This is a genomic window from Micromonospora sp. CNZ297 (genome assembly GCF_007827625.1).
The window spans coordinates 114,434-170,283 of the sequence record NZ_VISU01000015.1 but is presented as its reverse complement, the minus strand read 5'-3'; the positions used below and the strand labels follow the sequence as shown (position 1 = coordinate 170,283).

The window sequence follows — 55,850 nt, the reverse complement described above, 5'->3', positions numbered from 1 at the left end:
CCGGCCGACGTGACAGCCGAGATCTGCCAGGTGCTCGGCTGCGCGGACGAGGTCGAGGAGCTGCGTGAGGTCTGAGCCCGGGGAGTCCCTGACGCCCGGCGCCGCCGAACCGGCCGACGCGACAGATCCGGCGCTGGAGACCGTACGCCCGGGGCAGCCTACCCCCGGCCGGGCCGGGCGCGTCGGTCCGGGCGCCGACGAGGCGCTCGCCGACCCGGGCGCGATCGGCCGCCGGCAGCGGCACGAGCTGTGGATGCGCCGGGCCCTGGAGGTCGCGGTGACCGGCCCGGACGATGCGACCCCCGACGCCGACGACGTGCCGGTCGGCGCGGTGCTCTACGGACCCGACGGCGCCGAGCTGGCGATCGGACGCAACGAGCGGGAGCTGACCGGCGACCCGACCGCGCACGCCGAGGTGCTGGCGTTGCGCCGGGCCGCGCAGCGGCTGGGCCGCTGGCGGCTGGACGACTGCACGCTCGTGGTGACGCTGGAACCGTGCACCATGTGCGCCGGGGCGATCGCGCTGGCCCGCGTCTCGACAGTGGTGTTCGGCGCCTGGGAACCCAAGACGGGCGCGGTCGGGTCGCTCTGGGACGTGCTGCGCGACCGCCGCGTCACGCATCGCCCCGAGGTGTACGGCGGCGTACTGGAACGCGAGAGCGCGACGTTGCTGCGCGCCTTCTTCCGCTGACCGCCAGGTCTCAGGCGTCGGCCGGGGCGGGGCGCAGCAGCGTCGCGGCGACCGCTCGGCCGACCTCGGTCCAGGCGGTCGGGCGCAGCGTGGCCGGGTCCAGCCGGACGATCGACCGGGTGCCGGTGGCGTGCACGGTCGCGCCGTCCACCGAGCGGAACTCGAAGGCGTAGCGGGCGCTGCTGGTGCCGAAGTGTTCGAGCCAGAAGTGCACAGCCACCGTGCCGACGCCGACGACCGGCGCCTGGTAGGTGATGGTGAACTCACGGACCGCGTGGAACACGTCGGGGGTGGCGTGCACGTCGCCCCGGAAGGCGACGCCGCGCTCGGCCCAGTAGGGAGTCAGGGCGCGTTCCAGCAGCACGGCGTAGCGGGCGTTGTGCAGGATGCCCATGGCGTCGAGGTCGTCGAAGTGCACCGGCACGTGCTCGACGTGCCCGAACTCGGCGACCTGCCGGTCAGCGGTGGCGTGGCTCATGACTGGCCTTCCGGTAGCAGGGTCGGATCCGGGCAGAGCGCCCGCAGCCGGGTCAGCAGGCCCTGGCGGGCGTGCCGGTAGGTGGCGTCCGGGTCGAGCAGCCGGGACCGCATCACCGCGCTGATCCCCAGCGCGTCGATCTCGTACGCGAGCAGCGGCACGTCCAGGTCGGCGGGAAGCTCGCCGAGGTCGACCGCCTCCTGCACGAGGCGCTCCAGCAGTGCGGTCCACCTGGCGAACGCCTCGGCGAGCCGGTCCCGGACCGGGCCGGGGCGGGCGTTGTACTCGAACTCGGTGTTGGCGAAGAAGCAGCCGCCGGGCAGCACCCGGGCGGCGTAGAAGTCGATCCGGGCCTCGTGCAGCGCGCGCAGCCGGCGTACGCCTCGTGGCGCGCTCAGAGCGGGGGTGACGATCCGTTCCTGCCACTGCGCCACGGCCCGGTCGACTGTGGCGAGTTGCAGTGCCTCCTTGGAGCGCCAGTGCGCGAAGAGGCCGGACTTGCTCACCTCCAGCCGGTCGGCGAGCTGGGCCAGGGACAGACCGTGCAGGCCGACCTCGGTCGCCAGCGCCACGGCGGTGTCCAGCACCGCGGTGCGGGTGCGGTCGCCGCGGGCGACGCGGCCGTCGGAGGTCATGCGATCAGCCTAGGGGAAACAAGCACGACCGGTCGTATTTATTTTTGTGACCCGGGTAACGCGCAACCGCCCCGCCACCGAGCGGTGACGGGGCGGCCCTGGATCGATCAGGTCAGGCGATGATGGTGTCCAGCGCGATCTCGACCATCTGGCCGAACGTCTGCTCACGCTCCTGCGACGTGGTCTTCTCGCCGGTCTTGATGTGGTCGCTGACGGTCAGGATGGTCAGCGCGCGGGCCTTGAAGCGCGCCGCGATCGTGTAGAGCGCCGCCGACTCCATCTCCACCGCCAGCACGCCGTAGTCGGCCAGCCTGTCGTACAGGTCGGGCCGGTCCGTGTAGAAGGCGTCCGCCGCCAGGATCGGCCCCACCCGCATGCTGATGCCGCGCCGCTCGGCCACCTCGACCGAGGTACGCAGCAGCCCGAAGTCGGCCACCGGGGCGTAGTCGATCAGCCCGTCGAAGCGTATCCGGTTCATGTTCGAGTCGGTGGACGAGCCGATCGCCGCCACCACGTCCCGCAGTTGCAGATCCTCGGTCAGGGCACCGCAGGAGCCGACCCGGATCAGCGACTTCACGCCGTACTCGTTTACCAGCTCGTGGGCGTAGATCGAGGCGGACGGCATGCCCATGCCGGAGCCCTGGACGGACACGTCGACACCGTTCCACTTCCCGGTGAAGCCCAGCATGCCGCGCACCGTCGTGTAGCAGCGGGCCCCCTCCAGGTAGGTCTCCGCGATCCACTTGGCCCGCAGCGGGTCGCCCGGCATCAGGACCCGCTCGGCGATCTCTCCCGGCTCAGCGCCGATGTGCGTACTCATGGCAAAGATCCTGCCAGGCCGGGCCGAGGGATACCGGTTCGGCGTCCAAGCCGGCGGTCCTGTACCCTCGTCGGCGGTGGCGTGTCCGAGTGGCCTAAGGAGCACGCCTCGAAAGCGTGTGAGGGTTTACGCCCTCCGCGGGTTCAAATCCCGCCGCCACCGCTCGTGAAATGCGAGAACGCCCGGGTCGATCCGCGAGGATCGCACCGGGCGTTCTCGCATCCCGTCACGAAGGAGCCGTCGGTGCGGCCAGCGTCGCCGCGCCTGTCACCGCACGCCGGGCCCGAAGCCTGTCGCGCTCATGGCGCGTATCACCGCAGGCGAGTCGAGCAGCCGTACCGCTGACTCGACGCAGAGTCCGCGAATGCACACCTCGAGCGGGTTGGCCGCCGGGAACAGCAGTTGGCCGTCCCGTTGTCGCCAGGCCTTCACCAGATCCGACGACCTGACGAACTCGAGCTGGGAATAACTGTGACTGCGGCCGCGCAGCGCATCGGCACCGAAGTCGCAGATTGCCAGGACGGTGAGCATCAGAGTGTCTTCGATGCTCCCGTCCTGGCCGGTCGGGTCGTCGACGTCGCTTCGCATCGCCAGCCGGAAGGCGCATCGCCCGGATGTGTAGCCGGTGTCGAGGAGGGAGCCGTCGAGGACTTTCTTCGAGAGGAGGGCTTCGACGGCGTAGCCGGCTGCTGTCGACGTCGACCGCGTCCTGCCGAAGGTGCCCTCCGCTCCTTCGAGTTGCCTCGTCTCGCCGCTCCTGATGACTCCGGTCTCCTGGATCGCCCACTCTGCCGGCACGCGCATGGTGGGGATGCTCACGACTCCTGGATGGCGGACGTTCCCCTCACTGCTCCGAATGCCGACCAGTACCAGCTCCGGGTCGTCGGCGGGCACCATGACGAGACCGATCACTGCTTGGGGAAGATCATTCGGTGCCCGGCGTCGAATCGTCGACGCCTCATCTCGAAGCCACATCGGTCCTCGCTCGAAGAATATCGATCTGTTTCGTTGGCTTGTATTTTCGGATAGGTCGGCGTGGTCAGTGACTGGCGGCAATTGGGCGAGCCAGAATGGTGGTGCGGAACCATCCCTCGCGCTGCGTCAACAGACGATTCAAACGATCAGTATACGCCTCGGTGTACAGGTCGGACTGGCTGACCACGAGGAGGTTCTCCTCCCGGTCCCAGTCCTCGGCTGCGACGAGTTCGTCGAAAGGCTCATGCCGGTTGAGCACCAACTCGAACACGGCGAAGCCGAGTTGTGAGCCGTCCGCCGTGGAAACGACCTGGTATCCGTGGAACTGGAATCGGCTCTCCGGGGCATCGAGGCCGCAGCAGATGAACAACTCCCGCTGCGCTGCGCGTATGAACGCCTTCACCGGGACCCCGAGCGGGCCATCGGTTCTGGTTGCCTGCCACATCGCGTCGGTGGCGGCATCCACGTGCCGGTCGGCGAATACCGGAACTCCCAGTGCGGTAGCCAGGTCCTCCTCAAGGAGCCTGCTGGTGATGAGCGAGTATTTTCCGAAGGAGTCGGTGTCCGAGAACTCGTTGCGCTGCCTGAGCATGACGACCGGGCCGCGGTTGGTGTTCGCGCGGATCATCACGGCCGCCACTGGCATGCAGGCGGGACGGGCCTGCCCGCCGGTCCCGTACGGCTCGAGGCCGTGTACGACGAGGTAAGGCGTCTTCTCGTCGTGCCAGCCTCCCGGCGGTGGGGGGCCGTTCACATCGCTCGCTTCGATCAGGTCACAGCGCACCTGCCGGATCGCCAGCTCTTCGCAGCCTTCGATCAATCGGCTGTGCATGTCATCTAGAATGGGATAGTTGTCGTCCGTCTCCTCGACCACCAGAAGGGGAAGGTCGTTGCTCTGATGGCCGGCCCCTATTGTCAACCAGAACTCTTTACGGCCTGTACTGCGGACGGTGACGTGCATCAGCATTTCCAAGAAATAGTGACGCATCCCCAGCAACTGCAATGCTTTGCTCCGCCTGGCAGCGGCGGCGGGGACCGCCCGCGCCTGCTGACGAGCGCAGTTTCGGATCGTGTCCACGGCCGCCTGCCAGTCCCGTACGACCGGCCCGAGCCCGACTCCGCTGCGCCCGGTGAGAATCATTGACGGCGTCGGTGTGACGTAATGCAGGCTGTCCCACGGGAAGTCCTTTTCGCTCTTGCGTACCTCCGCGGCAACTGTTGACATCGCCAGTACTACGCTCCGGCTGGCGATTCCGCATATCGAGATCTTCGAGGCCTCGCGTAACGTACGTTCCAGCTCGGAGCGCCGGTTCGCCTCCGGCGGCCCCACCAGATACTGGCTCCGTCGCAAAGCGTTCGACGACTTGGACGTGGCGGGGCCGGTTTTCCCCATCAATTCCTCGGTGAGCCGAAGATCCTCGTTGCCCCTGCCCCCATGATTTGCCATGTCGCTGTCCTCAAAGATGTGAACGATAGACGCGGGAGACCTCTCGGATCATGACCGTCCATTGCCGCAGGATGTCTTCCTCGTCGGCGTCTGATCTCGCCACCGCATTGGCGAGGCTGAGGCATGCCTCGCGAGCTGCCTGGTCCTTCAATCGCGCGGCCGACAGCACCAACCGACGACGTACCGCCGATTCCGATTCGGTCAAGGCGCGATAGACGCTGATGTCCTCGAACAGTCCCAGTATCTCGTCACATCTCGCACGCTGGTCCTCCCTTCTTCGCCGTCGACTCTCTCCCGACCCCGCAATCATCGGCGCGACAAGACCCGCGATCAGCCCTACGAGTGCCATGACTGCGGGAATGAGGGCTGGAACGACGGGCTGGTCCATGGCCTCCCCAGATCACGGTGCGCGACACGTAGGCGGACATCGAGATGGCCCCGTCATGGGCACCAATGCGGCCATTATCACATGAAAATGAAGCGCAGAGAATCATCCAATCAGGCCGTACCGGCGTCAGAGCTCAGGGCTTCGCTATTCGATAAGCGGCAGACCTGATAAATCGTCCCATTGGTCGAGCGTGGGTCGTTGAGCCGAGGCGCCGGAAGCGGCCGGGTGGAGGGCTGTGCCCGGCGGTCGCTGCCGAGCGTCAGCAGGGGCCGTAGCCCTCGTCGAAGAGGCGACGGGCCCAGTCCGCGTACCCGGCGATGATCTCGCGGACGGTGACGCCGTCGTGCAGGAACAGGTACGCGCGGTCGCCCTCGCGGGCGAGCAGCCCGGCGAAGCGGTGACTGCCGGGCGGTGCCGGCAGGTCGACGGCGCCGGGATACGCGGCGCGGACCTCGCCGACCGGCGTGCCGGCGCTGATGCCCTCGGGCGTGCTCATCGGGTCGTCGAGCCACAGCAGGACGAGCCGGTCGTCGACGAAGATCGGGCTGACCGAGCCGTGCCCCACAAGCGCGGGTCCGCATGCCTCCTCGTCGGCGCGCAGCACGCCGCGCCGGGTCAGGGCCGCCTCGGTGTCGCCGAACTCCGCGTTGCGCAGGCCTTCCAGGCTGACCACCTGGGCGGCGCCGACCGGGCGGGTGGGCCACTGTGGATGAACGCCGCTGCCGGCTGCGGACGCGGCAGCAAGCATCGCGGCAATAAAGCCGAATTGTCGTAGCTTCATGCAATCCCCCAGTCACCAACGGGGCCAGGGCGATGAGGTTGCTGGTGCTGGTCGGATTGGCGTAGTTCCCACTCTTCAGCCAGGTCGTCCCAGTAGTCGGCGGACAGTCCGCGGCGGCCGTGCGCCAGCCAGCCGTCCGTGTCGCGCTCGAGGTGCAGGCCCAGCTCGGCGAACGGGTCGATCCACGCGCCCGGCTCCGCGCCCAGCCGGGCCAGCGCCGTGTTGATCGGCCACTCGGTACGCGGCCGGTCCAGCGCGGCGTCGTACCGCGGGCCCCAGCTCACCTCGCCGCCCAGCCAGACCACCGCCGACTGGTGGCCCAGGCCGCCCGCGAACTCCGCCTCCAGGTACGCCACCGGGCTGATCCTCGACCAGCAGGCCAGCACCTCCGCCAAGGGCGGTGACAGCACCAGCCGGAACGGGCGCTCGGCGTGCGGCTCGTCGGTGGCGTAGTCCGGCAGGCCGCCGGTCAGTTCCTGCACGAGTTGCGGGGTGACCGGCAGCAGCGCGAAGTCCTGGCGGAGCGCGGCGAGCACCGCGTGGTCCAGGTCGGCGGTCTGCTCGCGAAGCAGCTCGACGTCGGCGACCACGGCGCTGAGCTGGTAACTCATCCGGTCCTCTCGGCGTCCACAGGCTGTGGATGGAACATGTGTACGAGGGTCTCAGGTGGTTCCGTTGGTCAGGTACCTCGGGCGTCCGTCGCTCAGCGCGGCCACCGCGTGACGCAGCCGATGCCAAACGTACGGGCGAAGCAGCGCCTGCGCATCATCGAGCGCAACGAATCGTGCGTCGGCCAGTTCGCCGTCAGCCGGTTTCAACGGCTCGGCGGGAGGCAGTGCGCCGCCGTCGAAGATGAACATCAAGCTGTCGTCCCAGGGGCCGTGCGGTGCCACCCAGTCCACGACCAGCAACGGTCCGACGCGCAGTTCGAGACTCAACTCCTCGCGTAGCTCCCGCTCGGCGGCCAGGTGCGGCGGCTCGTTCGCCTCGGCCATGCCGCCCGGCAGGTCCCAGTCGGGCTTGTAGCGCGGATCTACCAACAGGATGTCGCCGTCACCGTTGCGCAGCAGTACGTCAGCTCCCACCCGCTTCCGGGGCTGCCGCGCGTTGCCCTCGGCGAGGTGGACCTGCCAGGCTGCCGGATCTCGCTCGTACAGGGGACGCTCGTCGGCCATACCGACGATTGTCGGCCGTCCTCACGCCGTCGGCAGCGGCAGCGCCACCCATCTCCGCTCCCAGATGGCGTCGCGAAGCCGGTCCAGAAGCTGTGGCACGTCCGAGCACCGGGCGGCATGCGACCGCAGCAGCAGTGCGAGATGTCTGAGCTGGTCGAGGACAACGGCCGACACCAGCCCGTGGGTGAGTTCGACGGTCTGGTGCGTCAGGTCGCACGCCTCCTCGATCCGGGCCTGCCCGACGAGCGCGGTGGCCAGGAGCATCCGGGCGAGCGCCTGACTCCGCACCCGGCCGCCCGGCCGCTCGGCGACGTTGCCGTTGAGAATACGAAGAGCGGCCGTGACGTCACCGAGGCGAAGCAGGCAGCGCGCCGACTCGATATCGAACGAGGTGCGGTCGAATGGACTCAGCCATTCGGTGGGTGCAGGTGCCGCCTCCGCGAAGGCGGACTCAGCCCGCTGAAGGGAAGCACGGCAGTCGGCGGTGAGACCCGCTGCGGCGAGGCCGCGTGCCTGCAAGGCGAGAAGACGGGCGCGTGCCAGAGCACCGGCCTCCACTTGAGCGACAGCCCCGAGCCCGTCCCTGGCATGTGAGATCGCGGCCTCCGCGTTTCCGCCGTGGCAGGCGAGGTGGCTCAGGCTTCCGTGCACCTGCGCCACCAGCAGCGCGTCTCTGCTGTCGACGGCGAGCGCCAAGGCGTCAAGGAAATGTCGTCTACTCGTCGTGCTGTCCCCGGAATCGTGCGCCATCCAACCGGCCATCTCGCGCAGGGTGGCGGTCGCCATGAGTACCTGTGGGGACATGGCAGGAGGACCCGCCGGCCCGGAGAAGGCGGCAAGGTGCGTCAGTACGGTGCTGTAGAGGTTCTTGCCGCCGACCTGACGATCTGCGGACCGGAGTGCGCGGATCAGTTGAGGACCCACCTCCACGACATCGGCCGGCAGCGGGGTGTCGCCTGGTGCGGCCGGTAGTCGGAACCACAAGGTGTGCGCGGGTATCCGCAGCACGCGGGCCCAATGCGCCAGTCGGTCGAGGTGCACCACCTCCGGTCCGTTCTCGATGCGGCTCAGTTGCGCCTGCGTAATCCCGAACCAGCCGGCGACAGTGGTTTGGGGCAGCGGCTGTCGCCCGTGATAGGGATGGTGACGGTAGGCGCGGACAACGCGACCGAGGTGCCGATCCGCAAGCGCATGGCGAAGCGGTTCATGGGACCAGAAGCTGGGTGGAACGTCGGGAGCAGCGACGATGCGGTCCCGCTCCGCTCGTTGACAGGGAGCGCACCGTCCCGAGCCGTTGTCGGCAGCCAGGTTGGCGCCGCAACGCGCACACCTGCTTGGCCTCGATGCCGCGATCACTCACTTATTCAATCTGCTCAGTGACTGTCGGTTATGCACGCAATGCATAACCGGCCATGACTAGGACGAGAGCTTTGACGTGCCACGTACGAGAATTGCGTGATCGACCTCGTCGGGGGCTGTCGGATCGGGGTGGCGGCGTTCGTAGCCGGGGTGACGGCGGCCCGGCCCGCGGCCGGCGAGAGTGAAAGAGGAACCGATGGCGCAGTACCTGATCTCCGTACTCGACGACACGACCGGCTCGGCCACCGACGCGGAGATGGCCGCGATCGGTGAGTTCAACGAGCGGTTGCGAGCCGACGGCCACTGGGTCTTCGCCGGTGGGCTCGCGGCGCCGGAGACGGCCACGGTCGTGGACGCGCGGGGTGGCAGTCCGCTGCTCACCGACGGGCCCTACGTGGAGACGAAGGAGTACGTCGGCGGGTTCTGGATCATCGAGGCGCCGGACTTCGACGTGGCGCTGCCGCTCGCCGCGCTGGCGTCGCAGCGGTGCAACAGGCGGGTCGAGCTGCGGCCGTTCCTGGGCGCGTGAGCGACGTCGGCGAGGCGCTCACCCGGGTCCACCGCGAGGAGTGGGCCCGGGTGGTTGCCACGCTCGCCCGGCGCATCGGCGATCTCGACGTCGCAGAGGAGATGACAGCCGAGGCGTTCGCCGCCGCCGTCGAGCGGTGGTCGGCCGACGGCGTACCGCCGAATCCCGGCGCGTGGCTCACCACCACCGCGTACCGCAGGGCCGTCGACCGGATCCGGCGCGAGAGCCGGCGGGAGGACAAGCACCGGGAGGCGCTGATGCTGGCCGACGTGCCGGAACCGCTCGGTGCCATCGACGACGACCGGCTCCGCCTGATCTTCACCTGCTGCCACCCGGCGCTGGCCATGGAGGCGCGGGTGGCGCTGACGCTGCGCCTGGTCGGCGGGCTCACCGTGCCCGAGATCGCGCGGGCCTACCTGGTTCAGGAGGCCGCCATGAGCAGGCGGATCACCCGGGCCAAGACGAAGATCAAGGCGGCCGGGATCCCGTACCGGGTGCCGTCCCGCGAGGACCTCCCGGCCCGGGTCACCGGCGTGCTCGCCGTTCTCTACCTGATCTTCAACGAGGGCTATCTCGCCTCCGATCCGGGCAAGGAGGCGGTCCGCGCCGACCTGACCGCCGAGGCGATCCGGCTCACCCGGCTGGTCCGTACGCTGATTCCCGACGACCACGAGGCCACCGGGCTTTTGGCGCTGATGCTGCTCACCGAGGCCCGCCGGCCCGCCCGGGTCTCCGCGACGGGCGAACTCGTCGTCCTCGCCGAGCAGGACCGCAGCGCCTGGGACCGCGAACTCATCGCCGAGGGGCACGCCCTGGTCCGCGCGTGCATCGCCGCCGGACGGCCGCCGGGCCGCTATCAGATCCTCGCCGCCATAAACGCCGTCCACACCGACGCCCGCGACGCGCGGGACACCGACTGGGCGCAGATCGCCGCGCTCTACGACCATCTGGTACGCGTCGACCCGTCGCCGATCGTGCGGCTCAACCGGGCGGTGGCGGTCGCCGAACTGGACGGGCCGCAGGTGGCGCTCGCCGAGGTGGACGGGTTGCCGCTGGAGGGCTATCACGCGTACCACGCGACGCGCGCCGAGTTGTTGCGCCGGATGGGAAGGGGCGGGGAGGCGCGGGCGGCGTACGACAGGGCGATCGAGCTGGCGGGGAACAGCGCGGAGACGGCTTATCTGAAGCGGCGGCGGGACCAGTTGGGCGGCCGGTGAGGGGCGCCGCGGAGTACGACTCAGGGCCAGTCCCCCTGCGGGAACCGGCCCTGTCGTCTGCGAGCGGAGGATACGAGATTCGAACTCGTGAGGGTGTGAACCCAACACGCTTTCCAAGCGTGCGCCCTAGGCCTCTAGGCGAATCCTCCGCGAGCCAGGATACAGGTCCCGCGACGGCGGGCCACCCCACCCTCCCGGAAGATCCACAACCCTTCGGGTAGGCTTGGTGTCACCTCCCGTGCGGCGGTACCTCGTGAACCTCCCCAGGGCCGGAAGGCAGCAAGGATAAGCGAGCTCTGCCGGGTGCACGGGAGGCCTTTCTGTCTCCCGGGCCGGGTAACGTCGCTGCGGGTCGGGTCACGGGGTGGTGGGTGGTCACCCGGGGCCGACCGGCGCAGAATGGCTCGGTCGAGAGGAGGCGGGACGGGTGGCACTGGCCCTTTACCGCAAGTACCGGCCGCGGACGTTCGCCGAGATGATCGGCCAGGAGCAGGTCACCGAGCCGCTGTCGCAGGCGCTGCGCAGCGGGCGGCTCAACCACGCCTACCTCTTCTCCGGTCCGCGGGGCTGCGGCAAGACCTCCAGCGCCCGGATCCTGGCCCGCTCCCTCAACTGCGAGCAGGGCCCCACCCCCGAGCCGTGCGGGCAGTGTGACTCGTGCCGCGGGCTGGCTCCCGACGGCGGCGGCTCGATCGACGTCATCGAGATCGACGCGGCCAGCCACGGTGGTGTCGACGACGCCCGTGAACTGCGCGAGAAGGCGTTCTTCGCCCCGGCCCGCAGCCGCTTCAAGATCTACATCATCGACGAGGCGCACATGGTCTCGTCGGCCGGCTTCAACGCGCTGCTCAAGCTGGTCGAGGAGCCCCCTGAGTACGTCAAGTTCATCTTCGCCACCACCGAACCGGAGAAGGTTCTCGGCACGATCAAGTCGCGGACCCACCACTACCCGTTCCGGCTGTTCCCGCCGAAGGTGGTCCGCCCCTACCTCGAACAGCTCTGCGAGGCGGAGGGCGTCAAGGTCGAGCCGGCGGTCTTCCCGCTGGTGGTGCGCGCCGGCGGGGGCAGCATGCGCGACAGCCTCTCCGTGCTCGACCAGCTCATCGCGGGCGCCGGCCCGGAGGGCGTCGGCTACGCCCGGGCCGCCGCGCTGCTCGGTGTCACCGACGCCGCGCTGATCGACGAGATGTGCGACGCGCTCGCCGCCGGTGACGGCGCCGCCGCGTACGCCACCGTCGACCGGGTCGCCGAGGCCGGGCACGACTCGCGCCGCTTCGCCTCCGACCTGCTGGAACGCCTCCGCGACCTGATCGTCCTGCAGCAGGTGCCTGATGCCGCCGCCAGGGGCCTCATCGACGGCCCGGCCGACCAGATCGAGCGGATGGCCGCCCAGGCGCAGCGCCTCGGCCCGGCCACGCTGTCGCGCTGCGCCGACATCGTGCACAACGGCCTGGTCGAGATGCGCGGCACCACGGCGCCCCGGCTGCTGCTGGAACTGATCTGCGCGCGCATGCTCCTGCCCGGCGCGGACGACTCGTCCGGCGGCCTGCTCCAGCGCCTGGAGCGGATGGAGCGCCGGCTGACGCTCGGGGGCGCCGAGCTGCCGCTGGCCGCCGCCGACCCCGCGCACCCCAACCAGACCCAGGGGGTACGCCCGGCGGCTCCCGCCCCGGGCGCGGCTGCCGCCGCGGTCCACGCGGATTCCGCCGGCACGCCGGCGGCTGCCGGTGCCCCGACCGGCGCCGCCGCCGCACGTGCCGCTGCCGCCGCTGCGGTGGGTGCCCGGAACGCCGCACCCGGTTCCCGTCCGGCTCCCGCCGCGACGGAGCCGGCAGGCGACCCGGAGGCTGCTTCCCGCGCCCCGGCCGCTTCCGAGCGAGCCGCCGTCGATCCGGCCGCTTCCGGCTCGCCCGCTGCCGCCTCTGATGCTCCCGCCGCTGCCCGACGTCCGGTACCGCCGTCCGCTGTGATGCCCGACCCGGCCACGCCCGAGCCGCCCCGCCCCGGCGCGGCGAATCCCGGCGCGCTCGACGCGGTCGCGGTGCGCCGCGTGTGGCCCGAGGTGGTCGGCAAGGTCAACCGCAGCAACAAGCGGATCGCCGCGCTGATGCGGGACGCGGTGGTACGCGACCTGGACGGCGACACGCTCGTGCTGACCGTGAAGTCGACGGTGCTGGCGAAGATGATGGCCGACCACGCCGCAGTGCTGACCGACGCGCTCTACGAGGAACTGGGCGGTCGCTGGCAGATCCGCTGCGAGGTGGCGGGCGAGCGTGGCGCGTCCTCGCTCGGCGGCCCGTCCCGTCCGTCCGGTGCGAGCCGCGCGCAGGCCGACGCCGCACCAGGCCGCAACGCGCCCGAGAGCGCCCCGGCCCGCCCGGCGGCCGCCCCGTCCGGCCCGGCGTCCGACACCGGGTCCGGTCGCCCGGATTCCGGGGCGGTAGGTACTGCTCAGGGCCGTCCGGACGCCGACGCGGCCGATGCGGGACCGAGCCGTCCGGGCTACGACTCCGGACTCAACCGTCCCGGCTCCGACGCGGGACCGGGCCGCCCGGGTTCGGCCCACGCCGGGCCAGGCCGTCCTGACTCCGGTGTCGCCGGACGTCCGGCAACCGACGCCGTCGGCGGCGCCCCGGGACAGCCGGTGTCCGGCTCGGGCAGCGCCACTGGCAGCCGAGCCACTGGCAACCCGGCCACTGGTAGCCAGGCCGGGGGGCCGGCGGGCCGGGCAGGCGCGGGTTCGCCCGACGCCTCGCACCGTTCGACGGCGAGCCCTGCGGCAGACCAGACCGAGGAGGACTGGCCGGAGCCGGCCCGACCCGGTGGCACGGCCTCGGCCACCGGCACCGCCTCGGCGGCGAGCGGCGGCGACGGGGAGGACTGGCCGGCTGCGGCCCGTCCGGGCGGGGGCACGGCTACCGCTACCGCGCCTGTCGTCGTACCCAAGCCTGCGGCACCCGCGGCGGCGCCGGCGCCTGCCGCTGCGGCGAGGCCGGCGGGGGCGAAGAACAGCGCGATCGCGGCGGCGCGTGCGGCCGCGGCGGCTGCTGCTGCGGGCGGTGGTCCCGGCAAGGGGCCGCGCGCGGCGCAGCCGGCGCGGAAGACGGCCGATGCCGAGTGGGCGGGCGAGCCGCCCTACGACCCGGACTTCGACGGCCCGGTGCGAGGTGGGGGCGCGCCTGCGGCGGCACCCGCCTACGAGGGATTCGACCCGGGCGACGAGCCGCTGGACGACGTGATCGACGAGCGGACCGCCCGGCAGTCGAGCGAGGAGCAGGCGGTGCAGCTGCTGCGCGAGACGTTCGGCGCGGAGAAGATCGACGAGGTGGACGCGCGCTGAGCGCGCGCCGACCGCGATTCAGCGGTGCCGTGGCCCGACTAGGCTGGGCGCGGCCGAGCAGACGAGTGGAAGAAGGAGCGGTCCGTGCGCCCAGGTGGACAGCCGAACATGCAGCAGATGCTGAAGCAGGCGCAGAAGATGCAGCAGCAGATCGCCAAGGCCCAGGCCGAGCTGGCCGAGGCGGAGCTGACCGGCACCGCCGGCGGGGGTCTGGTCACCGCGACGGTCGCCGGTACCGGTGAGCTGAAGGCGATCAAGATCGACCCGAAGGCGGTCGACCCGGAGGACGTCGAGACGCTGGAGGACCTTGTGGTCGCGGCCGTGCACAACGCCGCCGAGGCGGCCCGCGAGCTGACCGAGAAGAAGATGGGCCCGGTCGCGGGCGGCATGGGCGGCCTCGGCCTGTCCGGGTTCTGAGCCGGCAGATGTACGAGGGTGCCATCCAGGATCTGATCGACGAGCTGGGCCGGTTGCCGGGCGTGGGCCCGAAGAGCGCTCAGCGGATCGCGTTCCACGTGCTGTCGGCGGATCCGGCCGACGTCAACCGGCTGGCCGGCGCGCTGCGCAAGGTCAAGGACCTGGTCCGGTTCTGCACGACCTGCTACAACGTGGCCGAGTCGGAGCAGTGCCGGATCTGCCGCGACCCACGGCGTACCGACGAGGTGCTCTGTGTGGTCGAGGAGCCGAAGGACGTGGTGGCGATCGAGCGGACCGGCGAGTTCCGCGGGCGCTACCACGTGCTCGGCGGCGCGATCAATCCGCTGGAGGGCATCGGCCCGGACAACCTGCGGATCCGTGAGCTGATGACCCGCCTCGGCGGCGGCGAGGTCCGCGAGCTGATCCTCGCCACCGACCCGAACACCGAGGGCGAGGCGACCGCCACCTATCTGGCGCTGATGGTCAAGCCGATGGGGATCGCGGTGACCCGGCTCGCGAGTGGACTGCCGGTCGGCGGCGACCTGGAGTACGCCGACGAGATCACGCTGGGCCGGGCCTTCGAGGGCCGACGGGCCGTCTGAATCCGGTCGTGCCGCCTCCGGCGGGTGCCCTGCGGGGTGCCCGCCGGACGTGTCTCCGGGCCGGAACGGGATGCTCGTCGATCTAACAGGAACGTGCGTCCGGGACCGGATCGACGTAATAAATTCGGCCTTCTAGCCGACGAAACATCGGAAACGCAAGGGATTCTCCTTCGATTCGTATGCCTCGTTGCGGAACAGACACGATTCGATACCAACCCGCCCCCCGCCCGTTTCCGCGCCGTCCACCCGAGGGCTAAGGTCTGCGCACATCGGTGACCCTGTCACCACGTTGTCCGTACCCCCAAGGACGAGGTGAAGCACCATGCGTGCATCCAGGCCGAAGGTCGCAATCGCGGCCATCGCGGTCGCGGCCCTCGCGGTTGCAGGCTGCGCCGAGAGCGACCGTGAGAGTGGCTCCGGAGATAGCAAGAAGGACACCCTCGTCTTCGGCGTCGCCGGAGACCCGAAGGTGCTCGACCCCAGCTTCGCCAGCGACGGTGAGTCGCTGCGCGTGGCGCGCCAGGTCTTCGAGACCCTGGTCCGTCCGGAGGAGGGCGGCACCAAGGTGACGCCGGGCCTCGCCGAGTCCTGGACGCCGGATGCGGCGGGCACGACCTGGACGTTCAAGCTCCGCTCGGGCGTCAAGTTCCACGACGGCACCGACTTCAACGCCGAGGCCGTCTGCGCCAACTTCGACCGCTGGTACAACGCCAAGGGCCTCATGCAGAGCCCGGACGTGACCGCGTACTGGCAGGACGTCATGGGCGGGTTCGCCAAGAACGAGAACCCGGACCTGCCGCCGAGCCTCTTCAAGTCCTGCACCGCCAAGGACGCCACCACTGTGGACCTGGCGTTCACCCGGGTCTCCAGCAAGATCCCGGCCGCGCTCATGCTGCCGTCGTTCTCGATCCAGAGCCCCAAGGCGATGGAGCAGTACGACGCCAGCAACGTGACCGGCACCGCCGAGGACATCAAGTACCCCGCGTACGCGATGGAGCACCCGACCGGCACCGGCCCGTTCAAGTTCAAGGCGTGGGACATCGCGAACAAGTCGCTCACCATCGAGCGCAACGACGACTACTACGGCGACAAGGCCAAGCTGAAGACCATCATCTTCAAGACGATCTCGGACGAGAACGCCCGCAAGCAGGCGCTCCGCTCGGGTGACATCCAGGGCTACGACCTGGTCGGCCCGGCGGACGTGGAGCCGCTGAAGAAGGAGGGCTTCAACGTCCTCACCCGGCCCGCCTTCAACATCCTCTACCTGGCGATCAACCAGAAGGGGAACCCGAAGCTGGCCGACCTGAAGGTCCGGCAGGCCATCGCGCACGCGCTGAACCGGCAGGCCCTGGTCGACTCGAAGCTGCCCCCGGGCGCCAAGGTCGCGATGAACTTCTTCCCGGACACCGTCGAGGGCTGGAACGGCGACGTCACCAAGTACGACTACAACCCGGAGAAGGCCAAGCAGCTGCTGGCCGAAGCCGGCGCGTCGAACCTGACGCTGAAGTTCCACTACCCGACCGAGGTCACCCGGCCGTACATGCCGAACCCGAAGGACATCTTCGAGCTGCTCTCGGCGGACCTCAAGGCGGTCGGCATCAACGTCCAGGCCATCCCGCTGAAGTGGAGCCCGGACTACCTCAACGCCACCACCTCCGGCAACAAGCACGACCTGCACTTCCTCGGCTGGACCGGTGACTACGGCGACGCGTACAACTTCATCGGCACCTTCTTCGACCGCCCGAAGGACGAGTGGGGCTTCAACAACCCCCAGCTCTTCGCGCAGTTCAAGGACGCCGACACCACCGCCGACGCGGCGGCCCGTACGGAGAAGTACAAGGCACTGAACAAGACGATCATGGACTTCCTGCCGGGCGTGCCGATCTCGCACTCCCCGCCGGCGATCGTGTTCGGCAAGGACGTGACCGGGATCAAGGCGAGCCCGCTCACCGACGAGCGGTACGCGACCGCAGAGTTCAAGTGATCTGAAGGCACCGTACGCGGGCGGGCGCTGTGACCACAGCGCCCGCCCGCACCCCTCCGCACACCCTCCGAGGCGCCCGTGTTCCGGTTCATCATCAGACGCCTGCTACAGCTGATACCCACGCTGTTCGGGCTCTCCGTCCTGCTGTTCATCTGGCTCCACCGACTTCCCGGCGGGCCCGAGACCGCGATCCTCGGAGAACGGGGCACGCCCGAGACGCGCGCCGCCATCCGGCGCAACCTCGGCCTCGACGAGCCGATCCTGGTCCAGTACGCCCGCTTCCTGCGGCGGATGATCCGGCTCGACCTGGGCACCTCGACCGGTACGAAGCGGGCCGTCACCACGGAGTTCGTGGAGCGGTTCCCCGGCACCGTCGAGCTGACCGTGATGGCCATGATCCTCGCGGTCGGCATCGGCATCCCGCTCGGCTACCTGGCCGCCCGCCGCCGGGGCCGGTTCCTCGACCACGCCTCGGTCGGCGGATCGCTCATCGGCATCTGCATCCCGGTCTTCTTCCTGGCGTACGTGCTCAAGGCGATCTTCGCGGAGAACCTGGGCTGGTTCCCCTCCAGCGGCCGGCAGGACCCGACCATCGGGGCGACCCGGGTCACCAACTTCTTCGTCCTCGACGGGCTCATGACCCGCGAGTGGGACGCCGCCGCCGACGCGCTCTGGCACCTCGTGCTGCCGGGCATCGCGCTCGCCAGCATCCCGCTCGCGATCATCGTCCGGATCACCCGGGCCAGCGTGCTGGAGGTGCTCAACGAGGACTTCGTCCGGACCGCCGAGGCCAAGGGCCTGACCGAGCGGACCGTACGCCGCCGGCACGTGCTGCGTAACGCCATGCTGCCGGTGGCCACCTCGATCGGCCTGCAGACCGGTCTCCTGCTCTCCGGCGCGGTGCTCACCGAGACCGTGTTCGCGTTCAGCGGCATCGGCGCGTTCGTCGCCGAGTCGATCAGCCAACGCGACTACCCGGTGCTGATGGGCTTCATCATGATCATTGCGGTGGTGTACGTGCTGGTGAATCTCCTGGTCGACCTCTCCTACAGCGTGATCGACCCGAGGGTGAGGGTGCGATGACCATCACCACTGGCAAGAAGCGCGAGAAGATCGACCGGCTCGCCGAGCTGGCCGCCCGCGACGACGAGCAGGGGGTGAGCCTCTGGAAGGAGGCGTTCCGCCGGCTGCGGCGCAACCCGGCGGCCGTCATCGGCGTCATCATCCTGGCGGTCTTCGTCCTGGTCGCCGTCATCGGGCCGTTCCTCGTCCCGTACAGCCCGACGGACTCCATCGGCATCCGCGAAGGACTGGTCAAGTCCGGCCAGGGCATCATCCCGGGCGTCTCCGCCGACCACTGGCTCGGCTTCGACCACCAGGGCCGGGACGAGTTCAGCCGGCTCATCGTCGGCGCCCGGCAGACGCTGCTCGTCGGCGTGGTCTCCACTCTGATCGGCCTCGCGGTCGGCGCGCTGATCGGCGGCGTCGCCGGTGCCGCGGCCGGGCTCGGCGGGCGCTGGGGCCGCTGGATCGACACCACCCTGATGCGCTTCATCGACATGCTGCTGGCCATGCCGAGCCTGCTGCTCGCGGTGAGCATCGCGGCGCTGCTCGGCGCCAGCCTCACCACCGTGATGATCGCCGTCGGTGTGGTGTCCGTGCCGATCTTCGCCCGGCTGCTGCGCGGCTCGATGATCGCGCAGGCCAACAGCGACTACGTGCTGGCCGCGACGTCGCTCGGCGTGAAGCGCTCCAGGATCGCCCTCACCCACGTGGTGCCGAACTCGATCGCCCCGGTCATCGTGCAGGCCACGCTGACACTGGCCACCGCGATCATCGAGGCGGCCGCGCTGTCCTTCCTCGGTCTCGGCAACCCCGACTCGGCCATCCCGGAGTGGGGCGTCATGCTCGCCGACGCGCAGCCGTACCTGGGCATCCGGCCCGGCCTGGCGATCTATCCGGCGCTCGGCATCATCATCACCGCGCTCGGGTTCACCCTGCTCGGTGAGGCGATGCGCGAGGCCCTCGATCCAAAGCTGCGGAAGTAGGTCAGTCAGTCATGGCACTGCTCGAAGTGGACGACCTCTCCGTCACGTTCGCCCGTCGTGGGCAGCGCACCGTGCACGCGGTGGACGGGGTGTCCTTCTCGGTCGACGCCGGCGAGGTGGTCGGCCTGGTCGGCGAGTCCGGCTGCGGCAAGAGCGTCACGTCGCTGGCCATCATGGGCCTGCTGCCCAAGCAGCCGGGCCTGCGCGTGGGCGGCAAGGCGGTCTTCGACGGCACCGACCTGCTCCAGCTCGACGACCGGTCCCGCCGCGACATCCGTGGCCGGGACGTGGCGATGATCTTCCAGGACCCGCTGTCCTCGCTGAACCCGGTCATCCCGATCGGGCTCCAGGTGACCGAGGTGCTGGCCCGGCACCGGGGCATGAAGGGCGAGGCGGCCACCAAGGAGGCGGCCGCCCTGCTCGACCGGGTGGGCATCCCGGACCCGCGGCGGCGGCTCAAGGAGTACCCGCACCAGCTCTCCGGCGGCATGCGGCAGCGGGCGCTGATCGCCATGGCTGTCGCCTGCCAGCCCCGGCTGCTGATCGCCGACGAGCCGACCACCGCGCTCGACGTCACCATCCAGGCGCAGATCCTGGAGCTGCTCAAGGACCTGGTCCGGGACTCCGGCACCGCACTGGTGATGATCACTCACGACCTCGGCGTGGTGGCCGGCATGTGCGACACCATCAACGTGCTCTACGCCGGCCGGGTGGTGGAGACGGCCACCCGTCGTCCGCTGTTCCGCCAGCCCCGGCACCCGTACACCGAGGGGTTGCTCGGTTCGGTGCCGCGCCTGGACGCCGGCCGCGGCGAACGGCTGAACCCCATCCCCGGCTCGGTGCGCGACGTGCTGCCCTGGCCGGACGGCTGCGCGTTCGCCCCGCGCTGCGCCCGCCGCGTCGACGCGTGTGTGGGCGAGCCGCCGGAGCTGGTGCTGACCCACGACGCGCGCAGCTACCGCTGCGTCAACCCGGTGCCGGTCCCCGGCCTGACCCCGGAGGCGGACGCCCGCGCGACCGCGCCGACGACCGCCGAACCGGGTGCGGTGCCGGCCCAGGCCGAGCCGGCCGACCCGCCCGCCGTGCCCGGCTTCGGACCGGCTCCGCGCGAGGAGGAGACCCCATGAGCGACAACGACATCCTCGTCGAGGTCCGCGATCTGAAGGTGCACTTCCCGATCCGCCGGGGCGTGATCTTCGACCGCACGGTCGGGCACGTCAAGGCGGTCGACGGGGTCGACCTGAGCATCCCGCGCGGCAAGACGTACGGGCTGGTGGGCGAGTCGGGCTGCGGCAAGTCCACGCTCGGCCGGGCGCTGCTCCAGCTCAACCCGCCGACCAGCGGCGAGGTGAAGTTCGACGGCGTCGAGCTGACCACGCTCCCCGCCGGCAAACTGCGCGCGATGCGCCGCCGGATGCAGATGATCTTCCAGGATCCGATGTCCAGCCTGGACCCCCGGCAGAACGTCGAGTCGATCCTGACCGAGGGCCTCCAGACCCACGGCATCGGCGCGAACCGGGACGACCGGCGGCGGATCATCGGCGAGACGCTCGACGCGGTGGGCCTGCCGAAGTGGGCGCTGTCCCGCTACCCGCACGAGTTCTCCGGCGGCCAGCGCCAGCGCATCGGCATCGCCCGCGCGCTGGTCCTCGGCCCGGAGCTGATCGTCGCCGACGAGCCGGTCTCCGCGCTGGACGTCTCGATCCAGGCGCAGGTGGTGAACCTGCTCGACGAACTCCAGGACAGCCTCGGCCTGACCTACCTGGTCATCGCGCACGACCTGGCCGTGGTGCGGCACATCTCCGACATCGTCGGCGTGATGTACCTGGGCGCGCTGGTGGAGGAGGCGCCGAGCGACCGGCTCTACACCGAGCCGCTGCACCCGTACACCCGGGCGCTGATGTCGGCGGTGCCGGTGCCGGACCCGGACGTGGAGGACCGGCGCGAGCGCATTCTCCTCGCCGGTGACCTGCCGTCGCCGGCCAACCCGCCGTCGGGCTGCCGGTTCCACACCCGCTGCCCGTGGGCGCAGCCGACCCGCTGCGCCGACGAGCGGCCGGAGCTGCGCCAGATCGGCGCCAGCCGGGTGGCCTGCCACTGGGCCGAGAAGATCGCCGCCGGTGAGCTGCGCCCGCACGAGGTGACCGCGAAGATCACCCGGCCGGAGGGTGAGGGCGAGGAGCCGGGCGTGGTCTCCGCGCCCAGCGAGCCCGGATCGTACGTCTGACACGACGAAGCGTGCCCCCACCCGGGCCGGGTGGGGGCGCGCCTTGTCGTCGGTCAGCCCTCGGGGCGGTTGAGCAGGCCCACCGCGATCGTGTGCACGGCGTCGAGCGCGGCCGGGTCGGCCAGCGGCGCGGAACCGCCGGTGACCGCGTACCACTCGTCGGCGTCCTTGTACTGCACCCGCAGCGTCACCCGGCCGTCGGCGTGCTCGGTGCGCAGCGTCAACTCGCCGGTCACCACGCCCACCTCGTCGGTCATGACCCCGCCCGGACCTGCGGTGATGTCCGAGGTGCGGTCCGCCGGTCCGCCCGGTGCGCCCCCGGCCGGTGCGCCCGGCACCGCGTCGGCGGTCATGCCCGCCCCGGCTACGTCCGCGGACGCCGGCTGCCGGCCGTCCGCCGTCATCCCGGCCGAGGCGGGACCGGCCGTCGTCTCCGGGGCCGGTGCGGCGTCTGCCTCCGGCGCCGGTGTGGCGTCCGGCCCGGTCACGGTTTGCTCGCCCATGTGCAGCCCTCCAGCATGTCGGTGAGAGCGGCCTTCTCGGCACTTGTCACAGTCAGCCGCCAGTAGTGCTTGACCGTCACCCAGTCCGCCGCGTACTGACACCAGGACGACCGGTTCGGCGGCTTCCACTGGGACGGATCCTGGTCACCCTTTGCCCGGTTGGACCGCGCCGAAACCGCGATGAGCTGCGGCCGCGTCAGGTCGTTGGCGAAGTCGCCGCGCTTCGAGTCGTCCCACTCGTCCGCGCCCGAACGCCACGCGGCGGCCAGCGGCACGGTGTGGTCGATGTCCACGTCCGACGGATCGTTGAGCACCACCCCGTCGTAGACGCTCTCCCACCGCCCGCCCACCACGTTGCAGCCGGACAGCTTGATGCCCTCGCCGTCGCGTTGCAGCACGCTGTCGCGGACGTCGCAGTTCTTGCCGGTGTCCCGCCAGTGCGGGAAGCGGGAGCGGCTGTAGCCCTTCATCGACCCGGCGGTGGCCACTGTCAGCTCACCGAGCTGCTTGTTGACGTTCCCGGTGGCACTGGGCGGCGCCTCCGGCTCGGTGACCGACACGTCGCAGCCGGCCACGCCGAGGGCGAGCACCGCGCTCAGCGCGGCCGCCAGCCCGGCTCGGGCTCCTGATCTCGTACGCACAGACGACACCTCTCCAGCTTGCGTGCTCCGGGCGAGTCCGCACAGTACCCGGCGGCGGTTTCCGCGATTCGTGGCGTCGACGGTGGGCGGCGGGCAGAGTGGTGAGACGTGACCGCACCCGCTCCCGCGCTGCGTACCGGCTCCGCCGCCGGACGCGGCACGCTGCTCGCCGCGATCCTCGCCTCCGGCATGGTGTTCCTGGACAGCACTGTCGTCAACGTCGCGCTGCCGCGGCTCGGCGCCGAACTGGACGCCACAGTCGCCGGTCTTCAGTGGACCGTGAACGGCTACCTGCTCATGCTCGCCGCGTTCGTGCTGCTCGGCGGCGCGCTCGGGGACCGGTTCGGCAGGCGGCGCGTCTTCCTGCTCGGCGTGGTCTGGTTCGCTGTGGCGTCGGTGCTCTGCGGGCTGGCCCAGGACACCGAATGGCTCGTCGCCGCCCGGTTCCTCCAGGGCGCGGGCGGGGCGCTGCTCACCCCCGGGTCGCTGTCCGTGCTCCAGGCCAGCTTCCACCCGGACGACCGGGGCCGGGCCATCGGCACCTGGTCCGGGCTGTCCGGTGTGTCCACCGCGCTCGGTCCGCTGCTCGGCGGCTGGCTGATCGACACGCTCTCCTGGCGGTGGATCTTCTTCGTCAACCTGCCGCTGGCCGTCGGCGTGGTGCTCGCCGCGCTGCGCTGGGTGCCGGAGAGCCGGGACGAGGAGATATCCCGCACCGGGGGCGGGCGGCGGCGGTTCGACGTGGCGGGCGCGCTGCTCGGCGCGCTCGCGCTCGGCGGTGTCACGTACGCGCTCATCGACGCCCCGGCGCGCGGCCTGGACTCCCCGGCGGTGCTGGTCGCGGCGGTGCTCGGGGTGGTCGCCGTGGTGGTCTTCGTGCTGGTCGAGCGGCGGCGCGGCGACACCGCGATGCTGCCCACCGGGCTGTTCTCCAGCCGGCTGTTCTCCGTGCTGAACGTCTTCACAGTCGTCGTGTACGCGGCGCTCGGCGGGTTCACCTTCTTCCTCGCCGTCTACCTGCAGAACGTGGTCGGCTGGTCGGCGCTGCTCACCGGCCTGGCCACCGTGCCGATGACTGTGCTGCTGCTGGTCGGCTCGCCGCGCGCCGGCGCGCTGTCGGCCCGCATCGGCCCCCGGCTGCCGCTCACCGTCGGGCCGGTGATCGCCGCGGTGGGTCTGCTGCTGTTGCGCCGGGTCGGGCCTGGTGCGTCGTACTGGGTGGACGTGCTGCCGGGCGTGGCGCTGTTCGGCGCCGGGCTCACGCTCGTGGTGGCGCCGCTGACCACGTCTGTGCTCGGCGCCGTCTCGGACCGGTTCGCCGGGGTGGCGAGCGGCTTCAACAACGCCGCGTCCCGGGCCGGTGGTCTGCTCGCGGTGGCCGCGTTGCCGCTGCTGGTGGGGCTGTCGGGCACCGGGTACGAGCAGAAGGGCGCGCTTGCCGCTGCGTACCGGGGGGCGTTGGCGTGGTGCGCGGGGCTGCTGCTGGCCGGCGCGGTGCTCGCCGCCGTGCTGATCCACCGCCCCCGGCGGGGGGAAGGAAGGGCCCCTTCTTAACGCCTCCGGTAGAGGAAGGGCCCCTTGTTAACACTCGGGCCGATTCGGGCGCGGGCGTTAAGAAGGGCCCCCTCCTATGCAGAATGCGTTAAGAAGGGGCCCTTCCTTACACCTCAAGCACCTCAGGCGCGGGTGCGGTTCACCGCGCTCGTGACCGCCTTGATCGAGGCGGTGACGATGTTGGCGTCCACCCCGACGCCCCACACCGTACGGCCGTCCACCTCGCACTCCACGTACGCGGCGGCCTGCGCGTCCCCACCGGAGGACAGCGCGTGCTCGTGGTAGTCGAGCACGCGTACCGCCACGCCCAGGGACTGCAACGCGTTGACGTACGCGTCGATCGGGCCGTTGCCGACAGCGGTGAGCTGGCGGGTCTCGCCGCCGAAGCCGACGCGGGCGTCGATCTCGACCTTGCCGTCGACGGTGCCGATCGTGTACTCGGCCAGCTTCACGGCCGGGTCGACCTGGTGGTCGACCAGGTAGTTGCGGGCGAAGATCTCCCACATCGCGCCCGGCTCGACCTCGCCGCCGTCGTGGTCGGTGACCTGCTGCACCACGCCGGAGAACTCGATCTGGAGGCGGCGCGGCAGGTCGAGCTGGTGCTCGGTCTTCATGATGTACGCGACGCCGCCCTTGCCGGACTGCGAGTTGACCCGGATGACCGCCTCGTAGGTGCGGCCCAGGTCCTTCGGGTCGATCGGCAGGTAGGGCACCGCCCAGGTGAAGTCGTCCACGGGCACCCCGGCCGCCGCCGCGTCGGCGTTCAGCGCGGCGAAGCCCTTGTTGATCGCGTCCTGGTGCGAGCCGGAGAACGCGGTGTAGACCAGGTCGCCCGCGTACGGGTGGCGCTCGTGCACCGGCAGCTGGTTGCAGTACTCGACGGCGCGCTTGACCTCGTCGATGTTCGAGAAGTCGATCATCGGGTCGATGCCCTGGGAGAACATGTTCAGGCCCAGCGTCACCAGGTCGACGTTGCCGGTGCGCTCGCCGTTGCCGAACAGGCAGCCCTCGATCCGGTCGGCGCCGGCCAGCAGGCCCAGCTCGGCGGCGGCCACGCCGGTGCCCCGGTCGTTGTGCGGGTGCAGGCTCAGCACCAGGCTGTCCCGCCGGGGCAGGCGCCGGTGCATCCACTCGATCGAGTCGGCGTAGACGTTCGGCATCGCCATCTCGACGGTGGCCGGCAGGTTGATGATCAGCTTGCGGTCCGGCGTCGGGTCGATCACGTCGATCACCGCCGAGCAGACCTCCAGCGCGTACTCCAGCTCGGTGCCCGTGTACGACTCCGGCGAGTACTCGTAGTGGATCTCGGTGTCCGGGGTGTGGATCTCCGCGTACTTCTGGCACAGCCGCGCGCCCTGGGTGGCGATGTCGGTGATGCCGTCGCGGTCCAGGCCGAAGACCACCCGGCGCTGCAGCGTCGAGGTGGAGTTGTAGAAGTGCACGATGGCCCGGTGCGCGCCGCGCAGCGACTCGAAGGTCCGCTCGATCAGGTGCTCCCGGCACTGGGTCAGCACCTGGATGGTGACGTCCTCGGGGATCAGGTCCTGCTCGATCAGCTGCCGTACGAAGTCGTAGTCGGTCTGGCTCGCCGACGGGAAGCCGACCTCGATCTCCTTGTAGCCCATCTGCACCAGGAGCTGGAACATCCGCCGCTTGCGCTCGGGCGACATCGGGTCGATCAGGGCCTGGTTGCCGTCGCGGAGGTCGACTGCGCACCAGCGGGGCGCGGCCTCGACGCGGCGGGTGGGCCAGGCGCGGTCCGGCAGGTCGACGCCGAACTCGCTGTCGTACGGAACGTAGCGGTGGACCGGCATCCGGCTGGGGCGCTGGCGGGCGAACGGATCGGTCTCGGTGACAGGTTGAGCCATCTCGGAGTGCTCCCTGGAACATGTGGCGTCAGCAGATCGGAAAGGTGTCGGCGGGCTGCCGGGCGACGGTGCGCGGCGGTGCCGAGAAGAAGATCGGATGTGCTGGACGGCGCGTAGCGACTCCGCGACGAGGTGCCGGCCGGTCAGGCCTCGTCGCGGCAGCCAAGGAGAAGGTACGCGCGCCACATGACAAGGTCACCCTACGTGGTGGGACGTGCAGTGGGAAGGCTCGTCCGGACTATGGGATCAGAGTCACCGGATCGGGGCCGGCTACGGGGTCCCCGGACTCGGGGCGTCCCGTCCCACCGGCTCGCCGTCTGTCACCGCACCGGCCAGCTCGACGGTGCCCGGCGCGGCGCCGGGCTCGCCGGTCAGCGTCAGGGTGCCGAATCCGGCCCGTACCGCCGCGGGTGTGCCGTCCTCCCGGAAGCAGTAGATGCCCACGTCCAGCGGCGCGTTGAGCGATGCCGAGGTGCTGTCGACCGTGTAGCAGGGGCCGGTGGCGCCGGGCAGCGGCTCGGCGGGGGACACCGCGAGCGGCGCGCGCCGGTCGGTGAGCACCTCCAGCCAGTCGGTGAACGGGTGCTGCACGCGGGGGTCGAGCCGGCGCGGCACCGCGTCGTCGGCGTCGCCGAGGCGGACACAGGTCGCCGCCTGCGCCCAGCCGGCCGAGGGCAGTGCGCACTGGAACAGCCCGTCGGACGTGCCGGCGAGCGAGACGTCCACCGTGCCGGCGTGCCCCCAGCCGGGCACGTCGACCCGCCAGCTGCCGTCGTTGGCGCTGGTCACCGACACCGTGCGGGGCGTGCCCTCGGCGGGCGCGAACGCGTACGTGGCGGTGAGGTGCCGGTCCTGCGCTGCGGCGGCCAGTCCGGCCAGTTCCTCGCGAGCGGCGTCGACCTGCACCGGGACCGGGTCGGCGGTGCCGGTGGGCGCCGCCTCGGGGTGGCCGCCGTCGCAGGCGGCCAGCAGTACCGGCAGGGTGAGCGCGAGCACGCCGGTCAGCCGGCGGGCCGCACGTCGATGAGCGTGCACCGGCTCATTCTGCGTCGTGGGGAGGGTCCAGGTCAGCCCACCGTACGGCTGTACCGCTTGGCGTGTCGCGTACTCCCGGGCTGGTGAGCCGCCCCACGGCGGGGCCGGATGGTGGGATCACCCGACCCGGCCTCGCGGCCCGCCCGATAGGCTGAGGCGGTCTGACACGCGCCGCCGGACCGAGAGACCCGGCGGCGTCGGCACGCTCAGGGTCGTCGCTGGGAGGGAGTGCACCGTCGTGGCACTCGTGGTGCAGAAGTACGGCGGGTCCTCCGTCGCCAACGCCGAGCGGATCAAGCGGGTGGCCGAGCGCATCGTGGCCGCGCGCAAGGCCGGCGACGACGTGGTGGTGGTGGTGTCCGCCATGGGCGACACCACCGACGAGCTGCTCGACCTGGCCAACCAGGTCAGCCCGCTGCCACCGGGCCGTGAGCTGGACATGCTGCTCACCGCCGGGGAGCGGATCTCCATGGCGCTGCTGGCCATGGCCATCCACAACCTGGGGTACGAGGCACGCTCGTTCACCGGTTCGCAGGCCGGCGTGATCACCACCTCGGTGCACGGCCGGGCCCGGATCATCGACGTGACCCCGGGGCGGCTCAAGGGCGCGCTGGACGAGGGCGCGGTGGTCATCGTCGCCGGTTTCCAGGGCGTCTCGCAGGACACCAAGGACGTCACCACGCTCGGGCGGGGCGGTTCGGACACCACTGCCGTGGCGCTCGCCGCCGCGCTGGAGGCGGACGTCTGCGAGATCTACACCGACGTGGACGGCATCTTCACCGCCGACCCGCGCATCGTGCCGAACGCCCGGCACATCAAGCAGATCACGTACGAGGAGATGCTGGAACTGGCCGCCTGCGGCGCGAAGGTGCTGCACCTGCGCAGCGTCGAGTACGCGCGGCGCGCGGGCTTGCCGATCCACGTCCGTTCGTCATACTCGACCAACACCGGCACGATGGTCACCGGATCGATGGAGGACCTTCCTGTGGAACAGGCACTGATCACCGGGGTCGCCCACGACCGCAGCGAAGCGAAGATCACGATCGTCGGCGTGCCCGACGAGCCGGGCGCCGCCGCGTCGATCTTCGACACCGTGGCCGGCGCGGAGATCAACATCGACATGATCGTGCAGAACGTGTCCACCGAGGGCACCGGCCGCACGGACATCTCGTTCACGCTGCCCAAGGCCGACGGCCCGACCGCGATGACCGCGCTCAGCAAGATCCAGGAGTCGGTCAAGTTCAAGGGCCTGCTGTACGACGACCACGTCGGCAAGGTCTCCCTCATCGGCGCGGGCATGCGCTCGCACCCGGGCGTGGCCGCCGGCTTCTTCGCCGCCCTCGGCGCGGCCGGCGTGAACATCGAGATGATCTCCACGTCGGAGATCCGGGTCTCCGTGGTCTGCCGCGACACCGACCTCGACAAGGCGGTCCGCGCCATCCACGACGCCTTCGATCTGGGTGGTGACACCGAGGCCGTCGTCTACGCCGGCACCGGGCGGTAACGCGCCATGGCGTCGCTGCCCACCCTCGCCGTGGTCGGGGCGACAGGTGCCGTCGGTACGGTGATGTGCCAGATCCTCTCCTCCCGGCGCAACGTGTGGGGCGAGATCCGGCTGCTCGCCTCCGAGCGGTCGGCCGGCCGGCGCGTGCAGTGCCGGGGCGAGGAGCTGACCGTCCAGGCGCTCACCGCCGACGCGCTCGACGGCGTCGACGTGGCGATGTTCGACGTGCCGGACGACGTCTCCGCGGAGTGGGCCCCGGTCGCCGCCGCGCACGGCGCGGTGGTGGTGGACAACTCCGGCGCGTTCCGGATGGACCGCGACGTCCCGCTGGTGGTCCCCGAGATCAACCCCGAGCAGGTACGCAACCGGCCCAAGGGCATCATCGCCAACGCCAACTGCACCACGCTGGCGATGATCGTGGCGGTCGCGCCGCTGCACCGCGAGTACGGGCTGCGCGAGCTGGTGCTCGCGTCGTACCAGGCGGTCTCCGGGGCGGGCCAGGCCGGCGTGGACGCGCTGCACCTCCAGCTCGGCAAGATCGCCGGCGACCGGGTGCTCGGTTCCCGCGCCGGTGACGTGCGACAGGCAGTCGGCGACGAGCTGGGTCCGTTCCCGGCCCCGCTGGCGCTGAACGTCGTACCGTGGGCGGGCTCGCTCGCCGACGGCGGCTGGTCCTCCGAGGAGATGAAGCTGCGCAACGAGTCGCGCAAGATCCTCGGGCTGCCCGACCTCAAGGTGTCCGCCACCTGCGTACGGGTGCCGGTGGTGACCGGCCACTCGGTCGCCGTGCACGCGGTCTTCGCCACCGAGGTGGACGCCGAGGGCGCCCGTGAGGTGCTGCGCAACGCGCCGGGCGTGATCCTGGTCGACGACCCGGCCGCAGGGGAGTTCCCGATGCCGATCGACGCCGTCGGCACCGACCCCTCGTGGGTGGGCCGGATCCGCCGCGCGGTGGACGACCCCCGCGCTCTGGACCTCTTCGTGACGGGCGACAACCTCCGCAAGGGCGCCGCCCTCAACACGGCCCAGATAGCCGAACTCCTGGCCAAGGACCTGACCCGCCCATAACGCGGCCCGCCTCCCGCCGCCCTCCCGCCGCCGCCCCGTCCGGCGTTGATCTTGCACTTTCGGCCCTGGTTGTGGGGTATATGCGGCATTTGCCAGGGCCTAAAGTGCAAGATCGCGGGGGAGAGGGGTGACGGGGGCGGGGGCGGACGGAGTGGGTCAGGCGGCGGAGAGGTGGACGCCGTCTCGGCCGTGGCGTTTCACCGCGTACAGGGCCTGGTCGGCTCGGTGCAGGGTGCGTTCGGGAGACTCGCCGGGTCTCGGCAGGGCGATGCCGACGCTGATCGTCCGGCCGGTACGCCGGGCCGCCTCGGTGAGCCGTTCGGCGATCCGTACCGCCTCCTCCGGGCGGCTCACCTCGATCACCGCCACGAACTCGTCGCCGCCGGTCCGGTACAGCTCGTCGCCCTGACGTAGCGCGCCTTCGAGCGCCCGGGCCAGCCCCACCAGGAGCCGGTCACCGGCCTGGTGGCCGTACGTGTCGTTGACGTCCTTGAACCCGTCCACGTCGATCGCCAGCAGCGCGGTACGCCCCGGCGTGGCGGTGGCGATCCGCTGCCCGAACGGGCCGGTGTGCCGCAGCCCGGTGAGCGGGTCCGAGCTGGCCTGCTCGCGGAGCCGGGCGAGCGTACGCAGCCGGTCCAGGCAGGTCCACGCCTGCCCGGCGAGCAGCTCGATCAGGTTGACTGTGGTCGGGTCGGGGCGCAGGCGCTGCTCGTCGGCGACGAGCAGCACGCCACCGGAGGCCGGTGTGCCGACCGGCACCGCCACAAGCGTGCGCGCGCCGGCCCGGGTCAGCGGCAGGTACTCCTCGGTGGGCGGGTGGCCCGCCTCGCCCAGCGTGTACGCCGAGCCGTACCGGTGGGCCCGGTCGATCATGCGGTCGAGCGCGGCCGGTCCGGCCTCGTCCAGCTCGGCCCGGATCCGTGCCTCCAGCTCGCCCGGTGTGGCCGTGGGCGCGCCGAGGCGTGGGCCGCGCCGGCCGGTGAGCACCAGTACGGCGGCGGAGAGCGCTGAGACGTCCCGGGCCGCGGCGAGTGCGGCGGTCATCAGGTCCCAGTCGGTCGGGGCGGCGGTGAACGCGGCGGCGTGCCGCAACAGCTTCTCGCTGCGGCTCTCGGCCGGTGGCCCGCCGAGCGCGGCGATCCGCCCGCCGAGGCGGTCCGCCACCAGTTCGGCTGTCTCCCGCCAGGCCGCGAGCACGACCGGCTCACTCCACTGGAGGTCGAGCACCCCGATCGGACGGCCGTCCGGGTCGCGTACCGGCACACAGAGTTCGGCTGTGACGTCCGGGCGGACCTCGAGGTAGTCGGGGTCGGCGCCGACGTCGGGCACGGCGGCGGTGGTCCCGGAGGCGTAGACCCGCCGCACCACCGAGGGTTCGGGCCGGTGGCGGCCCGGTGGGGTGCCGTCGGCGGTCGCCGGCACGTGCGAGAAGACCTGCCAGGCGCCGGTCGCGGCGACGCAGCGCAGACGGTCGTGGACGCGGAGCAGGACGGTGGCGGTCGCCGGGGTGTGCCGGGCGAGCGCGGCGACGGTCCACTGGCACGCCTCCGGGACGGTCGACGCCGTGGGGAGGCGCACCGTGACGTCGCGGAGGACTCGCTCGTGATCCACGTCGTTCCTGCTCGGAGGGGGTCGGGTCGCGATCAAGGGTACTCAGCGCAACCGCCGCCGACCTTCGTACACATGTACTATCCACAGGCTGTGGACACAGCCTGTGGGCAGAAGCGGGCCTGCGCGGGGAGGGTGCGCGGCGATAGCGTGAGGGCCCGGGCACCCGAGGAGGCGGCCGATGCTCATCGCCCAGCTCAGCGACCCGCACGTGACCACCGGCCCGCTCGCGGCCGACCCGGCGTCCGGGTTGCACCGGGCGCTCGGCACGGTGCTCGCCCTGCGCCCCCGGCCCGACTGCGTGGTGATCACCGGCGACCTCACCGCGAACGGCCGCCCGGACGAATACCTCGCCCTGCGCGAGATCGTCGGCGCGTTTCCGCTGCCTGTGCACCTGGTGACCGGCAACCACGACGACCGCGAGTCGCTGCTCGACACGTTCGGCGGCACCCCGTACCTGGCCGGTGGCTTCTCGGCGCACTACCACGTCGACCTGCCGGACGCGACGCTCGTGGTGCTCGACTCGCTCACCCCGGGCAGCCCCGGCGGACGGCTCGGCGACGAGCAGCTCGCCTGGCTGGACGGGGTGCTCGCCGGGCGTACCGACGCGCCCGCCGTCGTGTGCCTGCACCATCCGCCGGTCGCGGTGGGCGTGCCGGGCATGGACGCGATGGGTCTCGCCGACGCCGACGCGCTCGCCGCCGTGGTCGGCCGTCACCCCCATGTCGTACGCGTCGCCGCGGGGCACCTGCACCGCCAGGTGACGAGTGCGTTCGCCGGTACGGTGCTGACCACCGCGCCGAGCACCTGGATCCAGGTGAGCCTCAGCATGACCGACGACGAGGAGCCGGGGTTCGTCGCCGAGCCGACCGCCTTCCTGCTGCACCGCATCGCCGACGGCGGCTGCGTGACGCACACCGTTCAGGTCAGCCACGCCGCCGGGCGCACCTGCTGGTTCTGAACCGCGCCGCCGATGCTCTGGTACGTCGCGTACGGCTCGAACCTGCACGCCGCCCGGCTCGGCTGGTACCTGCGTGGTGGGTGTCCACCGGACGGGCTGCGCACGTACCCCGGTTGCCGGGACCGCCGGGCACCGCGCCGGACGGTGCCGGTGCTGATCCCCGGCGGCGTCTACTTCGCCGGTGAGTCGCGGGCCTGGACCGGCGGCATGGCGTTCTACGACCCGCTGCTGCCCGGCCGGGCAGCAGCGCGCGGCTACCTGGTGACCGTCGAGCAGTTCGCTGACATCGCCGCGCAGGAGATGTACCGGCCGCCCGGCGCCGACCTGGCCGGGATCCTTGAGGCGGTCGAGACCGGGCGGGCGACGCTCGGGCCGGGCCGCTACGAGACGCTGCTGCGCGTCGGCGTCCACGAGGATCTGCCGATGCTCACGTTCACCGCGCCGCATCGGGCGGTGGAGGTGCAGTGGACCCGGCCCGCCCCGGTCTATCTCGGGATGCTGGCGCGCGGGCTGCGCGAGGCGCACGGCTGGGACGCCGCGCGGACGGTCGGCTATCTGGCGGGCCGGCCGGGGGTCGCCGGGCGGTGGACGCGTCCGGCGTTGCGCAGGCTCGTCGGCACCGCCCACAGCGGACCTCGGACCGGCACGCCCGGCAGTGAGTCGAGTTCGGACAGTTCGTTCGATATGCCGGGCCGTCGGACATGAACGACCGTTCGGTCCGCGATGGGTGTCCGGCAGGAGGTGATTCCGGCAAGGACGGTTGCCAGCGCAAGGATTTCCGCGTGACATGAGCGTCGGCGTCGGCTCCCTGTCCCTGGGAGCCGACGCCTTCGGCAGCGGCAGGCATCGACAGCGTGCGCCGCGCGGAATTTCACCTGACCGTCATGTCCGACTCGTCCGGCAGACTGGTACGGGCCGCTCAGGACAACGACGATTCCTGATGCCGCCCCGTTCGACCTGGCGGCCGGTGGATGAGAAGCTACCCCGGCGGGGCGGCGTTCCCCCGAGTACCGCCCTCCGCGATCGACACCTGTCACGGCACGGATCAGGGTCGCCGGGCGAACCATCGCCCGGACGCCACATACCGGCATCTCACGAGGAGTTCCATGTCCGTCACCGGGATGCGACGCCGGGCCGCCGTCGGCCTGGCCGCACTCGCCGCGACCGCGTTCACAGCGGTCGCCGTCACCCCCGACCAGGCCGAGGCCCGCCCGAAGCCGGTCGACGTCCAGTTGCTCGCGATCAACGACTTCCACGGAAACCTGGAGCCGCCGACCGGCTCCAGCGGCACCATCGAGGGCCAGCCGGCCGGTGGCGCGGAATACCTGGCCAGCCACCTGAAGTCGATGCGCGCCGCCGCCAAGCAGCAGGGCAAGGGCACTGTCACGGTCGCCGCGGGTGACCTGATCGGCGCCTCGCCGCTGCTCTCCGCCGCGTTCCACGACGAGCCCACCATCGAGGAGATGAACCTCGCCGGGCTGGAGTTCGCAAGCGTCGGCAACCACGAGTTCGACGAGGGCGCGGCCGAGCTGCTGCGCATGCAGCGCGGCGGCTGCCACCCGGTGGACGGCTGCGCCGACGGCACCCCGTTCGGTGGCGCCAAGTTCAAGTACCTCTCGGCGAACGCCTTCAAGACCTCCACCGGCCTGCCGCTGATGCAGCCGTTCGGCATCAAGATCGTCAAGGGTGTCCCGATCGGCTTCATCGGGATGACCCTGGAGGGCACCCCGAACATCGTCAGCCAGCAGGGCGTCGCCGGCCTGCGGTTCACCGACGAGGCCGACACCGCCAACAAGTACGCCAAGATCCTGCGCCTGCTCGGGGTCAAGAGCATCGTCGTGCTGCTGCACGAGGGCGGCGTGCAGAACGGCGGCGGCATCAACGACTGCACCGGGTTCAGCGGCCCGATCGTCGACATCGCCAACCGGATGGATCCGTCCATCGACGTGATCGTCAGCGGGCACACCCACGCCGCGTACAACTGCAACATCAACGGCAAGCTGGTCACCAGCGCCAGCTCGTTCGGCCGCCTGGTCACCCAGATCGACCTGAAGATCGACCCGCGTACCCGCGACGTGGTCACCGCGTCCGCGAACAACGTGGTGGTCACCCGGGACGTCGAGAAGGACCCGGCCTCGACCGAGCTGATCAACCGGTACAAGACCGCGCTCGGCCCGGTGGCCGACCGGGTGGTGGGCGAGACCACCGCCGCGATCACCAAGACCCAGGAGAACCTGTACCAGACCGGGGTCGACGTCAACGGCAAACCGACGTACCAGACCGGTGAGTCGCCGCTCGGCAACCTGATCGCCGACGCGCAGCTCGCCGCCACCGACACCGAGCAGAACGCGGTCGCCGCGTTCATGAACCCCGGTGGCGTCCGCGCCGACCTCGACGCCGGCCCGGTCACCTACGCCGAGGCGTTCACCGTGCAGCCGTTCGCCAACAACCTGGTGACGCTGGACCTGACCGGCGCGCAGCTCTACTGCATGCTGGAGCAGCAGTTCACCGTCGCGCGCGTGCTCTACGCGTCCTCGACCGTCAACTACGTCGTGGACGTCAACGGCACCACCGCGCCGGCCGGCACGCCGTGCGCCGGCACCCGGGTGGTCCGGGGCAGCCTCACCATCAACGGCACCCCGGTGACGGACACCGCCACCTACCGGGTCACCGTGAACAACTTCCTCGCCGGTGGCGGCGACGGCTTCAGCGTCCTGACCGGTGGCACCAACGCGGTGACCGGCCAGATCGACCTGGACGCCTTCACCGCGTACCTGACCGAGAAGTCGCCGGTCTCCCCGCCGGCGCTGGACCGGATCCGCACGACCACCGAGGTCGCCGCCGGCTGACGGCCGACCGCACCGCCGACGGGCCCCGGAGCGTTCAGCTCCGGGGCCCGTTCGGTGTCAGGCCACGCCGGCCGTCTGCTTGGCCGGGGCGGGGGCCAGGCGGCCGTCCTGCGCGGCGGTGAGCAGCGGACGCAGCGACAGCGCGAGCACCGAGGCGGCCAGGCAGCCGCCCACCACGACCGCCACCCACACCCGGCCGTGCGCCGCGCCGATCAGCGGCCCGGCGGTGACCGGACCGACCACGCCGCTGATCCCGAAGATCATCGAGCTCATCGCGTTGTACCGGCCGCGCAGCTCGTCGGTGGCCAGCGCGTTTGTGAGCGCGGGCATGACCGGCGACAGCATCGTCTCGCCGAACCCGAAGATCGCCGAACAGGCCACCACGCCGAGCGCCGCGAGCACCGCGTTGCCGCTGCCCACCACACCCGCCGCGCCGAGCACCAGCCACGCGCCGGCGAAGACCGCGCCGACGGTGGCGAGTGCCCGGGTACGGCTGCGCCCCTCCAACCGCCGGATCACCAGCAGCTGCGAGAGCACGATCATCACGGTGTTCGCGGCGAGCGCCCACGCCACCACCCGGGGCGTCACCTCGACCACCCGGACCGAGTACGCCGCGAAGCCCACCTCGATCTGCGCGTACCCGCAGGTGGTGAGCACCAGGCCGAAGACGACCAGGCGGCGGAACGGCCGGTCCCGCAGCACCGTGAGGTAGCCGCCGCTCCTCCGGTCGTCGGCCTTCGCGCCCGTGGCCAGGATCGGCCGGTGCCCCACGTTCGGCAGCGTGAGCAGGATCAGTGCCGGAGTCAGGTAGCTCACCGCGTCCAGCAGGTAGATCACCTCGAAGGTGATCGGACGGGCCACGTCGACCACCGCGCCGGAGATCAGACCGCCGGTGCCGATGCCCAGGTTGAGCAGCGCGAAGTTGAGCCCGAAGACGCGCTGCCGCTCGCCGTCACCGGTCAGCGAGGCGAGGATCGTGTTCTGCCCGGCCCAGATCGCCGAACTGCCCACCGCGACGACCGTCATCACGCCGAACGCCGAGGCGGTCGAGTCGACCAGCGCCAGCGAGCCGGTCCCGACCGCCTCGATCACCAGGCAGGGCAACACCACCCGGCGCGCGCCGAACCGGTCGATGAACGTGCCGGCCAGCGGCGACAGAGCGAGCGTGACAGCGCCGAACCAGCCGATCACCAGCCCGGCCCGGGTGTCGGTCAGGCCGCGTACGTCGGTGAGGTAGATGAACAGGAACGGCAGGGTGAGGCCGCGCCCGACCGCGGAGAACAAAGTGCCGAGCAGGATCCGGCGGGCTTCGGGACGGGCGGGCAGGGCACGGCGCAGCATGGCAGGGATTCTGTTCGGCGGGTACGACTACCGCGACCCGTTTACCCCTTACACACGTGGTCGCCGGGCCGGAAGGTGAGCGATCACACGTGCTCTGCCATGCTGACCCGGTGACCACGACCTGGCGGCACCTGCCCGCACCGGCCCGCGAGATCGCCGAGACGGCCACCGACGCGGTGAGCGCCGCGCAGGCCCGCGACGCCGAGGCGTACGCCCCGGCCGTCGAGCGGCTGGCCGCCGCCGACCGGGCCGGGCTGGTGCTCGGCGGCGTGGTCCGGCTGCTGCTGGAGGAGGGCCACCCGGACGGGCTGGACGGCGACGACGTACGCCAGGTGCTCGAACAGTGCGTCCGTTCGGCGGCGTCCTGGTGGCCCGACGTCGACCCGCACGTGCTGCTGGTGCTGCTGGCCGGCGCGCTCGGCGTCTACGACCCGGGCGACGACGAGAACCCGCCCGCCCCGGCGGCGATCGCCCGGCACGCGCCGCTGCTGGTGGCCGACCTGCTGGCGGTCACCGGGCGCCCGTTCGCCGAGTACCTGACCGCCGCGTTCGCCGAGGTGGCGCGCACGGAGATGCACGACTGACGGTCTGCCTGCCTTCTGGCCCGCGGCCCGCGGCCCACGTCCTGGCGGCGGGCCGCGGCCGGCGCGGCTTACGGGCTGGCGGCCAGGAAGACGAACGCGGCGAGCAGCACCAGGTGCACCCCGCCCTGGAGCACAGTCGCCCGCCCCGGCACCACGGTGAGTACCGCTGCCACAGCGGTCAGCGCCAGCAGCGTCATCTGGGTGCCGCCCAGGCCCAGCACCAGCGGCCCGTCCAGCCAGATCGAGGCGATCGCGATGGCCGGGATGGTCAGGCCGATGCTGGCCATGGCCGAGCCGAGCGCGAGGTTGAGGCTGATCTGCACCCGGTCCCGCCGGGCCGCCCGGGCGGCGGCGAGTGTCTCCGGCAGCAGCACCAGCAGCGCGATGACCACGCCGACGAACGCCTGCGGCAGGTTCGCCGCGCCGACCGCCGTCTCGATCGCCGGGGAGATCGTCTTCGCGTCGCCCACCACCGCGACGAGCGCCACCACCAGCAGGGCCAGGCTGGCCAGCGCGGTACGCGTGGACGGCGGCTCGGCGTGCCCGTCACCGTTCTTGTCCTCGGCGAGGATGCTGCCCTCCTGCGTGACCGGGAGGAAGTAGTCGCGGTGCCGGCCGGTCTGCACCATGACGAACAGCAGGTAGAGCGCCAGCGAGGCGACCGCCGCGAAGGCGAGCTGCGCCGGGGAGAACTCCGGTCCCGGCCGGCTCGTGGTGAACGTCGGCACCACCAGGCTGAGCGTGGCGAGCGTGGCCACAGTGGCGAGCGCCCCGCCGGTGCCCTCCGGATTGAACACCGCGACCTGCCGCCGCAGCGCGCCGAGCAGCAGCGAAAGGCCGAGGATGCCGTTGCAGGTGATCATGATGGCGGCGAAGACGGTGTCCCGCGCCAGCGCCTGCGTCTTGTCCCCGCCGCTGATCATCAGCGTGACGATCAGACCGACTTCGATCACGGTGACCGCCACCGCGAGCACGAGTGACCCGAACGGTTCACCGACCTTGTGCGCGACCACCTCGGCGTGGTGCACAGCCGCCAGTACGGCCGCGGCGAGCAGGGCCGCCACCACGAAGATGAGCGGACCGGGCAGCTCCCGTCCCCAGGTCATCACGAGCACGAGCACGGCGACCAGGGGCGCGACGGTGGTCCAATCGGTCAGGCGGGATCGGATCATCGGCGACATGCGCACACTTTGCCAGGAGGCAGGGGCAACCGCGCGTGGCGGGGTGGCTTCGGGCAGTTCCGTCGATCTAATCGGCCGAGGCCGGTTGCTCCACGTGGGCGGGCAGGTCGCCGAGGTTCGCGATCACCGGTCCGATCCAGCCCGGGTCGGTGTCCTGGTGTTCCGTGGTCCGGAGCACCGTCATGCCGGCCGCCGCCGCGCCGGCCAGCTCGCCGTCCGCGCCGTCGCCCACGTACACGCAGTCGGCCGGCGCGACGCCCAGCCGCTGCGCGGCGGTGCGGTAGATGGCCGGGTCCGGCTTGGCCAGCCCGACCTCGCAGGAGAACACCGTGACGTCGAAGCGCCGGGCGAGCGGGCCGCCCGCCCACGCCTCGGCCGTCTCGGAGGTGGCGTTGCTGATCAGGGCCAGCCGGTGCCCGCGCTCGCGCAGCGCGTCGAGCACGTCCAGCGTGACGGGCGAGACGCGGCCCAGCACCCGGTGGGCGAGAGTCAGCCGATGCGCGGCGGCCCGGGTCACCTGCTCATCGGTCGGCGCGCCGCCGAGACGCGCGGCGAGGATGCGTACCGTCTCGGCCGCGTTCCACCGGACCAGGCGGTCCCGCCAAGTGGCGTGGTACGCGGAGACGAGCGCCGCCGGATCCACTCCGACGATGAGCGCCATCTCGCCGACCACCCGGTCCCGCTCGTCGTCGGCGCCGTGGACCAGGGTGTGGAAGAGGTCGAAGACCACCGGCCGTGGCATGGCGGGATCCTACTGCGACGGTGATCGGTGCCGGGAAAACGCAGAGGGCACATCCGGTCGATCGGATGTGCCCTCTTACCTCTGGTCGGGGTGGCCGGATTCGAACCGACGACCTCTTCGTCCCGAACGAAGCGCGCTACCAAGCTGCGCCACACCCCGAGGCGTGCCGACAAATAGTAGCCCACCCGCCCGCACGGTCAAACTCGGTACCCCCCGCCCCGCGTACCCGGCAGATCTTGGTACGGATGAGCCCTCCGAGGGGCGGCCGCGTACCAAGATCTGCCGGGGGGTCAGCGGGGGATCAAGGTGAGGATGCTGGCCTCTGGGGGACAGGCGAAGCGGATCGGGGCGGTGGGGTGGGTGCCGAGGCCGGCGGAGACGTGCAGCCAGGAGTCCGAGCCGGGCCAGCGGTGCAGCCCCCGCGCCATCGAGCGGGGCAGCCCGCAGTTGGTCACCAGGGCGCCGTACCCGGGCACGCAGACCTGGCCGCCGTGGGTGTGCCCGGCGAGCAGCAGACCGAAGCCGTCGGCGGCCATCCGGTCCAGCACCACGGGCTCGGGGGAGTGGGACAACGCGATCGAAAGCGCCGCGTCGCCACTGACCGGGCCGGCCACGGCGTCGTAGTCGTCCCGTTCGATGTGGGGGTCGTCCACGCCTGCCAGCTCGATCTCCCGCCCGCCGGCCTTGAGCGTGGTGCGGGCGTTGTTCAGGTCCGCCCAGCCGGCGCCGGTGAGGATGTCGCGCAGTTCCTCGTACGGCAGCGGCACGCCCTCGGAGTACTCCCGGTCGGGCAGGAAGTAGGTGAAGGGGTTCTTGAAGACCGGGCCGGTGTAGTCGTTGGAGCCGAAGACGAACGCGCCGGGCAGGTCGAGCAGCGGTTGCAGGGCGCGCAGCACGCCCGGCACCGACGCCGGGTGCGCCATGTTGTCGCCGGTGACCACGACCAGGTCGGGGTCGAGTGCGGCCAGCGAGGCCACCCAGTCCTGCTTGCGTCGCTGGTCGGGCATCATGTGCAGGTCGGAGAGGTGCAGCACCCGCAGCGGTTCGGCGTCGGTCGGGAGCACCGGCACGTCGTACCGGCGGAGGGTGAACATGTTGCGCTCGATGAGCGACGCGTACGCCAGGGTGGCCGCACCGGCGGCGACGGTTCCGGCCGCGAGCCGGAATAGTGTGCGCTTTCGCATGGCGTTCAGGGTAGTTTCACCGTCCATGAGCACGCTGAAGGACCGTCTCACCGCCGACATGCGCGCCGCTCTCAAGGCGCGCGACGAGCTGACCACCTCCACGCTGCGGATGGCCCTGGCCGCCGTGGGCAACGCCGAGGTCGCCGGCCGGGAAAAGCGCGAGCTCAGCGACGACGAGGTGCTCGCCGTGCTGACCAAGGAGGCCAAGAAGCGCCGCGAGGCGGCGGTGGCGTTCGCCGACGCCGGGCGCGCCGAGCAGGCCGGCAAGGAGACCGCCGAGGGTGAGGTGCTGGAGCGCTACCTGCCCAAGCAGCTCTCCGACGACGAGCTGGCCGAGCTGGTCTCGGGGGCGCTCGCCGCGGGCGGCTTCACCGGCAAGGCGCAGATGGGCCCGGCCATGAAGGCGGCCCAGGGCGCGGTGGCCGGCCGGGCCGAGGGTGGTCGGGTCGCCGCCGAGGTACGCCGCCAGCTCGGTCTCTGACCCCGGCGCTCCGGTAGCGCGGAAACGACGACGGCCACCTCCCGAGGGAGGTGGCCGTCGCTGTGTCGGCTGTCAGTTCGGCGGTCGTCCCGGCCGGCCGCCGTTACCCGGTCCGCCCGGGCCACCCGGCCGGCCCGGTGTGGCGGTGCCGCCCTGCTCCGGGGTGCCCTGGCCGGAGCTGACCTCGATCATCACCACGCCACCCTTGATGGTGCGGCCGTCGGGGCTGGTGCCGGCGGCGGTGCCGGCCGGGCACTCCGACGGCACCTTGTTGCCGGAGACCACCGGCTCGAAGCCGGCACCCTTCAGCCGGGACTTCGCGGTCTCGATGGACTCGCACTTCACGCCCGGGATCGAGCGCTGGTCACCCAGGACGATCTTGCCGCTGGGCGGCGTGAAGTTCTTCCGCTCCTTGCCCTTCATGGCGTCGCGCAGCGTCTGGTAGACAGCCGGGTTGATGCCCTGGGGCGTCTCGTCGTGGCCCATCTTCTGGTTGGTCTGCGGCCAGTCCGGGTCGGCCATGATGCCGGCCACCGCGTACTGCTTGGTCATCGCGACCAGCGCCGAGGTGCGGTCGGAGTCGGTGGTGCCGGACTTGCCGGCCACCGGCGCGTTGACGATGTTGCGGACGTTGCCGGCGGTGGCGGGGCCGCACTTCGTGGTGGAGGAGCGGTCACCGACCGGGCAGCGCGCGGCATCCACGGCGGCGCGGGCCACCTCGGTGCTGACCCGCTGCTCGCAGCGGGGGTTGGCGACGTCCAGCTTCTCGCCGTCCGGGCCACGGATCTCCTGCACCGGGATCGGCTCGCAGTACTTGCCGTCGGCGGCGAGCGTCGCGTACGCGTTCGCCAGCTCCAGCGGGGTGGTCTGGGAGACGCCGAGGCTGAACGCGCCCCACTGGTGCGGGTTGGCGGCGAGCTGCGCGTCGCTCGACGAGCGGAACGTGATGCCGAGCTTCTGCGCGGCCTTCACCACGTTCTCCGCGCCGACCCGCTGCTGGAGGTCGATGAAGAACGTGTTGACCGAGAAGCCGAAGCCGCTCCACATGTTGTGCATGCCGGCCATCGCGGGGTTGGCGTTCTTCGGGCAGTACTTGCTGGTGCCCGGGCAGGCGGCGGGCGAGTTGAACTCGACCGGGTAGTCGGACTTGAACACCGGCTGCGCGTTGATGGGGTAGCTGAGCGGGTAGCCCTTCTCCAGCGCGGCCACCAGCGTGAAGATCTTGAAGGTCGAGCCGGCCTGGTAGCCGGCGATGCCGGGACCGCCGGTGACCAGCGGGTTCACCGTGTTGGGGTAGTTGCCCCGGATCTTCTTCTTGGCCTTCTTCGGGTCACTGGAGATCTTGTTCTGCGGGTCGGCCGGGTCGTCGAGCTTGAAGTTCCGGTTCACCGCCACGGCGCGCACCCGGCCGGTGCCGGGTTCGACGGCGGCCACCATGCGGGCCGCCTTGCTGCTCTCGCCGAGCTTGTTGCGGACGGCCTTGTCGGCGCCCTTCTGGGCCTGGACGTCCAGGGTGGAGACGATGGTGTAGCCGCCGCTCTTGAGCCGCCGCTCACGGTCGTACGAGGTGGCGCCGAACGTCTCCTGCTGGAGCCACCAGCGGTAGAGGTAGTCGCAGAAGAAGCCCCACGAGCGGGTGGTGGTCTGGGTGCAGCCGTTCGGGGTGCGCTTGCCCTTGACCTGGAGCTTGATCTTCTTGGCGGCGTCCGCCTCCTGCTGGGTGACCGCGCCGATCTGCACCATGTTGTCGATGACGTAGTCGCGCCGGCCGACCGCCTCCGGGTAACCCGCCTTGGTGGTCGGGTCGAACGCGGTGGGTGCCTTCACCATGCCGGCGAGCATCGCCGACTCCTGGATGTCGAGCTTGCTCGGCGGCTTGTTGAAGTAGACCTGGCTGGCCGCCCAGATGCCGTACGCGCCGTTGCCGAACGCGGCGATGTTCAGGTAGCGCTCCAGGATCTCGTCCTTGGAGAGCTCCTTGTCGACCTGGAGCGCCAGGCTCATCTCGCGCAGCTTGCGGCCGCTGGTGTCCTCGGTCGCGGCGACCACGTCGGCCGGGTGGGTGGCCGAGTAGGAGATGGCCAGCCGGACGTACTGCATGGTGAGCGTCGAGGCGCCCTGCCGGGAGGAGCCGGAGGCCTGGTTGTTGACGAAGGCCCGCGCCACACCGTTGATGTCCACGCCGTTGTGCTTGTAGAAGTCGTGGTCCTCGGCCGCGATGATGGCCTTCTGCATGTACGGCGAGATGTCCTTGAGCTTGACGTCCTTGCGGTTCTCGTCGTACATCGTGGCCAGCACGGTCTTGCCGTCGGACGCGAGCAGCCGGGTGATCTGGGGCGCCCGGGCGACTGTCAGCTCCTTGGGCAACGCATCGAACGTCTCCGCCCCCGCCTTGGCGGCCAGTCCGGACATCGCCGCCACGGGGAAGGCCGCCGCGGCGACCACCACTCCGGCCAAGAGGCCGCAGATCAGCAGCGATGCGGCGTTGGTCAGCACGTTGTGGTCACGTTTCCGCATCCAGGTCACCTCGACAGGGTACGCGAGTAGGGAACGGCGGGCGCGCGGGGAACTTTCCCCATTTCCTGCACGCGCCGGCCTCGTTGTGCTAAACGCACGAGCCCTGGTCCGGGGTTGCGTGAGATCCGGCGGAAGTCTCTCCGAAGTCCGGGAGTGGCGCAGCGTTTTCACGTACTCGGGCGGGGTAGTCGCGGGGCGAAAGCCCGGGAAGCCGGGAGTGTCCGGAATGATGGATTTCGCCGACAACGTTGCGTAATCGGGCGACTACACAGCATGATGGTGGCGGCGACCGCAGCCATGAGTCGTTCGTGCCGCCCTGGGGAGGCCGGCGCGAACGACCGGGGGGATGTACGAGGGCTGCTCGCGCGAAGTCGGTAGGTACTGCAAGGGGGGACGTGTACAGATGGGCATGATCACTGACTGGCCGTCACTGGCGGCATGTCAGAACGGAGACCCGGACGCGTTGTTCGTACAGGGCGCCGAACAGAACGTGGCGAAGAGGATCTGCCGGAGCTGCCCAGTTCGGTACGAGTGCCTGGCCGACGCGCTCGACAACCGGATCGAGTTCGGCGTGTGGGGTGGCATGACCGAGCGCGAGCGCCGGGCGTTGCTGCGCCGTCACCCGCAGGTCACCAGCTGGCGCAAGATGTTCGAGGCGGCCATGAGGAAGAACGCCAAGGAGAAGGCCGGCAAGGACAAGATCCTGGTCACCACGGCCAACTGACCGGACCGGTCAGCTCCGGCTGATCGCCTCGCCGATCGTCCGCAGCCCGTCGACGTCGTGCACGTCGGCGGGCTGCGCCGTCACCGACACCGCCGGCACCGCCGGGAACGCCTCGGTGAACCGGGCCGCCACCTGCTCCTCGCGTACCGCCTGCTGGGCCAGCGCGGCGTGCGCGCGCAACACCTCGACGGTGCCCTCGTGCCCACCCACGCCGGCCAGCCGCTCCGCGGCGGCCAGGCTCTCCGCGGCGGACAGGTCCGACGCCGGCCGGTGCACCCGGTTGAGCACCAGCCCGGCCAGCGGCATCCGCTCGGAGCGCAGGCGGCCGGCGAAGTAGGCGGCCTCCCGGACCGCGTCCGGCTCCGGCGCCGCGACCAGCAGGAACGCCGTCTCCCGGGCCTGGAGGATCCGGTACGTCTGCTCGGCGCGCTGCCGGAACCCGCCGAACATCGAGTCGAGGGCGGCCACGAAGCCGGACAGGTCGGTGAGCAGCTGGGCGCCGATCACCTTCTGCACCACCTTGGAGAACATCCCGAAGCTCGCCGTGACCAGGCTGAACATGCTCCGCCCGCCGCTGCGCGCGGGGGCCAGCAGCAGGCGCAGCATCCGGCCGTCGAGGAACCGGGACAGCCGGGCCGGCGCGTCCAGGAAGTCGAGCGCGGAGCGCGACGGCGGCGTGTCCACCACGATCAGGTCCCACTCGCCCCGGGCGTGCAACTGGCCCAGCTTCTCCATCGCCATGTATTCCTGCGTGCCGGCGAAGGTGGAACTCATGGCCTGGTAGAAGGGGTTGGCGAAGATCTCCGCGGCCTTCGCCGGGTCGGTGTGCTGAAGCACCACGTCGTCGAACGTGCGCTTCATGTCGAGCATCATGGCGTGCAGTTCGCCGCCGCTGGCCTCGACGTCGATGCCCTTGACCTGCCGGGGTGTGTTGTCCAGCTCGGTCAGGCCGAGCGACTGGGCCAGCCGGCGGGCCGGGTCGATGGTGAGCACCACCGTCCGCCGGCCGTGCCGCTCGGCCGCCCGCAACGCCAGCGCCGCCGCCGTGGTCGTCTTGCCCACGCCGCCCGCGCCGCAGCAGACCACGATCCGTACGCCGTCGTCGGCGAGGATCTGGTCGACGTCAAGCGGAGGCGCCGCGTCTTCGGAAGGCACCAATCGAGCGTATCGGTCCCGAGGGGCACTCTGCTCCGTGCCGGCCGCAGGTGTGAGTCAATCCGCCCGGACGAGGGCCTCGGCGAGCGTCTCCAGCCCGGCCCGGTCGACCCCCTCGGGCAGCAGCGGCAACTCGACCAGGGGCAGGCCGAGGTCCACCAGGTCACCCCGGAGGGAGTCCTCCAGCTCACGGCGTACCTGCTGGTCACGAGCCTCCTCGACGAGCCCGGCCACGGTCGGGCCGTCGGTCGGCAGGCCGGCGGCGGCCAGCCCGCGCTTCAGCTCGGCCGCTGTCACCGCCCGCCCGGCCGGCACCGGCGGACGGACGCCGTTGACGATCACGCGGCCGACCGGGAAACCGAGCTGGGTCAGCTCCGCCACCGCGTCGAGCGTCTCCTGGACCGGCATCTCCTCCAGCAGCGTGACCACGTGCACAGCGGTCATCGGCGACCGGAGCAGCGCGGAGACGCCCTCGCTCTGGGTCTTGATCGGGCCGACCTTCGCGAGCCGGGCGGTCTCCGCCGTCACGTTCAGGAAGCGGCCGATCCGCCCGGTCGGGGGCGCGTCCAGCACCACCGCGTCGTACGTCCGGCGCGACCCGCTGGTCCGGGTGGTCGCCTCCTTGACCTTGCCGGTGAGCAGCACGTCGCGCAGGCCCGGCGCGATCGTGGTGGCGAAGTCGATCGCGCCGAGCTTGCGCAGCGCCCGGCCGGCGGCGCCGAGCTTGTAGAACATGTCCAGGTATTCGAGGAGCGCCTCCTCGGCGTCCACCGCCAGCGCCCGCACCTCACCGCCGCCGGGCGCGTCGGCGAGGTGCCGTTCCTCGTACGGCAGCGGGTCGGTGCCGAAGAGCTGGGCGATGCCCTGCCGGCCCTCCACCTCGACCAGCAGGGTGCGCCGGCCCCCGGCGGCCAGGCCGAGGGCCAGCGCGGCGGCCACGCTCGTCTTTCCTGTGCCGCCCTTGCCGGTCACCACGTGCAGGCGGGCCGGCCATCTGCCGGCGGACTCGGCCGGCTGCTCACTCGCTGCCACCCGTCGAGCCTAACCAGCCGTTGGGACCAGCTCTGTCCGGCCGGTGGGATCAGCCGACCTCGCAGACCCACCAACCCGTCTTCCGCACCACTGTGAAACGCAGCGCCTGCTCGGCGACCTTCTCGTCGGCGGTGGTCATGGTCACCCGGGCGGAGACGGTGGCCCGGTCCCCGGTCTGGTTGTCGACTGTCGGGGTGGGCCAGCGGAACCGGGGGTTCTGGTACTGCGCGACGTACTTCTGGACCTCGGCGACCTTGGTGGTGATCTTCTCGTCGTCGCGGGCCGCGGAGCAGACGAACGCCGCAGCCTTCTCGGCGTCGCGCTCCTGGTAGACGGCCTTGAGGAAGCCGTCCACCGCGACCTGCGGCTCCTTCGCGCCCTGGCCGTCCTCGCTGTTGCGCAGCGCGAGGAACGCGGCAGTGCCCCCACCGCCGCAGAGCAGGACCGCGGCGGCCAGCACCAGCGAGACGATCAGCACCGCCGGTCGCTTGCGCGGCTGGGGTTCGGACGGGTACGCCGGCGGGCCGGCCGGGAGTGCGGATCCCGGCGGCGCGCCGCCGGTGGGCGGCGGTTGCGGATTCGGGTCGCCGGGCGTGCCGGTGTCGCCACCGACGGGCGGTTGGGTCATCTGTCTCCCCCGGGTTGCGGCTCCCGTCGCCGCCCCAGGCGACGGGCACGGGTCGAGGTGTGCGGGCGCGCGTCGGCGCGCGTCCAGTCCGGAAGGGTATCGGTCGGCGGGGCGCTTGCCAGCCCCGCGTACGCGCCCCGCCGGACGGAGACGGCTACCGCGTTCCCGACCAGCCTTGTGTCGCAAATGTGACTGGACGTGACGAGGCGTGCGCGTCCCGTTGCCGGGACTTGTCGCAGGATCTACGTTCGTCCCCGACGCGGAGAGCCGGGCCGGGGACGGCTCCGAGCCGGATTGCGGTGTTGGTGAACAGGTACGACGCCCGGAGGCGAAGGATGCGCGACGCGGAGAACAGTCCTCGGGGCCAGTTCCCCGGTGACCGGGCCGGACGGCCGGGTGAGGCCGAGGGACCGGGCGCGCCGTTCAACGAGCGCTCCTACGGCCCTCCGGCCGACGTGGTCCGGACGCTTCCCCGTTCCGGCGGGAGGGGGCGGGACGAGGACGAGCCCGGCTACGTCATCCACCTCCAGGTCCGGGTGCCCGACCTGGCGGCGGCCACCGCGCTCGCCGGCACCGTGGCCACCTCGCTGGGCTTCCTGATGGAGCTGGACGCGGGCGAGACCACCGTCTCCACCGCCGACGACCAGAACAACAGGCACCGGGTCTTCTGCGACCTGCTGCTGCCCGACCGCAGCCGGTGCCCGCAGCGCTTCGAGCACGAGGGCCCGTGCGGCGAGCCGCCGGCGGCGCCGGAGCCGCGTCCCGCGTCCTGGTGACCGCGGCGGACCGTAGGCTGTGCCTGACCGAAGTCCAAGTCAGGCAAGGGAGCCCTCCTCCGATGCAGAAGTGGGAATACGCCACGGTGCCGCTGCTGGTCCACGCGACCAAGCAGATCCTCGACAACTGGGGCGAGGACGGCTGGGAACTGGTCTCCGTGGTCCCCGGCCCGAACCCGGAGCAGCTCGTCGCGTACCTGAAGCGTCCGAAGGGCTGACCTCGATGAGCAACGGACCCCAGGCGAAGCTCGCCGAGCTCGGCCTCGAACTGCCCGAGGTGGTGCCGCCGGTGGCCAGCTACGTACCGGCCGTCCAGTCCGGGCAGCACGTCTACGTGTCCGGCCAGCTGCCGATGGCCGAGGGCAAGCTGCTCGCCACCGGGAAGGTCGGCAACGGCGTCTCGGCCGAGCAGGCGAAGGACCTGGCGCAGCGGTGCGCGCTCAACGCGCTCGCCGCGATCGACGCGCTGGTCGGGCTGGAGAACGTGGTCAAGGTGGTGAAGCTGACCGGCTTCGTGGCCAGCGCACCCGGCTTCACCGGCCAGCCCGGCGTGATCAACGGCGCCTCCGACCTGTTCGGCGCCGTGTTCGGCGAGGCCGGCCGCCACGCCCGCAGCGCGGTAGGCGTGGCCGAACTCCCCCTCGACGCCCCGGTAGAGGTAGAGGTCATCGTCGAGGTCGCGTGACCGTGCCCTCTCGCCCGCCGTGAGAGCCCGCGATCTTGCGGTTGCGGCCCCGGCAGAAGCCCCACACGGGGACAAAGCTCGGGCCGGAACTGCAAGATCGCGGGGAGCGGCGGGCGGAGTCGTACGATCGCAGCCATGGGTGGGCGTATGGCCGGGGCCGCGGGGGCGCTTGCGGAGGAGCTACCGGCGTGGGTGACGTTGCTGCGTGCGCCGAACCCGGGGCCGATGACGCTCGACGGGACCAACACCTGGGTGCTGCGGGCCGGGCCGGACGCGCCCGCCGTCGTGGTCGACCCGGGGCCCGCCGACGAGGGGCACCTGGCCGCGATCGCGGCGCAGGGGCGCATCGGGTGCGTGCTGATCACGCACGGGCACGCCGACCACACCGAGGGCGCGCCCCGGTTGCGTGAGCTGCTCGACGGCGTACCGGTGCTCGCCGCCGACCCGGCGCACACCGCCGGAGGTGAGCCGCTCAGCGCCGACACCGCGCTCGACGTGGGGCTGGACCTGCGACTGCTGCCCACCCCCGGGCACACCGCCGACTCGGTCTGCCTCGTCGCCGCGCACGGCGGCGAGCGCGTCGTGCTGACCGGCGACACCATCCTCGGCCGGGGCACCACAGTGGTCGCCCACCCGGACGGGCACCTCGGCGACTACCTGTCGAGCCTGGAGCTGCTCTCCACGTACCGGGAGATCCCGGCGTTGCCGGGCCACGGCCCGGCGCTGGCCGACTGCGGTGTGGCGGCCGACTTCTACCTGGCCCACCGGCGGGCCCGGCTGGACCAGGTGCGCGCCGCCGTCGCCGCGGGCGCCACCACCGCGGCCGAGGTGGTCGCAGTGGTCTACGCCGACGTCGACAGGTCGCTGTGGTGGGCCGCCGAGTGGTCGGTCCGGGCCCAGCTCGAACACCTCGGAGTGGAGCAGCCGTGACCTGCCCGGTGTGCGGAACCGTAGCCGTGCCCGGGGCGCGGTTCTGCCACAACTGCGGGGCGGCGCTGCCGGCTGCCGCCACGCTGCCCGCGGCCGAGCGCCGCGTGGTGACCGTGCTCTTCGGTGACCTCTCCGACTTCACCTCCTGGTCGGAGGACCTGGACCCGGAACGGGTCGGTGCGGTCACCGACCGGGTGCTGGCGGCCCTCGCGGGCGCGGTCAAGACCTTCGGCGGGCACGTCGACAAGCTCACCGGCGACGGGATCATGGCGGTCTTCGGCGCCCCGGTCGCGCACGAGGACGACGCCGAGCGGGCGGTCCGCGCGGCGCTGTCCATGCAGCGTGCGGTGCGGCGGGTGCTCGACGACGAGCGCGGCGGCGGCGCGCCGCTGGGCCTGCGCGTCGGCCTCAACACCGGAGACGTCATCGCCGGCATCCAGGCGGCGATCGAGTACACGGTCATCGGCGACACTGTGAACACCGCCGCCCGGCTGGCCGACGCCGCCGCGGTCGGCGCGGTCTACGCCGGTGCGCGCACCTCCGCGGCCACCCGGCACGTCGCCTCCTGGCGGGCGCTGCGCCCGCTGCGGCTCAAGGGCAAGCGGGAACCGGTCGAGGCGTACGAGCTGCTGGGCCTGCTCGACGCGCCCGGCACCCGGTCCGGCCTCGGTGACGAGGCGCCGTTCGTGGGCCGGGAGACCGAGATCGGCCGGATCGCCGGCCGGCTCGCCGAGGTGATCGACAGGGGTGAGCCCCGGGTGCTGCTGATGACCGCCGAGGCGGGGATCGGCAAGTCCCGGTTCGCGGCCGAGGTGGAACGCCTCGCTGCCGGCTACGACGTCGGCGCCGGGCGGTACGCGGCGCACACCGGCGCCCGCGTGCTCTCGGTACGCTGCGCGGCGTTCGGCGAGCGCCGCCGGCTGGCGCCGCTGGCCGACCTGGTCCGGGCCGCCGTCGGCCTGCCGGGCGACGCGGCCACCGCCGTCACCCGGCCGGCCGTCGAGGAGCGGCTGCGCCGCCTCGGCCAGCGCCTGTCCCGGCTCCCCGGCGACCCGCCGCCGATCGCCGTGGACCAGCTCCTGGCCCTGCTCGGGTACGCCGAACTCCCGCCCGCCACCGAGAACGGCGAGTGGAACGCGGCCGGGCCGCCGCCGGACGACGAGGCGGTGCCGACCGCCGTGGCGGACCTGCTCAGCGCGCTCGCCGGTGAGGCGCCGCTGGTGATCGTGGTGGACGACCTGCACGACGCCACCGCCGAGACGCTCAAGGCGCTGGCGCTGACCCTCAACCGGCTCAGCGGGCCGGTGCTGGTGCTGCTGCTCGGCCGTCCCGAGCTGGTACGCACCGCCGGCGCGCTGACCCGCGTCGCGGACGCCGAGGTGCACGCGCTGCCGCCGCTGCGCGGCGCGGACGCCTCCCGGTTGCTCACCAGCTACCTGTCCGGTGGCCGCATGCCCCAGACCGACGCGGACCGGCTGCTCGCCACCGCGCAGGGCAACCCGTTCTATCTGGCCGAGCTGGTCACGCTGCTGATGGAGCGCGGTGCGCTCACCGCCGGCCCGGGGCGGGGCGCCGACGTCGGCTGGCGACTCGCCCCCGGCTCGCTCGGCAGCCGCCTGCTCTCCCGCGACCTGGCCGCGGTGCTCGCGGCGCGTATCGACGCGCTGCCGCCCAACGCCCGCTCGGCGCTGCGCGACGCCGCGGTGGTGGGCGACACCGTGCCGGCGGGAGCGCTGGAGGCGTTGCGGGAGCAGCGGGTCGGACGGGACGGGCGGCCCGCCGCGGTGGCCGCCGTCGAGCTGGACCGGGCCGTGGAGGAGCTGCTGCAACGGCGCATGCTGCACCGCACCCGCAGCGGGTTCGCCTTCGCCACCCCGCTGATGCGGGAGGCCGCGTACGCCGGGGTGAGCAAGGCCGAGCTGGCCGAGCGGCACGCGGCGCTGGCCCGCTGGGCCGCGCCGGAGAGCGTCGACGAGACCGGCGGCGCCCCGGGGGGCGCGTTCACCGAGGCCGCCCGGGACGACTTCGTCGCCGAGCACGTGGAGCGGGCCACAGCGCTCGCCGACGCGGTCAAGCTGCGCCCGGACGCGCCGGCCCGGGCGGTCACCCCGCTGGGCGTGGCCGCGCTGGGCCGGGCCGCCCGCCGGTCGCTGCGGTCGGGGGAGCCGGCGCTCGCCGTCGAGTACGCCGAGCGCGCGGCCGAGCTGGCCCGCGACGGGGTGCCACCGGCGGACCGGGTGGTGCACGCCCGGGCGCTGCTCCAGATCGGCCGCCCGGCCGACGCGCTCGCGTTCGCCGAGAAGATCGCCGCGAACACCGGCGACCCGGCCACCCGGACCGCCGCGCTGCTGCTCGCCGGGCAGGCCCAGCAGACACTCGGTGACGCCGAGCGGGCCGAGTGCAACTGGCAGGAGGCGTTGCAGGTGGCCACCGACGCCGGTCTGCCCACGCTGCGGGCGTCGGCGATGCGGCGGCTCGGCATGGCCGACTTCATCGCCGGCCGGCTCGGGCAGGCGAGCAGCCGGCTGGCCGCGTCCTACCAGGTCAGTCTCGCCGCGCGGGATCCCCGCGGGCAGGCCTGGTCGTTGCAGAACCTGGCCTGGGTGACCACCACCCGGGGCGACTTCGCCGGCACCGACGCGGTGCTCGGCCGGGCCGCCCGGCTCTTCGCCGAGCTGAAGGACCCGTACGGGCGGGCCTGGCTGCGCGGCACCACCGCGTTCGCCCGGCTGCTCGCCGGCCGGCTGCGGGAGGCGTGCCGGATGGCGCGGGTGTTCCTGCCGTTCGGGGAGCGGGTCGGCGAGGCGTGGGCGGTGGGGACGCTGCGCGCGGTCGAGGCGTACGCCACCGCCGAGCTGGGCGACCTGGCCGAGGCGGACCGGGCGGCGCGGCGCGCGTATCGGGACTTCGCCGAGGTGGGCGACGACTGGGGGCAGGGCTTCGCGCTGGTGGTGCGCGGGGTGGTGGCGCGCGGGCTGGGCGAGCCGGAACACGCGGCCGACCTGTTCACCGAGGCGCTCGAGTACGCCGACCGGACCACCCACCCGTTGCTCACCGGCATGGCCGGCACGCTGCGCGGCTTCGTGGCGCTGGACATGGGCGACCATGAGACAGCCGAGCGGGAGGCGCGGTCGGTGCTGACCCGGGTGGAGCCGCACAACCCGCAGGCGCCGGCCCAGGTCGCGCCGCGGGTGCTGCTCGCCATGGCCCGGCTCGCGGCGGGTGACCCGGGCACCGCTGTGGGGCTGCTCGCCCCGGTCGCGACCGGCGCGGCGAACGCGCCCTCGCTGCTGTTCTCACGGCGGCAGACGATGGCCCGGTACGCCGCCGCGCTGCTCGCCCACGGCCAGCGCGAGCAGGCGCTCGACTGGGCGCAGCGGTCGATCACCGCCCCGGCCGAGGACGTGCGCAGCCAGGTGGTGGCGCTGCTGGTGCTGGCCGAGGCGCTCGACGCCTGCGGTCGCCGGGCCGAGGCGCTGACGAACGCGGAGGAGGCGGTACGCCTCGCGTACGCCACCGAGCAGCGCAGTGAGCGGATCGTCGCGGACGCGTTGCGGGTCCGCCTCTCCGGCGGCTGACCGCCCGTTGTTCTGACGGTTCCGGGGATGTGTTCGTCGGTGGAGCCGGTTAGCGTGGGGCCGCGACAGTGGTGGATCGACTGCCGCCTCCCGGTGCGCGCCTGCGTCACCGGCAGACCACGCTGGGGAGGAACGATGAGGCTGCCGCGCTCGGGCGCCGGCTGGACGATCGCGGTCTTCGGGCTCCTCGCGCTGCTGCTCGGCGCGCTCGGTCTGATCTGGCCGGAGACGCAGCTGCGCCTGCTCGGCTTCGAGGTGCCGGCCGAGCGCGCTCCGGGCGACTACACCGGCACGTTCCTCACCGCGTCCTCGATGGCCTCGTTCAACATGGGGGTCTACTACCTGCTCGCCGTCGCCACCGAGTGGCGGCCGTTCTACCGGTTCACCGTGTGGTTCCGCCTGGTCACCTTCACCGTGTTCACCATCGCGGTGCTCTCCGACGTCGCGCCGGACCGCTTCTTCGCGGTCGCCGCGTGGGAGGGCCTGGGCGCGGTCGCGACGGCGGTCGGCCTGTGGTGGGACGCCCGCCGGGCGGCCGCCGCCACTGACGACTCCGTCCCGGGTCCGGTGCCGGCCACCGACACGGCGCGCTGACGGGTCCGGATCGTTGGGTATTTTCGAGTCGTGACCGAGACCCCGCCCGGCGCCCTGCGGCTGCCCATCGTGCCCGGTCTGACCGATCTGCAGGTGTTCGCCCGGGGCGGGTACGCCACCATCTACCGGGCCACCCAGATCTCGGTGGGGCGCGAGGTCGCGGTCAAGATCGAGAACCGCACGCTGGACAGCGAACGCGACCAGGCCCGTTTCCTGCGCGAGGCCCGTGCCGCCGGGCGGATGTCGTCGCACCCCCACGTGGTGGACCTGTTCGACGTCGGCGTCACCGTCGACCAGCACCCCTACCTCATCATGGAGCTGTGCGACGGCTCGTACGCCGAGCGGATGCGCACCTCGCCGCTGGGCCCGGCGGAGACCCGCGACCTCGGCGTGAAGATCGCCGACGCGCTGGCCCACTCGCACGCGGCGGGCGTCCTGCACCGCGACGTCAAGCCGGCGAACATCCTGCACTCCGAGTTCAACTCGGCCGTCCTGGCCGACTTCGGCCTGGCGGTGCTCGCCGAGTTCCGCGACTCCTCGGTGATGCTGGAGGCGCTCACCCCGGCGTACGCGCCACCGGAGACGTTCAACCACAGTCCGCCCACGCCCGCAGTCGACGTCTACTCGCTGTGCGCCACGCTCTACGCGGTGATGTACGGCCGTCCGCCGCGCTGGCACTCCGAACGCAACCCGAGCCTGGTCACCGTGCTGGAGATGTTCCAGCAGCCGATCCCGGGCCTGCCCGGTGTGCCCGGTGAGCTGATCGACGTACTCCGGTTGGGCATGTCGAACGACCCGGGCGCGCGGCCGTCCGCGGTCGAGCTGCGCGGCCTGCTCGCCTCGCTGCCGCTGGACGGCGCCCCGGCGACCGGCGGCCTGTACGACGGCGCCACCGGCGACCGGTTCCACCGCACCGGTGGGCCGAACCCGCGGCCGCCCGCGGACGACGACCACCCGACGGTGGCCTCGCGTGGCCGGCGCTGGCCCAAGCGCTGGTTCCTCGGCGGCGCCGGTGTGCTGGCGCTCGCCGCCTCGGCCGGTGGCGGCTGGGTGGCAGGCGGGCACACGCCGGCCGTCACGCCCACACCGGCGACCAGCGGCGTGGCCGGGGTGGCGCCGGTGCCCGGCTGCGCGTCCGCCGACGTGCGGCTGCCCGCCGGGGCGCGCTGCGCGACGGAACTGGAGTGCTTCGGTCCGGTACGGCTGCGCCGCGACCGGGCCGAGGCGAGCCGGGTGCCGTGCGACGGCCAGCACACGTGGGAGACCTACGCCGCCGGTGACCTGCCGGCCGGTCTCGCCGGGGCCCGCCACGAGACGGTCGCGGCCGACCCGGCCGTCGGGCGGGTGTGCAACGCCGACACGTTCCGGCTGGTCAGCGGCGGCAAGTCGGCGAGCGGGTGGAACCTGGAGGTGCTGCCGCCGGAGGCCGAGGCGGACCGCACCTACCGCTGTCTGGCCGGCCGGGGCGTCAACGCGCTCGCCGGCCCCACGCTCACCGGTCGCTGAGCCCGTTCACGGTCCGGCCCTGCCGGACCGACCGCGGGTCGAGCGTCTCCAGCGTGTCGGCGTCCACCGCTGTCGTCGCCCGCATGCCGCGTACCACCCGCGGGTCGAGCGTCTCCAGCGTGTCCGCGTCGATCGGCTGGCCCGCCGGCGTGCGCAGGTTCCGTACCGCGCGCGGGTCGATCGCCTCCAGCGTGTCGGCGTCCACTCCGTACCCCTGGTGGGGGACCGGCCAGGTCTCGGCCTGCGGGGCGGGCCCGCCGGTGCCGCCGGGCTGACGCGCGGCGGTGATCGTCACTCCCGTGATCATGGCGAGCAGGACGCAGACCAGGGCCAGCACGACCGACAGGATGCCGGGCGGACGCCACACGGCGAGGGTCACCACCGCCGCCACCGTCGCCAGGGACGCGACGACGGCCTTCGCCCGCGCATCGGGCTTCGGGAACGATCTCACCCGACAAGCATGGCCCAGCGCGTCCACCTGTCAACCGGCGGGATGAGACGGCTTCCCGTCACCGACGCTCCACTTCGGAGTCGCAGGTAGCGACGATCGAGAAAAAATCGTTACATCATCTGGTTGTTTGCCGTATCGATCCCCGTTTGGGGGCCACTAACGTGGGCGTCGATCCCTACAGTGACGGGGGTCGAGGTCTCCTCGACGGAACTGTTCCCCGACGGAAGGCAGCCTCATGCCCCGTGCAATCCGATCCCTGGCCGCAACCGGGATCGCCGGCGTCCTCCTCGCCGGACCGGCCGTCGCGCCCGCCGCGGCGGCGACTCCGCAACCACCCGCGCACGACAGGACCACCGCCGCCGAGGCGCGCCGGGTGGACCGCGTGCCGACGCCGAAGCTCGACTGGTACGCCTGCTACGACTACGCCGAGTGCGCCACGGTCCGGCTGCCGCTGGACTACGACAACCCGAAGGGCGCCACCACCGAGGTCGCCCTGCTCCGGGTCAAGGCCCGCGACCAGCAGCGCAAGGTCGGCAGCCTCTTCCTCAACCCGGGTGGCCCGGGTGGCTCCGGCACGAGCATCGCGCTCGCCGCGCCCTACTTCCTCGGCGACGACCTGCTCGACCGCTTCGACATCGTCGGCGTCGACCCGCGCGGCGTCGAGGCCAGTGACAACATCAAGTGCTTCCGCTCGGTGAAGGACCAGACCCGCGCGTACGCCGGGCTGAACGTCGCGTTCCCGTGGACCAAGGCGGAGGAGAAGGCGTACGTCGCGGCGTCCAAGGCGGTCGGCAAGGCGTGCTCCACCACCGGTAAGCCGCTCACCGGCGCGGCGTCCACCGCCGAGGTGGCCCGCGACATGGACGTGCTGCGCCGCGCCGTCGGCGACAAGAGGCTCAGCTACCTCGGCTTCAGCTACGGCACCGCGCTGGGCCAGTACTACGCCAACATGTTCCCGGACCGCTTCCGCGCGCTGGTCGTCGACGGCGTGCTCGACCCGAACGCCTGGATCGGCCAGGGCAGTGCCCGCAACCAGCTCCAGGAGACGCGGCTG

At 71.9% G+C, this 55,850-nt stretch carries 53 protein-coding genes, 3 tRNA genes and 1 other RNA gene (2 of these 57 running past the window's edge); 31 read left to right on the top strand and 26 right to left on the bottom strand.

Translation table 11 applies throughout. From position 1 onward, the window contains the following. Window positions 1–75, top strand: the end of a protein-coding gene (locus FB454_RS24065; RefSeq protein ID WP_013474946.1) for a tRNA adenosine deaminase-associated protein. 450 nt of this gene lie to the left of the window's left edge; 75 of the gene's 525 nt are visible here — the last part of the coding sequence; its start codon lies beyond the left edge, outside the window; it ends in the stop codon at window positions 73–75. A 148-nt stretch (window positions 76–223) separates the two neighbouring features. Then, complete coding sequence (locus tag FB454_RS24060) at window positions 224–691, top strand: nucleoside deaminase (RefSeq protein ID WP_030274955.1); 468 nt, start codon at window positions 224–226, stop codon at window positions 689–691. 10 nt (window positions 692–701) lie between these two features. Here the strand turns inward: FB454_RS24060 and FB454_RS24055 are convergent, their stop codons facing one another. The 3 genes from FB454_RS24055 to deoD form a co-directional block, all read right to left on the bottom strand. Then, the gene (locus FB454_RS24055; RefSeq protein ID WP_013289063.1) at window positions 702–1,169 is read right to left on the bottom strand and encodes an acyl-CoA thioesterase; all 468 of its coding nucleotides are present in this window, start codon (window positions 1,167–1,169) and stop codon (window positions 702–704) included. Then, window positions 1,166–1,804, bottom strand: a complete 639-nt coding sequence (locus FB454_RS24050) for a TetR/AcrR family transcriptional regulator (protein WP_030274957.1) — start codon at window positions 1,802–1,804, stop codon at window positions 1,166–1,168. The genes FB454_RS24055 and FB454_RS24050 overlap by 4 nt, the downstream gene beginning before the upstream one ends. 112 nt (window positions 1,805–1,916) lie before the next feature. After that, window positions 1,917–2,624, bottom strand: a complete 708-nt coding sequence (gene deoD, locus FB454_RS24045; protein WP_030274959.1) for a purine-nucleoside phosphorylase — start codon at window positions 2,622–2,624, stop codon at window positions 1,917–1,919. A gap of 75 nt (window positions 2,625–2,699) precedes the next feature. Here deoD and FB454_RS24040 point away from each other — a divergent pair. Continuing rightward, window positions 2,700–2,786: transfer RNA gene (locus tag FB454_RS24040), tRNA-Ser, on the top strand. 105 nt (window positions 2,787–2,891) lie between these two features. Here FB454_RS24040 and FB454_RS24035 read toward each other — a convergent pair. The 7 genes from FB454_RS24035 to FB454_RS24005 all read right to left on the bottom strand — a co-directional run bounded on the left by FB454_RS24035 (window position 2,892) and on the right by FB454_RS24005 (window position 8,746). Continuing rightward, entirely contained in the window at window positions 2,892–3,443 is a 552-nt protein-coding gene (locus tag FB454_RS24035; RefSeq protein ID WP_225319525.1) for a hypothetical protein, read from the bottom strand. Window positions 3,444–3,663: 220 nt separating this feature from the next. Beyond that, entirely contained in the window at window positions 3,664–5,046 is a 1,383-nt protein-coding gene (locus FB454_RS24030; RefSeq protein ID WP_013289059.1) for a hypothetical protein, read from the bottom strand. A 10-nt stretch (window positions 5,047–5,056) separates the two neighbouring features. Further along, window positions 5,057–5,434, bottom strand: a complete 378-nt coding sequence (locus tag FB454_RS24025; protein ID WP_041799133.1) for a hypothetical protein — start codon at window positions 5,432–5,434, stop codon at window positions 5,057–5,059. Between the two features lie 259 nt (window positions 5,435–5,693). Then, the gene (locus tag FB454_RS24020) at window positions 5,694–6,215 is read right to left on the bottom strand and encodes a hypothetical protein (protein WP_013289058.1); all 522 of its coding nucleotides are present in this window, start codon (window positions 6,213–6,215) and stop codon (window positions 5,694–5,696) included. After that, window positions 6,212–6,826 (bottom strand): hypothetical protein, encoded by a 615-nt coding sequence (locus FB454_RS24015; RefSeq protein WP_030274963.1) that lies wholly within the window; start codon window positions 6,824–6,826, stop codon window positions 6,212–6,214. Before FB454_RS24015 ends, FB454_RS24020 begins: the two co-directional genes overlap by 4 nt. 51 nt (window positions 6,827–6,877) lie before the next feature. Next, window positions 6,878–7,390, bottom strand: a complete 513-nt coding sequence (locus tag FB454_RS24010) for an NUDIX domain-containing protein (RefSeq protein ID WP_145823513.1) — start codon at window positions 7,388–7,390, stop codon at window positions 6,878–6,880. 21 nt (window positions 7,391–7,411) lie between these two features. Next, the gene (locus FB454_RS24005; RefSeq protein WP_145823512.1) at window positions 7,412–8,746 is read right to left on the bottom strand and encodes an NsdA family TPR-like regulatory protein; all 1,335 of its coding nucleotides are present in this window, start codon (window positions 8,744–8,746) and stop codon (window positions 7,412–7,414) included. Window positions 8,747–8,945: 199 nt separating this feature from the next. Here FB454_RS24005 and FB454_RS24000 point away from each other — a divergent pair, with 199 nt between their 5' ends. Together FB454_RS24000 and FB454_RS23995 are read left to right on the top strand one after the other, a co-directional pair. Then, entirely contained in the window at window positions 8,946–9,278 is a 333-nt protein-coding gene (locus FB454_RS24000) for a YciI family protein (RefSeq protein ID WP_013289054.1), read from the top strand. Next, window positions 9,275–10,495, top strand: a complete 1,221-nt coding sequence (locus FB454_RS23995) for an RNA polymerase sigma factor (RefSeq protein WP_013289053.1) — start codon at window positions 9,275–9,277, stop codon at window positions 10,493–10,495. The genes FB454_RS24000 and FB454_RS23995 overlap by 4 nt, the downstream gene beginning before the upstream one ends. A 64-nt stretch (window positions 10,496–10,559) precedes the next feature. On the opposite strand, the gene FB454_RS23990 is transcribed toward FB454_RS23995, so the two are convergent. Continuing rightward, window positions 10,560–10,644 (bottom strand) — tRNA-Ser (locus FB454_RS23990). A gap of 81 nt (window positions 10,645–10,725) precedes the next feature. Between FB454_RS23990 and ffs the strand changes: the two genes are divergently transcribed. The 9 genes from ffs (at window position 10,726) to FB454_RS23945 (ending at window position 21,113) form a co-directional block, all read left to right on the top strand. Beyond that, window positions 10,726–10,815, top strand: an RNA gene (ffs, locus tag FB454_RS23985) — signal recognition particle sRNA small type. A 107-nt stretch (window positions 10,816–10,922) separates the two neighbouring features. Further along, a complete protein-coding gene (locus FB454_RS23980; RefSeq protein WP_145823511.1) occupies window positions 10,923–13,835 on the top strand; it encodes a DNA polymerase III subunit gamma and tau in 2,913 nt (970 codons plus the stop codon). 108 nt (window positions 13,836–13,943) lie between these two features. Next, entirely contained in the window at window positions 13,944–14,252 is a 309-nt protein-coding gene (locus tag FB454_RS23975; protein WP_013289051.1) for a YbaB/EbfC family nucleoid-associated protein, read from the top strand. Between the two features lie 8 nt (window positions 14,253–14,260). Beyond that, a complete protein-coding gene (gene recR, locus FB454_RS23970) occupies window positions 14,261–14,854 on the top strand; it encodes a recombination mediator RecR (protein ID WP_013289050.1) in 594 nt (197 codons plus the stop codon). A 322-nt stretch (window positions 14,855–15,176) separates the two neighbouring features. Continuing rightward, window positions 15,177–16,838, top strand: a complete 1,662-nt coding sequence (locus tag FB454_RS23965; RefSeq protein ID WP_013289049.1) for an ABC transporter substrate-binding protein — start codon at window positions 15,177–15,179, stop codon at window positions 16,836–16,838. A 78-nt stretch (window positions 16,839–16,916) separates the two neighbouring features. After that, window positions 16,917–17,921: an ABC transporter permease gene (locus FB454_RS23960; protein WP_013289048.1), complete on the top strand. Its 1,005-nt coding sequence runs from the start codon at window positions 16,917–16,919 to the stop codon at window positions 17,919–17,921. Next, window positions 17,918–18,886, top strand: a complete 969-nt coding sequence (locus FB454_RS23955; RefSeq protein ID WP_013289047.1) for an ABC transporter permease — start codon at window positions 17,918–17,920, stop codon at window positions 18,884–18,886. Before FB454_RS23960 ends, FB454_RS23955 begins: the two co-directional genes overlap by 4 nt. An 11-nt stretch (window positions 18,887–18,897) precedes the next feature. Beyond that, window positions 18,898–20,013: an ABC transporter ATP-binding protein gene (locus FB454_RS23950; RefSeq protein ID WP_030273817.1), complete on the top strand. Its 1,116-nt coding sequence runs from the start codon at window positions 18,898–18,900 to the stop codon at window positions 20,011–20,013. Continuing rightward, a complete protein-coding gene (locus FB454_RS23945) occupies window positions 20,010–21,113 on the top strand; it encodes an ABC transporter ATP-binding protein (protein ID WP_013289045.1) in 1,104 nt (367 codons plus the stop codon). Before FB454_RS23950 ends, FB454_RS23945 begins: the two co-directional genes overlap by 4 nt. Before the next feature lie 53 nt (window positions 21,114–21,166). Here the strand turns inward: FB454_RS23945 and FB454_RS23940 are convergent, their stop codons facing one another. Together FB454_RS23940 and FB454_RS23935 are read right to left on the bottom strand one after the other, a co-directional pair. Further along, window positions 21,167–21,616 carry a hypothetical protein gene (locus tag FB454_RS23940; RefSeq protein WP_145823510.1) on the bottom strand — a complete coding sequence of 150 codons (450 nt, stop codon included), beginning with the start codon at window positions 21,614–21,616 and terminating at the stop codon, window positions 21,167–21,169. After that, window positions 21,598–22,257, bottom strand: coding sequence for an HNH endonuclease family protein (locus FB454_RS23935; RefSeq protein WP_013289043.1), 660 nt, complete (start codon window positions 22,255–22,257; stop codon window positions 21,598–21,600). Before FB454_RS23935 ends, FB454_RS23940 begins: the two co-directional genes overlap by 19 nt. 108 nt (window positions 22,258–22,365) lie before the next feature. Here FB454_RS23935 and FB454_RS23930 point away from each other — a divergent pair, with 108 nt between their 5' ends. Beyond that, complete coding sequence (locus FB454_RS23930; protein ID WP_145823509.1) at window positions 22,366–23,811, top strand: MFS transporter; 1,446 nt, start codon at window positions 22,366–22,368, stop codon at window positions 23,809–23,811. 122 nt (window positions 23,812–23,933) lie between these two features. On the opposite strand, the gene leuA is transcribed toward FB454_RS23930, so the two are convergent. Both leuA and FB454_RS23920 read right to left on the bottom strand, forming a co-directional pair. Next, window positions 23,934–25,679 (bottom strand): 2-isopropylmalate synthase, encoded by a 1,746-nt coding sequence (leuA, locus tag FB454_RS23925; RefSeq protein WP_013289041.1) that lies wholly within the window; start codon window positions 25,677–25,679, stop codon window positions 23,934–23,936. 270 nt (window positions 25,680–25,949) lie between these two features. After that, complete coding sequence (locus FB454_RS23920; protein WP_225319527.1) at window positions 25,950–26,714, bottom strand: hypothetical protein; 765 nt, start codon at window positions 26,712–26,714, stop codon at window positions 25,950–25,952. Window positions 26,715–26,952: 238 nt separating this feature from the next. On the opposite strand from FB454_RS23920, the gene FB454_RS23915 reads away from it, so the two are divergent. Both FB454_RS23915 and FB454_RS23910 read left to right on the top strand, forming a co-directional pair. Then, window positions 26,953–28,218: an aspartate kinase gene (locus FB454_RS23915; RefSeq protein ID WP_145823508.1), complete on the top strand. Its 1,266-nt coding sequence runs from the start codon at window positions 26,953–26,955 to the stop codon at window positions 28,216–28,218. 6 nt (window positions 28,219–28,224) lie between these two features. Continuing rightward, window positions 28,225–29,286: an aspartate-semialdehyde dehydrogenase gene (locus FB454_RS23910; RefSeq protein ID WP_145823507.1), complete on the top strand. Its 1,062-nt coding sequence runs from the start codon at window positions 28,225–28,227 to the stop codon at window positions 29,284–29,286. 156 nt (window positions 29,287–29,442) lie between these two features. Here the strand turns inward: FB454_RS23910 and FB454_RS23905 are convergent, their stop codons facing one another. Further along, window positions 29,443–30,900 (bottom strand): sensor domain-containing diguanylate cyclase, encoded by a 1,458-nt coding sequence (locus FB454_RS23905; protein WP_013289037.1) that lies wholly within the window; start codon window positions 30,898–30,900, stop codon window positions 29,443–29,445. 178 nt (window positions 30,901–31,078) lie between these two features. Between FB454_RS23905 and FB454_RS23900 the strand changes: the two genes are divergently transcribed. The 3 genes from FB454_RS23900 (at window position 31,079) to FB454_RS23890 (ending at window position 34,707) form a co-directional block, all read left to right on the top strand. Further along, window positions 31,079–31,858, top strand: a complete 780-nt coding sequence (locus tag FB454_RS23900; RefSeq protein ID WP_047894469.1) for a phosphodiesterase — start codon at window positions 31,079–31,081, stop codon at window positions 31,856–31,858. Between the two features lie 12 nt (window positions 31,859–31,870). Beyond that, window positions 31,871–32,563, top strand: coding sequence for a histone deacetylase (locus FB454_RS23895; RefSeq protein WP_145823506.1), 693 nt, complete (start codon window positions 31,871–31,873; stop codon window positions 32,561–32,563). 401 nt (window positions 32,564–32,964) lie between these two features. Further along, window positions 32,965–34,707, top strand: a complete 1,743-nt coding sequence (locus FB454_RS23890) for a bifunctional metallophosphatase/5'-nucleotidase (protein WP_013289034.1) — start codon at window positions 32,965–32,967, stop codon at window positions 34,705–34,707. Window positions 34,708–34,764: 57 nt separating this feature from the next. On the opposite strand, the gene FB454_RS23885 is transcribed toward FB454_RS23890, so the two are convergent. Further along, window positions 34,765–36,048 carry an MFS transporter gene (locus FB454_RS23885; protein WP_145823505.1) on the bottom strand — a complete coding sequence of 428 codons (1,284 nt, stop codon included), beginning with the start codon at window positions 36,046–36,048 and terminating at the stop codon, window positions 34,765–34,767. 110 nt (window positions 36,049–36,158) lie between these two features. Here FB454_RS23885 and FB454_RS23880 point away from each other — a divergent pair, with 110 nt between their 5' ends. Continuing rightward, window positions 36,159–36,632: a hypothetical protein gene (locus FB454_RS23880; protein ID WP_225319843.1), complete on the top strand. Its 474-nt coding sequence runs from the start codon at window positions 36,159–36,161 to the stop codon at window positions 36,630–36,632. A gap of 68 nt (window positions 36,633–36,700) precedes the next feature. Here FB454_RS23880 and FB454_RS23875 read toward each other — a convergent pair whose 3' ends face one another. The 4 genes from FB454_RS23875 to FB454_RS23860 form a co-directional block, all read right to left on the bottom strand. Then, on the bottom strand, window positions 36,701–37,804 hold the full coding sequence (locus tag FB454_RS23875; protein WP_013289031.1) for a calcium:cation antiporter: 1,104 nt from the start codon (window positions 37,802–37,804) through the stop codon (window positions 36,701–36,703). Between the two features lie 76 nt (window positions 37,805–37,880). Further along, complete coding sequence (locus FB454_RS23870; protein WP_145823504.1) at window positions 37,881–38,555, bottom strand: HAD family hydrolase; 675 nt, start codon at window positions 38,553–38,555, stop codon at window positions 37,881–37,883. An 82-nt stretch (window positions 38,556–38,637) separates the two neighbouring features. Further along, window positions 38,638–38,714: transfer RNA gene (locus tag FB454_RS23865), tRNA-Pro, on the bottom strand. 131 nt (window positions 38,715–38,845) lie between these two features. Further along, a complete protein-coding gene (locus tag FB454_RS23860; RefSeq protein ID WP_145753582.1) occupies window positions 38,846–39,739 on the bottom strand; it encodes a metallophosphoesterase in 894 nt (297 codons plus the stop codon). A 25-nt stretch (window positions 39,740–39,764) separates the two neighbouring features. Here FB454_RS23860 and FB454_RS23855 point away from each other — a divergent pair, with 25 nt between their 5' ends. Next, complete coding sequence (locus tag FB454_RS23855) at window positions 39,765–40,220, top strand: GatB/YqeY domain-containing protein (RefSeq protein ID WP_030273797.1); 456 nt, start codon at window positions 39,765–39,767, stop codon at window positions 40,218–40,220. Between the two features lie 72 nt (window positions 40,221–40,292). On the opposite strand, the gene FB454_RS23850 is transcribed toward FB454_RS23855, so the two are convergent. Beyond that, entirely contained in the window at window positions 40,293–42,737 is a 2,445-nt protein-coding gene (locus FB454_RS23850; RefSeq protein ID WP_145753584.1) for a transglycosylase domain-containing protein, read from the bottom strand. Window positions 42,738–43,140: 403 nt separating this feature from the next. On the opposite strand from FB454_RS23850, the gene FB454_RS23845 reads away from it, so the two are divergent. After that, a complete protein-coding gene (locus tag FB454_RS23845; RefSeq protein WP_145753586.1) occupies window positions 43,141–43,461 on the top strand; it encodes a WhiB family transcriptional regulator in 321 nt (106 codons plus the stop codon). 9 nt (window positions 43,462–43,470) lie between these two features. Here the strand turns inward: FB454_RS23845 and bagB are convergent, their stop codons facing one another. The 3 genes from bagB to FB454_RS23830 are packed head-to-tail and all read right to left on the bottom strand — an operon-like array spanning window position 43,471 to window position 46,276. Then, on the bottom strand, window positions 43,471–44,619 hold the full coding sequence (bagB, locus tag FB454_RS23840) for an ArsA family ATPase (protein ID WP_030273791.1): 1,149 nt from the start codon (window positions 44,617–44,619) through the stop codon (window positions 43,471–43,473). A gap of 54 nt (window positions 44,620–44,673) precedes the next feature. Beyond that, window positions 44,674–45,648 (bottom strand): ATPase BagA, encoded by a 975-nt coding sequence (bagA, locus tag FB454_RS23835; RefSeq protein WP_030273789.1) that lies wholly within the window; start codon window positions 45,646–45,648, stop codon window positions 44,674–44,676. Window positions 45,649–45,697: 49 nt separating this feature from the next. Next, window positions 45,698–46,276: an Rv0361 family membrane protein gene (locus FB454_RS23830; protein ID WP_030273787.1), complete on the bottom strand. Its 579-nt coding sequence runs from the start codon at window positions 46,274–46,276 to the stop codon at window positions 45,698–45,700. A gap of 335 nt (window positions 46,277–46,611) precedes the next feature. Between FB454_RS23830 and FB454_RS23825 the strand changes: the two genes are divergently transcribed. The 7 genes from FB454_RS23825 to FB454_RS23795 all read left to right on the top strand — a co-directional run bounded on the left by FB454_RS23825 (window position 46,612) and on the right by FB454_RS23795 (window position 54,345). Continuing rightward, complete coding sequence (locus FB454_RS23825; RefSeq protein WP_013289022.1) at window positions 46,612–47,052, top strand: hypothetical protein; 441 nt, start codon at window positions 46,612–46,614, stop codon at window positions 47,050–47,052. Between the two features lie 62 nt (window positions 47,053–47,114). Further along, window positions 47,115–47,270, top strand: a complete 156-nt coding sequence (gene sp36, locus FB454_RS23820; RefSeq protein WP_013289021.1) for a Sp36 family protein — start codon at window positions 47,115–47,117, stop codon at window positions 47,268–47,270. A 5-nt stretch (window positions 47,271–47,275) separates the two neighbouring features. Further along, window positions 47,276–47,737 (top strand): RidA family protein, encoded by a 462-nt coding sequence (locus FB454_RS23815; RefSeq protein WP_013289020.1) that lies wholly within the window; start codon window positions 47,276–47,278, stop codon window positions 47,735–47,737. Between the two features lie 135 nt (window positions 47,738–47,872). After that, window positions 47,873–48,667 carry an MBL fold metallo-hydrolase gene (locus tag FB454_RS23810; protein WP_030273782.1) on the top strand — a complete coding sequence of 265 codons (795 nt, stop codon included), beginning with the start codon at window positions 47,873–47,875 and terminating at the stop codon, window positions 48,665–48,667. Then, window positions 48,664–52,245: an adenylate/guanylate cyclase domain-containing protein gene (locus tag FB454_RS23805; protein ID WP_013289018.1), complete on the top strand. Its 3,582-nt coding sequence runs from the start codon at window positions 48,664–48,666 to the stop codon at window positions 52,243–52,245. Before FB454_RS23810 ends, FB454_RS23805 begins: the two co-directional genes overlap by 4 nt. A 135-nt stretch (window positions 52,246–52,380) precedes the next feature. Then, on the top strand, window positions 52,381–52,839 hold the full coding sequence (locus FB454_RS23800; protein WP_013289017.1) for a hypothetical protein: 459 nt from the start codon (window positions 52,381–52,383) through the stop codon (window positions 52,837–52,839). 30 nt (window positions 52,840–52,869) lie between these two features. Further along, window positions 52,870–54,345 carry a serine/threonine-protein kinase gene (locus FB454_RS23795; RefSeq protein WP_013289016.1) on the top strand — a complete coding sequence of 492 codons (1,476 nt, stop codon included), beginning with the start codon at window positions 52,870–52,872 and terminating at the stop codon, window positions 54,343–54,345. On the opposite strand, the gene FB454_RS23790 is transcribed toward FB454_RS23795, so the two are convergent. Further along, window positions 54,332–54,796, bottom strand: coding sequence for a hypothetical protein (locus FB454_RS23790; protein WP_013289015.1), 465 nt, complete (start codon window positions 54,794–54,796; stop codon window positions 54,332–54,334). The two genes, FB454_RS23795 and FB454_RS23790, sit on opposite strands and share 14 nt — an antisense overlap. A gap of 235 nt (window positions 54,797–55,031) precedes the next feature. On the opposite strand from FB454_RS23790, the gene FB454_RS23785 reads away from it, so the two are divergent. Next, a protein-coding gene (locus FB454_RS23785) for an alpha/beta hydrolase (RefSeq protein WP_145823503.1) crosses the window boundary here: on the top strand, window positions 55,032–55,850 show its 5' portion. It continues 960 nt past the right edge of the window; the window shows 819 of its 1,779 coding nt (coding positions 1–819); the start codon lies at window positions 55,032–55,034; its stop codon lies beyond the right edge, outside the window.

Excerpts from the sequence above, each read along its gene's own strand:
- FB454_RS24055 (WP_013289063.1), bottom strand. The coding sequence starts at position 1,169 with ATGAGCCACGCCACCGCTGACCGGCAGGTCGCCGAGTTCGGGCACGTC.
- FB454_RS24050 (WP_030274957.1), bottom strand. The coding sequence starts at position 1,804 with ATGACCTCCGACGGCCGCGTCGCCCGCGGCGACCGCACCCGCACCGCG.
- deoD (WP_030274959.1), bottom strand. The coding sequence starts at position 2,624 with ATGAGTACGCACATCGGCGCTGAGCCGGGAGAGATCGCCGAGCGGGTC.
- FB454_RS24030 (WP_013289059.1), bottom strand. The coding sequence starts at position 5,046 with ATGGCAAATCATGGGGGCAGGGGCAACGAGGATCTTCGGCTCACCGAG.
- FB454_RS24025 (WP_041799133.1), bottom strand. The coding sequence starts at position 5,434 with ATGGACCAGCCCGTCGTTCCAGCCCTCATTCCCGCAGTCATGGCACTC.
- FB454_RS24020 (WP_013289058.1), bottom strand. The coding sequence starts at position 6,215 with ATGAAGCTACGACAATTCGGCTTTATTGCCGCGATGCTTGCTGCCGCG.
- FB454_RS24015 (WP_030274963.1), bottom strand. The coding sequence starts at position 6,826 with ATGAGTTACCAGCTCAGCGCCGTGGTCGCCGACGTCGAGCTGCTTCGC.
- FB454_RS24010 (WP_145823513.1), bottom strand. The coding sequence starts at position 7,390 with ATGGCCGACGAGCGTCCCCTGTACGAGCGAGATCCGGCAGCCTGGCAG.
- FB454_RS24000 (WP_013289054.1), top strand. The coding sequence starts at position 8,946 with ATGGCGCAGTACCTGATCTCCGTACTCGACGACACGACCGGCTCGGCC.
- FB454_RS23975 (WP_013289051.1), top strand. The coding sequence starts at position 13,944 with ATGCAGCAGATGCTGAAGCAGGCGCAGAAGATGCAGCAGCAGATCGCC.
- recR (WP_013289050.1), top strand. The coding sequence starts at position 14,261 with ATGTACGAGGGTGCCATCCAGGATCTGATCGACGAGCTGGGCCGGTTG.
- FB454_RS23965 (WP_013289049.1), top strand. The coding sequence starts at position 15,177 with ATGCGTGCATCCAGGCCGAAGGTCGCAATCGCGGCCATCGCGGTCGCG.
- FB454_RS23955 (WP_013289047.1), top strand. The coding sequence starts at position 17,918 with ATGACCATCACCACTGGCAAGAAGCGCGAGAAGATCGACCGGCTCGCC.
- FB454_RS23950 (WP_030273817.1), top strand. The coding sequence starts at position 18,898 with ATGGCACTGCTCGAAGTGGACGACCTCTCCGTCACGTTCGCCCGTCGT.
- FB454_RS23945 (WP_013289045.1), top strand. The coding sequence starts at position 20,010 with ATGAGCGACAACGACATCCTCGTCGAGGTCCGCGATCTGAAGGTGCAC.
- FB454_RS23940 (WP_145823510.1), bottom strand. The coding sequence starts at position 21,616 with ATGGGCGAGCAAACCGTGACCGGGCCGGACGCCACACCGGCGCCGGAG.
- leuA (WP_013289041.1), bottom strand. The coding sequence starts at position 25,679 with ATGGCTCAACCTGTCACCGAGACCGATCCGTTCGCCCGCCAGCGCCCC.
- FB454_RS23910 (WP_145823507.1), top strand. The coding sequence starts at position 28,225 with ATGGCGTCGCTGCCCACCCTCGCCGTGGTCGGGGCGACAGGTGCCGTC.
- FB454_RS23900 (WP_047894469.1), top strand. The coding sequence starts at position 31,079 with ATGCTCATCGCCCAGCTCAGCGACCCGCACGTGACCACCGGCCCGCTC.
- FB454_RS23895 (WP_145823506.1), top strand. The coding sequence starts at position 31,871 with ATGCTCTGGTACGTCGCGTACGGCTCGAACCTGCACGCCGCCCGGCTC.
- FB454_RS23890 (WP_013289034.1), top strand. The coding sequence starts at position 32,965 with ATGTCCGTCACCGGGATGCGACGCCGGGCCGCCGTCGGCCTGGCCGCA.
- FB454_RS23885 (WP_145823505.1), bottom strand. The coding sequence starts at position 36,048 with ATGCTGCGCCGTGCCCTGCCCGCCCGTCCCGAAGCCCGCCGGATCCTG.
- FB454_RS23875 (WP_013289031.1), bottom strand. The coding sequence starts at position 37,804 with ATGATCCGATCCCGCCTGACCGATTGGACCACCGTCGCGCCCCTGGTC.
- FB454_RS23870 (WP_145823504.1), bottom strand. The coding sequence starts at position 38,555 with ATGCCACGGCCGGTGGTCTTCGACCTCTTCCACACCCTGGTCCACGGC.
- FB454_RS23860 (WP_145753582.1), bottom strand. The coding sequence starts at position 39,739 with ATGCGAAAGCGCACACTATTCCGGCTCGCGGCCGGAACCGTCGCCGCC.
- FB454_RS23855 (WP_030273797.1), top strand. The coding sequence starts at position 39,765 with ATGAGCACGCTGAAGGACCGTCTCACCGCCGACATGCGCGCCGCTCTC.
- FB454_RS23850 (WP_145753584.1), bottom strand. The coding sequence starts at position 42,737 with ATGCGGAAACGTGACCACAACGTGCTGACCAACGCCGCATCGCTGCTG.
- FB454_RS23845 (WP_145753586.1), top strand. The coding sequence starts at position 43,141 with ATGGGCATGATCACTGACTGGCCGTCACTGGCGGCATGTCAGAACGGA.
- FB454_RS23830 (WP_030273787.1), bottom strand. The coding sequence starts at position 46,276 with ATGACCCAACCGCCCGTCGGTGGCGACACCGGCACGCCCGGCGACCCG.
- FB454_RS23825 (WP_013289022.1), top strand. The coding sequence starts at position 46,612 with ATGCGCGACGCGGAGAACAGTCCTCGGGGCCAGTTCCCCGGTGACCGG.
- sp36 (WP_013289021.1), top strand. The coding sequence starts at position 47,115 with ATGCAGAAGTGGGAATACGCCACGGTGCCGCTGCTGGTCCACGCGACC.
- FB454_RS23815 (WP_013289020.1), top strand. The coding sequence starts at position 47,276 with ATGAGCAACGGACCCCAGGCGAAGCTCGCCGAGCTCGGCCTCGAACTG.
- FB454_RS23810 (WP_030273782.1), top strand. The coding sequence starts at position 47,873 with ATGGGTGGGCGTATGGCCGGGGCCGCGGGGGCGCTTGCGGAGGAGCTA.
- FB454_RS23800 (WP_013289017.1), top strand. The coding sequence starts at position 52,381 with ATGAGGCTGCCGCGCTCGGGCGCCGGCTGGACGATCGCGGTCTTCGGG.